Here is a 57671-nt window from a genome sequence, read left to right as displayed (position 1 = left end):
ACAGGTGCGCAGGAAGACAGAGCTAAAATGAACGGGCAGTCGCGCATGAAAATAGATGATTCCCTTTATATCGAAAATATTGAGGCGAAAGATAACAATGTTATTTATCACTATTCGCTGTCACCTGCATGGCTGAAAAAATCCGCATCCTCACAGAAAAAGGATCAGATAAATATGCAAAAAGATCTGATTTACCGGACATGTTCACTGAAAACAGTGCAGCTGGTTCAGGAAAAAGGGCTGGCTGAGATCCATCAGTATTATGATGACTATCCGCAGCATATTTTATTTACACTGCATGCAAACAAGGCACTGTGTAAAAAGAACGGATTTTGAAATAAAGAACGCCACATGCAGATGTGGCGTTCTTTATTTGTGGCTGCGGTCAGGTTTCGTTAAAACGAATACAGGGATGCCGCTGATTCTCCCAGTTTTTCAGCCAGTTCAGAGGCGGCATACCGGTCTGTTATGATTTCAATATAAGCGGCACGGTTACCGGACTCTGCTTCTTTAATCGCTTTATCCAGTTCAGTGCAGGTGGTGACGCGGCGGCAATACCAGTCATCACACCCCAGTGCTTCCGGCAATTGTGCATAACGCCATTGCGGTAAATCGTTATAAACAGCCTCCGGGTCTTTGCACAGCAGTCGTTCAATCAGATAACCATCATTATTCAGCACGAAAATGAGCGGTTTCAGTCCGGCGCGGTCAAACTGACTTATCTCTTGTGCGGTCAGCTGATGAGCGCCTTCCCCGGTTATCAGGATAATTCGTTTGTCCGGTGCGGCAACCGCAGCCCCGAATGCGGCCGGTGTTGCCCAGCCGATTGATCCCCATAACGTTTGGTTATGGAACTGTGCCCCTTCCGGCAGCAGAGTAAAGCCCAGCCCCATTGAAACTGTCCCGGTTTCAGCAATAATAATATCGTTTTCTCTGAACATTTGCTCAAAACGCGGATAAAGATATTGCGGTATTATTTCGCCTGTTGCGTCAGATTCCGGCAAACCAAGCCCGGTTGCCGGCGGAACAGGGCAATCAGTGTGGGGTAACGCGGCGATTAACGCCGGGAGAATATCCCGCATATACACATCATGGAAAACGGCTGCACCGACACTGACGTTATCCGCGAAAATGCTGATCAGTTTCTGTGGTGCAATCTCTGCGGTAAAACTGCCGGTATTGAAATCAGTCATAACGGCACCGACACTCAGGATACATTCACAATTTTCGACAAATTCCCTGACCTGCGGATTCATCAGTTTCCCGTCATACATGCCGGTGTAATGCGGATTGGATTCGCTGATAATTGCTTTATCCATAAACATGGTGGCGTATGGCAGACCTGTTTTACTGATGAGTGCGCGCACATCTTCAATTAACCCGGATCGGGCAGATAACATGCCGGGTAAAATACAGGTACTTTTGCCTGCCGCCAGCTTAGCGCTGATGGCGGCAACAGCTGCAGACAGGGAGTCGCTGTTACTGACCGGCAGCGCCTGCGGAGAGACATTTTCAGGTATCTTAACCGGTAATACGGCGTAATCAGACGGAAAGCCGATATAGACAGGGCGGCGCTCACGCAGGGCGCTGGTGATCAGCCGTTCTGTTTCCTGTACACAATTGTCCGGTGTCATTATCGTGTGGGCGCAGGACAGTCGCTGCCCCAGTTCATAAAACAGGCTGAAATTCCCGTCACCTAATGTATGGTGAACCAGGCGCCCGCTTTTTTGCACACCACTTGCCGGCATACCAACCAGATGAAAAACCGGCAGGTTTTCGGCATAAGCGCCGGCAATACCGTTTATGGCGCTTAATTCCCCGACGCCGAAGGTGGTTGAAAGCGCCGCCATTCCGTTGATGCGCGCATAGCCATCGGCGGCGTAGGCGGCGTTGAGTTCATTACAATTTCCTATCCATTTCATGGTATTGCTTTCGCAAACGGCATCTTCAACCGGGAATGCATAGTCACCGGCGACACCAAATACATGGTGGATACCGAGATCTTGCAAACGCCCCAGCACATGCTCAATCACTGTTTTTATCATTTTCTTCTCCGGTAAATAGGGTGCTGATTTATCAGCGTCAAATCATTAACAGTATGAATGATTTTTAGCGATTATTCGGAATGATTGGAAATGGTTTATACTCATTGCGGTTATAACCAAATGTAATAGGGGTGAAGGATGGATATCCGGGCACTGCGGTATTTTGCCGAGGTTGTACAACTCAATGGTTTCAGCCGGGCTGCACAGTCATTATGTGTGACGCAACCTGCTATCAGCCGCAGTATTCTGAAGCTGGAAGATGAACTCGGTTTTACACTGCTGACCCGTGAAACGGATGGTGTAAAACTGACAGATGAAGGGGCGATTTTATTTGATCACGCTACCAAAATTCTGGCGCAGTTTCATTGTATGAACAAAGCATTACAGGATAAATCAGGTCCGCTGACCGGGACATTAAATGTCGGATTACCACCGGTTATCGCATCAACCTATTTCGCCGATATTATTATGGCATTCAGTTCCCGGCATCCGCAGGTTGAGCTGAAAATCTTTGAACTGGGCACCAAACAGATGCTGGATGCGATGACGGAAGGCAGTGTTGAAACTGCCGCTGTAATGTTACCGTTTGATAATAATCTGTTTGATTTACAGCGGTTTACCACTAATCAGCTGATGTTGCTGGTCAATGAGCAGCATCCGCTGGCGACAAAAGAGCGGGTTCTGTTTACGGAATTACTGGATCAGAAATTTGTTTTTTTCTCGGAAGATTTCCGGATTAACGATCTTATCCGCAGCGCCTGCGGAATTTATCACAGCAAACCAATAGTGGCTGGCCGGAGTAATCACCTGGATTTGATTATTGCGATGGTGCGTGCGGGGGTGGGAATTACATTACTGCCTGACAGCATGTGGCACGACAGGCGGGTTGACGGACTGGCGATTATCCCGGTGACCTCTCCGGTGCTCTCTTATGATTTGGCGCTCGCTAATGTGAAAGGGTATCAGAGCCGCAGTTGCCGTGCCTGGAATGCGCTGGCAAGAGAAAAACTGGGAATAGAACAGGGGAATAATGCGGAACTTACGGAAGACGTTACTGAATAGTTTACTGAAGATAGACGATATAAATAACAAAAAAAATCATTACTGCCGCGATTAATAACAGCGGAATATTACGCATTGCCAGCACATTTTTTACTTTGCTGATGATGAGTTGGCGCACATTACTTTCTGATGGTGTTTTGTCCCGGCTGAAATGAGGGAACTCCGGTGGGATCGGCGGCTGTTGCGGTAATGTCTGCTGCGGTAATATTTGCGGCTCAGTCCTTACCGGCTCCGGTTGGTTTTCCCGCTCCAGCGGTGTTTGTTGTTGCTGTTTTTTTATCGCCTGTCTTTTTTCCAGTTCGCGGAGCGCCTGTTGTTCCCGCTGTCGTTGCAGTTCCCGTTGTCTTTGCTGTGCAACCAGCGCCTGTAATTCTCTGAGCCGCTGCTCTTCCTGCTGTTTCTGCCGCCCCATTTCCCGGTGGCGCCCTTCTGCGGTCATGGGCTTAGAGGGGGGTTTTACCGGTGATTTTTCAGGTGGCACGGATGGAGAAAGTGCTGATTCAGCGGCATAAATATCGGATAAAGAGAGACTATGCTTTTTCATAAACAGCCGTGCTTTCGCAAAGGCATTTGCTGCCTCATTCTCATTACCAGCGTTTTCCGCAAGAGACATTAATTTCTGTACTTTTGCGATTGCTTTATCCCGATCAGTCATCATGTTATAAAATGTGATGTTGTTCTTATGTTATTTAAGTAATTACATAATACTGTGAATTTACGCTATGTGAAGTTATCGGAGGGGGGACAGGTGTATTCAGTGGTTAATGTTTACAGTCAAACACCGGTTTTTTTATCTGTTCAGAAAATAGCATAAACAGTGACCCCGGCAGAGTTATCCGCCATAGGAAATATGTGATAAAGAATAAGAAAACCGCCATTTTCACAGGAAAACAGCGGTTTGTTCAGAAAAAGAGGTGTAATCCGTTTACTTACGGGCATCCAGTAACTGTTTTGCGTTCTCTGTCGTTACTTCTGTCCACGGAATAGCATAGTGGTTATCTTTACCATCATTCCATTGCAGTTTGTCCGCGTATTGTGCCCAGATTTTGGACTGCGGCTGATAGCTGTCACCTTTGACGGCTTTCATTGCAAGGTCGATAGAGCCCTGCATCTGTGCGTTTGCATCCTGAAGGATGGAAACCATTTCGCCTTCCTGCACGGAACGGATAGCATCAGACACGCCGTCCACACCTGCGATAGAGAAATCACTGACATTCAGACCGGCAGATTTGATAGCTTCAATAGCACCTAATGCCATTTCGTCATTCTGCGCGATAACACCACCGATTTTACCACGGTGCTTCTGTAACCAGTTTTCCATCAGCGGCATGGCTTCAGCGCGTGACCAGTTAGCCGTTTTACGCTCTAACACTTTCACTTTGCCCGGACCACATTCTGCAATGGCTTTGTCATTACCTTCGCCGCGCTGAATTTCACCGCTGCCGCCTTTCGGCCCTTCGATAATAACCACATTACCTTCACAATTCATTTTTGCCAGAACCGCTTTGGCTTCCATGTAACCGCCGAGGACGTCATCAGAAACCACTTCAGCCGTCATTTTGTCTGTGTTCAGACGGGCGTTGGTGACGATAACAGGGATTTTTGCCTCATTCGCCATAGTGACGACGTCGATGTTCGCTTCATAATCCATCGGGTTGATAATGATAGCGTCAGTTTTGGTCTGAATAGCGGTTTCAGCCTGGTTATTCTGTACCATCGGGTCGTAACGACCGTCATAAACAGTAATAACCGCATCACCACTTTTCACAGCCGGATGTTCTTTTGCGGCTTTTTCCATTAACTGGACAAACTCAGCTTTCATTCCATACATAAGTACCGAAATTTTTACCGGGTTATCCTGTGCAGCAAATGCCTGGCCGCCCATCAGCAAAGCAGAGGTCAGTGCTGCGATCTTGGTCAGTTTGTTCATGGTTGTTCCTTGTAGGGTAGCTGTTTTTATAGTCTTTATTTACGCTTCATCCTTCGCTCCGCAGGTGCGTTGGCTGCGTTCGTCCACCCCGGTCACATACTGATGTATGTGACCGGGGATGTCCTCACTTTGCCGCCTTCCTGCAAAACGAATGATTTTGCGTAAATCTGTTTTACAGGAAGCGCACCGACAGAATGTGGCAGGCTGAAAAAATCCGCGTGGGTACTGCTGTCAGTCACGACGTTGTTTGCGTGACGGATCTAAAAGCACGGCGATAACAATTAATGCGCCTTTGATAATCTGCTGGTAATAGGACTGAACACCGAGCAGGTCAAGGCCGTTATTCATTACGCCAATAATTAATACGCCGAACAGGGTGCCGACTAATGTCCCGACGCCGCCTGCCATACTGGTTCCGCCGATAACAACGGCGGCAATGGCATCCAGCTCGTAAGCACTCCCGGCGCTTGTCTGTGCTGAACCGGTGCGGGCTGTGAGGATAAGACCGGCGATACCGGCTAATGCACCGCACAGGGTATAAACCAGCACTTTGATTTTAATTACGCTGATACCTGAGGTTCTGGCACTCTTCGGATTTCCGCCGACGGCGTAAACATAACGCCCGAATGTGGTTTTATTCAGTAAAATCCAGGCAAGAATAAAAATAGCAGCCAGAATAACCACCGGCACCGGGATATCGAAAATATAGCCGTTTCCTAACCAGCGGAAATCACTGTTAAGCTGTGATACCGGGTTGCCGTCCGTTGTCAGCAGCGTCAGACCGCGCGCGGCAGATAACATCCCCATGGTGACGATAAACGGCTGGAGATTAAATTTCGCCAGAATGGTTCCGTTGAGAAGTCCACAGACAATCCCGATCCCCAGGGCGATAATCATCGGGATCATCACCGCATTGGCGGTATCACCGATAGCCAGTCCGGTATTGCTGGTGGCAAACCGCGCCGCCACAATGCCGCTCAGTGCCAGTACAGAGCCGACAGACAAATCGACACCGGCAGTGATAATAACGAAGGTCATACCGATGGCGAGAATGCCGTTAATCGAAATCTGGCGCAGGATAATCATCATATTATCCTGGCTCAGAAAGTAGTTATTGCTCCAGTCGCCGCGGGCGACCTGAATTTCACCCACAACGGCAACAATCAGGCACAGAACAAAGAACGCCAGAATGATGCCGTATTTGTGCATATTTTTCTTGTTACGGGCAATAAATGAGATCCCTGGTGAGGGCGCAGTATTTGTTGTATTCATGGTCACTTCTCTTTATTCATGCATACGATGGCGGGTGAACGGCTGTGCATCATCACACCGCAAGTTTCATTAAATCAGTCTGAGTGGCATTCGCTGCGGTCAGCTCTCCGGCGATCCGCCCGTCACGAAAGACAATAATGCGATCACTCATTCCGATAATTTCGGACAGCTCAGAAGAGACCATCACGATACCTTTGCCCTGTAATGCAAACTCGGACATAAAACGGTAAATTTCTTTTTTGGCGCCGACATCCACGCCGCGTGTCGGCTCATCGAGCAGCATCACTTCCGGCTCAATCAGCGCCCAGCGCCCGAGAACCACTTTTTGCTGGTTGCCGCCGCTGAGATTGCCGACTAATTGTCCGGCATCCGGCGTTTTCACATTGAACAGCTCAATCATGTCATTCGACCGCGCCTGTTCTTTCTTGTCATTGATAAAGCCGCCCTTGCTGATGGTCCGGAAGGATGCAATATTAATGTTTTCATTAATGGAGCGCCCGAGCATCAGCCCGGTTTCTTTGCGATCTTCTGTGACATAGGCGATACCGGCATTGATCGCATCTTTCGGGGAATGTTTATCCAGATGCCGCCCGTTAATATGAATGGTGCCTTTGTCAGCATGTTCGATCCCGAAAATCAGATCGAGAAACTCAGTGCGCCCGGATCCGACCAGACCATAAATCCCGAGGATTTCGCCTTTTTTCAGGTTCAGACTGATATCATGCACATGGTTATCACGGGAAAGCCCGGCGATATCCATAATGGTTTCATTTGTCGGTTCGTTGAATTTGGCAAATTCATCTTTGATTTCACGCCCGATAATCAGCTCGATCAGCTTCTCACGATTGATATCTGCCAGCGGTCCGTCAGTGATAAAGGTACCGTCACGAAAAATGGTGAAGGTATCAGCTATCTGAAAAATCTCGGACAGGCGGTGAGAGACATAAATAATGCCTTTACCTTTTTCCGTCAGGCGGGTTATGACATCAAAAATCTTCCGTGCATCTTCCTCGCCAATGGCGGAGGTCGGTTCATCCATAATGATGATGTCAGCATCAGCATGAGAGAGCGCTTTGGCGATTTCCACCAGTTGCTGCTCGGCAACACTCAGGTTGCGCATTTTCTCCGTCGGGGAGATATCAAAATGCAAATCAGCCAGTAATTCAGTGGTTTGCTGATTGAGCTTTTTGAAATCGACAAAACCAAAACGGCGCGGTTCGCGTCCCAGCCAGATATTTTCCGCGACCGTCAGGTCAGGAATTGAACTCAATTCCTGCTGAACGATAGCAATACCGGCGTGCAGCGCTTCAATCGGCTGATGAAATTCGCAGCGTTTGCCTTTAACATAAATCTCACCGGCATCCGGACGGATAAACCCCATCAGAATGCTGAGAAAGGTGGATTTCCCGGCACCGTTCCCGCCACACAGGGCGTGAACAGAGCCTTTTTTCAGCGAAAACTGCGCATTTTTCAGTGCCACAACCTGACCAAAGGCCTTGCGCACACCCTCAACCCGCAGTAACTCGTCATTGTTTGCCACAGATGCCGTCATAATGAGACCTCCGGGTATTCTGATGTCAGTAAAGTGAGGTAATTCTGATACAGAGACTCATACACAGGCACATTTGCCGGGTTCGGCTGCGTGCGGGTGTTTTCATCCAGTTGAACAAAGCGCTCACATAACGCGGCTAACTGTATTTCCGGTGTTGTCTCTGTAGTCAGGGTATCGCTCCAGATGGCCTGAACAGCGGCACCCAATGCGGCGGCTTCCTGGTTGGTCACACAGACCACAGGCGTTGCCATTATATCCGCGACAATCTGACGCCATTTTGCACTGCGCGCACCGCCGCCGGTCAGGCGGATTTCGCGGGTGGTTACGCCTTGCTGACGGAACAGGTCAATACCAAAACGCAGCCCGTATGTGGCACTTTCAACCACAGCCAGGCTCAGGTTTTGCGGTGTCAGGTTGCTACCGTCCATGTTATGCAGGCTGGCGCGGGCATCGGGTAACTGAGGTACGCGTTCGCCATTAAAGAACGGCAGCATGATAAGACCATCCGCGCCGGGTTTACTGCTGTTCAATGCATCATTAAAGGACTGAATATCCAGTCCTAATAATGACTGAATAGTGCTGGTGGCGGATGTGACATTCATCGTACAGATGAGTGGCATCCAGCCATTGCTGGAGGAGCAGAAGCCCGCGATCATAGCGGAATCAGCCACAACCGGTTTCTCAGCAAAGGTAAACAGGGTGCCGGATGTCCCGAGGCTCATGGTGGTGATCCCCGGTTTGATATTACCGGTGCCGATTGCCGCCATCATATTATCGCCACCACCGGATGCCACACGAGTTTGCGGCGAAATCCCCAGTTTTTCAGCGATTTCAGGGCGAACAGTGCCGATCATCTGTTCAGCGCGGACTAACGGCGGCAGCGCCTGCCATAAAATCCCTTCCGGATCGATAAGATCGGCAGCTTCTTTGTCCCATTCACGGGTACGGATATTCAGCAGCCCGGTGCCGGACGCATCGCCGAATTCTGCACAGGCATTGCCGGTGAGCCAGAAGTTCAGATAATCGTGCGGTAACAACATATGGCGCAGTTGCTGCCAGAGTTGCGGATGCTGCTGTTTAAACCAGATGATTTTTGAAACGGTATAACCGGTCTGCGGCAGCAACCCGAGGCGATCAATTGCTGCTTTTTCACCGCCCAGCGCATCGATAAACCACTGGTTTTCCGCATTTGTAGAGGTATCACACCATAACTTAGCCGGGGCAAGCACGTCACCATTTTGACTGACCGGTACAAAACCGTGCTGCTGACCGGAAACAGACAGGGCGCGGATCTCACGCCCGTCAATACCGGCACTACGGATTGCCTGTGCAAAAGCCGTTTCCAGTGCATCAGTCCACCAGCAGGCTTCCTGTTCACGGAGTCCGCCTGACTCACTGATAATCAGGTGAGGCGCACTGCCCTCACCTAAAATACGTGCGGTCTGGCTGTCGACAATAATGACTTTGGTACTTTGTGTTCCGCAGTCGATACCGGCATAGAGCGTCATGTGTTACTCCATTTCCAGCACGATTTTCACGTCGGTCGCGCGGCCTTCGGCAGCACGCTCATACGCTTCAATACTGTCTTTGAATTTATAGGTTGCTGACAGCAGCGGGGCGACATCCAGTTTGCCGGAACTGAGCAGACGAATGGTGCGCGGGTACATGTTGGCGTAACGGAAAATAGTTTTGAAGGTGATTTCTTTTGCCTGTGCTGCCACGATATCCAGCGGAGCCGGATCGATTGGCATCCCTACGAGGACAGCGGTACCGCCCGGGGCAATATGATCAGAGATTGAGGCGATAACCGGTTTTGCACCGCTGCACTCAAACAGCACGTTCACACCTTCGCCACCGGTCAGTTTGTTGACAATATCAGTCAGTGCCTGCTGATCTTTGCTGTTTATGGCATGTAAGCCCTGATATTTTTCAGCAATTTTCAGTTTCTCATCAAACACATCGCAGATGATCACATCAGAACAACCGCCCGCCAGTGCGCACAGCGCAGTAATAATACCGATAGTCCCGGCACCAATTACCAGACCGATATCACCCGGTTTGATCCCGGCTTTGGTAGCAGACTGCATACCAATCGCCAGCGGCTCAACCATTGCGCCTTCGGCAAAGGTGACGTTATCCGGCAGTTTAAAGGTAAATGCAGCAGGGTGGATCACGCTTTCACGCAGACAGCCGTCGATTGGCGGGGTTGCCCAGAAGCGGACAGCCGGATCCAGATTGTAAATACCAGCACGCGACTGCGGAGACTGTAAATCAGGCACACCCGGCTCCATACACACGCGGTCACCGACTTTCAGATGTTTTACATTTTTACCGGCTGCCGTAACCACGCCGGATGCTTCATGGCCCAGCACCATCGGCGCTTCAACCACAAACGGTCCGATACGACCATGCTGGTAATAGTGGACATCACTGCCGCAGATACCGACGGTGTGAATTTTTATCTCAACGTCATTGTCGCTCAGGACTTCATTGCTCTGCCAATCCTGAATCGCGATCTTCCCTGCTTTCTCTAACACTAATGCCTTCATGATCACTTCCTTTCATTAAAATGATATCGATATCATTACTATGATTCGGATAGTAGACCAATCTTTATTATAATTATGTGATGTTGGTTAAATTTTTATTAAAAAAAGACGTTTTTGCTTATAACAGGTTCGACGAATGGTCTTATCGATCACGTTTTTGTGCTTCACGGTAAGGGTATAATGATACCGATATCATTTCGCGGAGGTGCAGAGATGCAGATGAATAAACAACGCTATATCGCTGAATCATTGGCAATACTGGAGAAAGGACACATTGTCCTGACAGAAGCTGAAAAGCATAACATCGAAATTGCTCATTTTAATCTGCCTGATTATCCCCGTTCAGGCCTGCAACTGCTGACGTACTACAACAGCCCGCATTACTGTGCGAAAGAGCTGGTACTGTTTGCAGACCAGACCTGCCCCGAACACCGCCATCCGCCTTATAAAACGCGCCCGGGCAAACAGGAAACCTTCCGCTGCCGCTGGGGGGAAGTGTATTTATTTGTTGACTCCCCGTCACTGACACTCAATCAGGATGCACAGGGAAATCCGGTTTGCAGCCCGCCGGAAGGTGATGAACAGTGGTATACCTGTGACCGCTTTATTTTACTGCGCCCGGGTGAGCAGTACACCATTGCACCAAATACCCGCCACTGGTTTAAAGCCGGCCCGCAGGGGACGGTTGTTTCCGAGTTCTCGACTGAGAACACAGATGAATACGATATATTTACTGACCCACGGATAAAACGGCTGGAATGTTAAAATAGCTGACACGGTTTTTCTCAGCAAAAAGACACCTTTTCGCGTGACTGAATCGATTTAGATGATAATATAATGGTACAAAATGATGCTTTGGCGCTAAGGAGATAAAATTGGCGGAACCCCGGACACAAAAGGTCACACTTGAAAATGTCGCCGCAATTGCAAATGTCAGTAAAATTACGGCATCACGCGCATTTTCGCAACCTGATAAGGTTCACCCGGAAACGCTGAGGCGCATTCTTGATGCGGCAGATAAAATTGGTTATGTCGTCAACGCAGCGGCACGCAATCTGCGGGCAAAATCCTCCCGTACTATCGGGATTGTCAGCCCGGATATGAGCAACCCGTTTTTCGGCGGGCTGGCAAAACGCATTACCCAGGAAGCATACAAAGCCGGCTATGACACCCTGATGTTTGATTCATACGAATCACGCGAAAATGAAGCGCGTATCATTGATAAACTGATTGGTTATAACGTCGATGCCATCATTTTATCGGTTGTTTCCGCTGAACGGGTATATCGCCCGGACTATGTTAAACAACTGGCACTGCTCAATATTCCGGTCATTCTGGTCGACCGGGAACTGGATGCAAAAGGGTGCAGCGGCGTATATATCGATAACCTTGACTGCGGGTTACAGGCGGGGCGCTATCTGTTATCTCAGAAAGTGAATAATGTTGTCATTATTTCAGGTCCTGAAGATTCTAATGTTGCCCAGGACAGAGTTACCGGTATGGTGGCAGGATTACACGGACAGGTCAGCAGTGTGAATGTACTTCATGCTGATTTTCTGATGGATGAAGCCTTTAAAGTGACAGATCATTATCTGAAATACCATGCGGCACCGGACTATTTTGTCGGCTGCAACAACCAGATTTCACTGGGGATTATCAAAGCCTGCATCAGACATAATCTTATTCCGCAAAAAGATGTTTCACTGTTCAGTATTGATGAAGTTTCTCATGCTGATATTTATGGGTTTGATTTTCCGTGTATTTCTCATGATTTACAGGAAATAGCCTGGCAGGCGATTAATATGGCAGTCCGGCGGGCGACTGACAGCAGCGCCCCGGCGAGCAAGGTGATTGTCCGCGGCGTCCTCCAATCCTGATCCGCGTCATCCTCCGGTCTGTGGCTGTGTTGGCTGCGCTCAGAATTCTGGGTCACATACTGATGTATGCTCCCCGGAATTCTTCACTTGCCGCCTTGCCACAAACCGGATGATTTAGCGGATCGCTGAGCTTTAAAATAATTATTTCTCTGCATTGTCAAAAATTCAGAAGGGCTAACCGGCAAAAAAAGGAAAGCGTATAGCGCCATGGATGGCGCGATCCGAGCGAACAGGGATGTGTTTACAGCGACTTTCCGCTTTGCTGGTTATCCCGACGCCCGAATATAAAAGAAGAGGGTTTTATCTTTTATCTTTTATTTTTTGGTGTTTTCCGCAATCTGCTGGTGCAGGGCAATAATCTCTGTACCCAGCTCTGTCAGCAGAACAGCGTTCATCAGGTGATCCTGAGCGTGTACCAGCGCCAGGGTAACAGGGATTTTTCCTTCTCCCTCATCCAGGCTGATAAGCTGAGTCTGAATCCAGTGAGCACCGGAAAGCATTTCTTTTGCTTGTTGCATCAGTGTTTCTGCCTGCGGAAAATTCCGGTTTTCACGGGCTTCACGAATGGCCTGAAATACCAGACTGCGGGCGCTTCCCGCACAGGTGATAAGTGTAATGATATCGGTTTCAGTTGTTTGTTGTGTCACTGATTAATCCAGTAATTCCAGAGCCTGATTTAATACCGCACCACTGTCAAGATTCCAAAAGGGATCCATCTCAATGCAGGCGACCGTTTTTTTTGCGGCGGTAGCGCTCTGCTGACATTCACGCAGGCGGTGACGGATTTGCGGGGCGAGCAGGGCGAGATCATACTCTCCGGCACATTCACGGTAGTCATGAACCGAGCGGCTGGTAATCTCAATATCAATACCCCTGGTTTGTGCTTCATCCTGCATTTTACTGACCAGCATCCGTGCAGAAATACCAGTGTCACACATCAGCACCACCTTCTTCATATCCTTATCTCCAAACTGTCCGTAACAAACAAAATTTATACTGAATGTATACCCAACGTCATTCAGGATGCAGGCAGGCGGCAAGCTCTGATTGCCGGGGAGCATAGTAAACTATGTGACCCGGCTGGCTGAGTGCGGCCAACGAACCTGCAGTTTGAATGAATAAGGGTATATAACAAAGCGCTGTGTAAACAGGATGGTTACACAGCGCGGGGTTAATTGTGAATCTCCGCAATGATAATATGGCCGGTATCATTGAGGTAGCGGATGAGTCCGGGTTACGCCATCGCACTGATCGTCTTGCGAAAACGCAGCAGCGCCGCGCAGAAGAAAGCCGCACCAATAACGATCAGATAAATAAATTGCGGCCAGATTATCAGGAAATCCGCGCCACGATAGAGAATTGCCTGTGCCAGGCTGACAAAGTGCGTCGTCGGCATTGTCTGCATCACATCCTGCACAAACTGCGGCATACTCTCCCGCGAGGTCATCCCGCCGGACAGCATATTCAGCGGCAGCAGCACCATTATCATCAGCAACCCGAACTGCGGCATAGAGCGCGCAATCGTCCCCATAAAAATCCCGATTGATGTCGTGGCAAACAGACTGAGTGCCACGCCGCACATAAACAGGGTAATCGATCCTTCTATCGGTACCTGCAGCAGAAACCGGACAACCAGCAGCAGTGAGCCGAGAGAGGCCAGTAAAACCACTAATCCCATTGACCAGATTTTTGACATCATTATCTCAAAAGGGGTTACCGGCATCACCAGAAGATGCTCAATAGTCCCGTGCTCGCGTTCACGGATAAGCGCCGCCCCGGTCAGAATAATCGAGAGCATCGTAATATTATTGATAATCGCCATGACAGAGCCGAACCACATCTGATCCAGGTTCGGGTTAAACCGGGCGCGGATATCCAAACCCACCGGCAGCACACTGTTTTCACGATTTTTAGCCAGAAAAGTATTCACCTCGCCGGTGACAATGTTCTGAATATAACTATTGCCGAGAAACGCCTGGCTCATGCGGGTGGCATCGACATTTAACTGGACTGCCGGATGGCGTCCTGCCAGGACATCGCGCTGAAAATTGGGCGGAATATCCAGGGTGAAAGTATAAGCACCGGTATCCATCAGCCCGTCCATCTGGTTTATCTCAATATCAACAGGGGGTAGAAAATAAGGCTCATAAAAGCTGTTAATGATGCGCTGGCTGAGCTGCGAGCGATCCTGATCTGCGATCGCAATGGGTGCCAGATGCAGTGAGTCTGATTTTACCGTAGCCGAGGAATAGATTGATACGGTGAATGCAAACACAATCAGTGCCAGCATGGCTTTATCCCGCATCAGGCTGCGCAGCTCTTTCATGCCGAGATAAATAATATTCTTCAGTGTCCGCATTATCCCTCCTGCTTTTTCAGGAAAAAGATGCTGCATCCGAGCACCAACGGGATGGTGATAAGCAGCGGAATAAAGGACTGATACAAATCAATCAGTCCCAGCCCTTTGGAAAACGTACCACGGGTGATGGTCAGGAAATGCGTGGTCGGGTAAATATGCCCTATCCAGTAGCCCATACCTTCAAGTGATGATACCGGGTCAAGCATTCCGGAAAACTGTGTTGCCGGGATAAGGGTAATAATCGCCGTCCCGAAAATGGCGGCAATCTGGCTTTTCATAAAGCAGGAGATAAGCAATCCCATGCTGGTGGCAATCGTAATATAGCAAAGTGCCGCCAGCGTCACTGTCAGGAGGCTGCCTTTGAGCGGCACGCCAAATACATAAACGGAGAGTATGCAGAGCAGGAAAAAGTTAAACATTCCCAGCAGGATATACGGCAGTTGCTTACCGATAAGAAACTCCGCTTTGGTAATTGGCGTAACATACAGATTAATAATGGATCCTAGTTCTTTTTCCCGCACCACACTCAGGGCGCTGAGCATTGCCGGGATCATCATCAGCAGCAGCGGAATAACCGCAGGTACTATGGCGGGCAAACTTTTTACATCCGGATTATAGCGGTAGCGGGTTTCAATATTGACCGCTGATTGGGTTGGTGTTGATACCGGCTGGCGTGATGCCATGCGGGTCAGCCAGTTCAGGTGCATTGCCTGCACATAGCCGCGTATGGTTTCTGCGCGGCTCGGCATTGCGCCATCCACCCAGACACCCAGGGTCACATTGTGGCCTTTGGCGATATCCCGGGCAAAATTCGGCGGAATCTCGACCGCGACAGCAATTTCCCCGCCACGCAGACGCCGTTCCATATCATCATAATCGCGCAACGGAGGTTGTTCGATAAAATAGCGCGAGCCGGAGAGATCCTGTACATAGCTCTGGCTGGTGGTGGTCTGGTCGCGATCCAGTACTGCAAAACGCAGATTTTCCACATCCATACTGATGCCGTAACCCATGATAAACATCAGAATAACCGTGCCGAGAAGCGCCAGTGTCAGGCGGACCGGGTCACGGCGCAACTCCAGTCCTTCACGCAGACTGTAACTGAACAGACGGCGCAGACTGAAACGGCGTTTCAGCGCGGTGGCTGCGGTTTCTCCTGAGTTGGCAGGCAGCTCAGGCGCGGCGGCAGGCGGGGCGTCATCCTCAATACCGGAGGCTTTTTTCAGATAATCGATAAATACCGCTTCCAGGGTATCAAACTCACTGTTTCTGACCAGACTATCCGGGGTGTCTGTCACCAGCACTTTCCCAGCGTGCATCAGAGACATCCGGTCACAGCGCGCCGCCTCATTCATAAAGTGAGTGGAGATAAAAATAGTCACACCGTCATCGCGTGAAAGGCCCACCATCAGATTCCAGAACATATCACGGGCAATCGGGTCAACACCGGAGGTTGGTTCATCAAGGATCAGCATTTCGGGGCGATGGATAACGGCAACAGCAAGTGAGAGCCGCTGGCGGATCCCGAGCGGCAGACCTTCCGGCATCGCGTCTGCAACATCGGTCAGCTTAAAGCGTGCCATCATTTCAGTGACGCGTGCGTCAATTTCGTGCTCCGGCACATGAAACAGTTTGGCGTGCAGCACCAGATTTTGCAGCACCGTCAGCTCACTGTAGAGTGAAAACGCCTGCGACATATAGCCCACGCGCATCCGGGTATTCAAATCTTTCGGGTCAACTTCCTGACCAAACAGCCATGCTTTGCCTTCACTGGCTGGTAACAGTCCGGTGAGCATTTTCATGGTGGTGGATTTGCCGCAACCGTTGGAGCCGAGAAAGCCGAATATTTCTCCTTTCGGAATGCGGAAATTGACGTGATCGACGGCGGTAAATGAGCCGAAACGCATAGTGAGATCTTGTGCTTCAATTGCCACAGTCTCATTATCCTGAACGTTGCGCGGCGGGATCACCACGGATTCATGATCTTTGCGTTTCTCTTCCGGCAGCAGGGCGATAAACGCCTCTTCCAGTTCGGTGGTGTGTGTTTGTGCTTTCAGTTCGCGGGCGTGCCCGGTCGCCAGAACCTTGCCGTCATCCATCGCAACGAGATAATCAAAACGCTCTGCTTCTTCCATATAGGCGGTGGCAACCAGCACACTCATGTTTTGCTGGCGCTCACGGATGCGATCAATCAGATCCCAGAACTGGGCGCGGGAGAGCGGGTCAACACCGGTGGTTGGCTCATCGAGGATCAGCAGTTCCGGGTCATGAATAAGGGCGCAGCAAAGCCCGAGCTTCTGTTTCATGCCACCGGATAATTTTCCTGCCGGGCGGTCGCGGAAGGGCGCAAGCCCGGTACTGGTCAGTAAATCATCAATGCGCAGATGCCGCTCGGCTTCTGACTGACCAAACAGCCGCCCGAAGAAATCGACATTCTCAAAAACCGACAGGGTGTGATAGAGGTTTTTCCCCAGCCCCTGCGGCATATACGCGATACGCGGGCACACAGCGCGGCGGTGAGTTTCATCACGGATATCACCGTCCAGCACAATCACATTCCCCTGCTGCACTTTGCGGGCGCCGGCAATCAGGGAAATCAGCGTCGATTTCCCGACACCGTCCGGGCCTATCAGCCCCACCATCTGACGGGCGGGGATATGCAGACTGATATCATCAAGGGCGCACACATCACCGTAATGATGCGTAACCTGTTCAAGTGTGACGATCGCGGTGGCGGAAAGCTTCTGTGATGATGTCATTGAGGTAATTTCACCTCCAGTTCAGCAGGCCATTCCTGCCTGGGATCCAAACGAATGTATGCACGTCCCGGCAGACCTGTTTTCACGTATTCCAGGTTTTTTTCCAGTAATTCAGGGGCTATCCGCGCACGGACACGAAACATCAGTTTCTGCCGCTCGTTATCTGTTTCCACTGTTTTCGGAGTAAATTGCGCAACACTGGCAACATACGAGGTTTTCGCCGGTATCACCAGATTTGGTGCGGCATCAAGGATAATATGAACTTCGCTGCCGATAGCTGCTTGTCCCGCCTGTTCAGTCGGCAGGAAAAAGGTCATATACACATCACTGAGATCAACCATATTCACGACACGGCCACCGGCACCCAGCACTTCGCCCGGCTCGGCAACGCGGTATTGCACACGACCGTTACGCGGGGCTTTCAGCTGACTGTCATCGAGATCGGCCTCAATGCGCTGTTGCGTGGCGAGTGCTGCATCAACCCGGGTCTGCGCCTGAATAATACCGGACTGCGCGGCATCAATTGCTGCAGAGGCCGCTGCAACCTGGGCTTTGGCAGCCTCGACAGCTGCATGGGCGCCCTGAACCACCGCAAGGTCATCATCAAGCTGCTGAACGGAGATGGCATTGGTTTTTACCAGTGCCTGAGAGCGGGCGAGACGTTTTTGTGCCGCATTCAGTTCAGACTGGCGCTGGCGTACCATGGCTTCTGCGGCTGTTTTTTCACTTTTCCGCTGGGCGAGCGCCGAACGGGAGGAAACCACATTGCTGGTCGCCTGACGGTATTGTGCCTGTGCTTCGCTTAATTGTGCTTCAAGTGTCCGGGTATCCATCTGTGCCAGAACATCACCGGCACGGACAAAATCCCCCTCCCGGACATTGATGGTACTGATACGTCCGGCAATTTTAGTTGAAATATCAATTTCGGTTGCTTCTATCCGGCCATTACTTTGTGCAAATCCGGCGGGCAGCCCGGAGGGACTCATCAGCCGGTACAGATAGCCTCCGGCAATGAGGGCGATAACCAGCAGGAGATAAAGGATCCACGTTTTACGTTTTGATTTTTGCATAGACACCGTGATTACTCTTCTTGTTAATAATAATGAGATAAACACAACGGCAGCATTTCAATACATAAGTGATGAATAATATCACTGTGTATTTATATAATGTTGAAATTAAATGCTGACAAATAAAGCATAGCCGGATCAGAGGAATAATGCTGCTGCATGTATCACATTCATCATAAAGGAAATATATTTTACTCAGGTTTATACCGGTTGGTTTTTAGCTTAAGAGGTTTCGGGGGCAGGACTGGCAGACGAAAAAAAGGATGCAGCAAAATAAGCCGCCGCATCCCGTTTTTGAGTAAATAAGGAAATGAATGAATAAGGGTATATCAGCGTTTAAACCAGCGGGATATAAACGTAAAGGAAACTCTGCCCCGGCGCACCTGGTCTAAAAATACCGCTAAAATAATCACAACGCCGATAATCAGCCTTTGTGAATAAGATGCCACATTGAGAAGTGTTAAACCGTTTTGTAATACGCCCATAATCAGAGCGCCGATAGCCGTGCCGATAACAGAGCCGATACCGCCGGCTAAGCTTGTACCGCCAATAACCGTTGCAGCAATGGCATCAAGTTCATAACCTTCCCCGGCAATAGGTTGTGCTGCATTTAAACGTCCGACTAAAATAACTGCCCCTAAAGCAGCGAGTCCGCCGTTAATAACATAGGCGCGGATCTCCAGCCAGGATACATTGATACCGGATAACCGGACTGCTTCGCGGTTGCCGCCCAGTGCATAGGTTTGCCGTCCGAATTGTGTCTGTGTTAATGCGTAATAACTCATCATCACCACGAAAAAGGCAATAATAACGGGAACCGGCAGATTAAAACTCTCTGTCACGGCTATTTTCCCGTTACCGAGATAACGTAATGACGGCGGAAAGCTGTACAGTGTTTTCCCGCCGGCAATTGTCAGTGCTAATCCCCGCGCAATTCCCATCATGCCTAATGTGGCAATAAAAGGCGGTACTTTCATGCAAACAATAACAAACCCGTTCACCAACCCGCAAAGTGTGCCGACCAGAATGGCCCCGGCAATGGATAACATAACGACGGTGAGTTCCATCATGAATGAGGGCTCCGGCCCAATCCATTCCATACCGGCATGAATAAATGTTCCCAGGCTGACGGCACTCAGCGCCACGATTGACCCGACTGACAAATCAATCCCGCCGGTCAGAATGACGTAAGTCATACCTGTTGCGATAATGGAGATAGTCGCCACTTGCAGCAATATATTGACGATATTATTCGTTTTGAGAAAAACAGGTGAGGCAAAGCTCATTCCGACAATAAGTGCGGCAAGAACCAACCCGATGCCCAGACTGGATATAAGGGATAATACGGATGATTTAGTGATACGTTGCATAATTATGTCACCAACTGTTGGTCAATTCTGTGGTTGTTCCGGGCTTATATACCCACCATTAAATGCATTAATTTTTCTTCTGAGGCATCTTTGCGTAAAATTTCGCCCACCATTGATCCCTGGCGCATAACAATAATGCGGTTTGACAGCAACAACAGCTCGGGTAAATCGGAAGAAACCATCACGACGGTGCCGCCGTCTTTTGTAAATACCCGCATCAAATCATAAATTTCAGCTTTTGCACCGACATCAATACCGCGTGTCGGCTCATCAAAAAATAAGATTTTGACATTACTTTCCATCCACCGCGCTAATACGACTTTTTGCTGATTACCACCGGATAATGTATTTGCTGTCTGCTCCTGGCTGCTGGCAACAATGCGCAACTTTTTCATATTCTTTTGTACGCATATTTTTTCTTTTGACTGGTTAATAAATAAACCATTCCATAACCGGTGTAAGATGGGTAATGTCACATTTTTCCGGATACTGGCACCTAAAACCAAACCCTGTCCTTTGCGGTCTTCCGTTAAAAAACCGATACCGGCTTTTACCGCATCTTTAGGCGAGCGGATTTTTTGCTTAATATCATCAATATAAATATCGCCGGTACTTTCGTCAGCACCAAATATGGCGCGCAGAATTTCAGTTCTTCCGGCACCGACTAATCCTGCAAACCCCAGAATCTCGCCCTGATGCACATTGAACGATATTTTTTTAACATGTGCATTTTGAAGGTCACAGATTTTTAATTTAATATGACTGAAATTGGTATGATCCACTTCATCAGATGCTTTAATATCCCGCCCGACCATTAAGCGGATTATTTCATTATTATCAGTATCTTTATACAGCATGGTGCCGGTCCGCACTCCATCTCTTAAAACTGTGATGCGATCCGCAATATGATTAAATTCTTCTAAGCGATGGGAAATATAAACCATTCCGACACCCTTTTCTTTCAACTGATGGATGATCCGGAATAGTGTTTCTGTATTTTTACGGGAGATAGATGCAGTAGGCTCGTCGAAGATGATTATTTTATAATTATGGATTATTGCTTTAGCTATTTCTACCATTTGCTGCTGAGCCAGAGATAAAGAACTTATTTTTGCATCCGGGGATATATCAAGCTCAAGTTCGTCAATGACTTTTTTGGCAAGGTCGTACATTTCCCGCCATTTCATTTGTCCGAATATATTATGCTTTTCACTGCCTAAGAATATATTTTCTAATACAGTTAATTCAGAAACCAGCAATAACTCCTGATGAATAAAGCCGATTCCTTTCAGCTGTGCCTCTTTTACATTCAGCGGGTTATAGGGCTGTTCAAATAACGTCATACTGCCGCCGTTTGCGGGGTATATTCCGGCTATTATTTTACAAAGCGTTGATTTTCCTGCGCCATTTTCCCCGACCAGGCAATGAACCTCTCCGGCATACAGTGTAAAATCAACACCTTTCAGAACCTCTACCTGATTAAAGGATTTAATAATGTGATGCATGTCAAAAACAATCTTTTTATTAATCTCAGTCATATTATTATAATTCCAGATTTGATTGCTTATTATCTTTACTATAATGTTATTTTTGTTATGTTGTGCCTTCTGTATCCTACATCAATCAATTAGAGGTGTACATCGGTATGAAACGTCTATTCCAATCACTATTAGCCGCAATCGTATTAGTAGGATTCACTGCTGTTGCCCAGGCAGAAAAACCTAAAGTCGCCCTTATTATGAAAACATTAAGTAATGAATATTTCATTGCAATGAAAGAAGGCGCAGACAAAGCGGCAAAAGAGCAAAACATTGATTTAATTGTTCAGGTTGCTGAAAAAGAAAACTCGACAGAAGAATTAGTCTCATTAGTCGAAAATATGATTGCTTCTAAAATAGATGCGATTGTAGTAACACCGAATGACTCACATGCCTTTGTTTCTGTATTTAAAGATGCAGAAAAAGCGGGTATTCCTATTATTGACTTAGATGTGGAACTGGATAAAGCGGCCGCGCAATCTGCGGGACTGACTTACTATTATGTTGGTGTGAATAACTTTGAAGGTGGTTATAAATCAGCAAAACGCCTGGTGGATGAGTTAGGTGGTAAAGGTAAAGTCGTTATTTTAGAAGGTATTCCGGGTGTCGATAATGGCGAGCAACGTAAAGCCGGGGCAATGAAAGCCTTTTCTGAAGCGCCGGGTATTGAAGTTGTAGCCTCACAAACAGCCAACTGGGAAACCGAACAGGCCTTAAACGTAATGACCAATATTTTAACCGCAAACCCGGATATCAACGGTGTATTCGCAGCCAATGATAATATGGCAATCGGCGCGATTACCGCGATTGAAAATGCCGGTTTTGAAGGTAAAATATTAGTATCCGGTTATGACGCACTGCCGCTGGCACTTCAGTATATTAAAGAAGGAAAAATGCTCAATACTATTGACCAGGGTCCCGGAGCTCAGGCAGCAAAAGGTCTGGAATTTGCCGTTAAACGCATTAATAAAGAAAAAGTACCTGAGCGTTTCTATCAGGATCTTATCGTGATAGATAAAAGTAATGTGAAATAATAGTGACTTCACTATAAAAATACCTGTGAATACAATCAAATCCTGATAACAGGTGTTTTAGCTGAGATGCATGGATAAGACCTCCGGTTCTGATACTCAGTCAGAACCGGTTTTTTTTACTGAGAAAGCTGGCTGTCAGGTTAATTTGTTTGCTAAAATCCACCTTTCCTTCCCGATAATGACTAATATCTGCCGGATTTTGCAGTAACTTACTGTGTATCCTGCCTTTTTGAGTAAATGAGCTTATGTCGCAAAATACCAACACCGTGCCGAAAGTCGGTTTCGTCTCTTTAGGCTGCCCGAAAAACTTAGTGGACTCCGAACGTATCCTGACTGAACTGCGTACTGATGGTTATCAGGTCGTGCCAAGTTATGACGATGCCGATGTGGTGATCGTCAATACCTGTGGCTTTATCGACAGCGCCGTGCAGGAGTCGCTGGAAGCTATCGGCGAGGCGCTGGCAGAAAACGGTAAAGTTATTGTTACCGGGTGTCTGGGCGCGAAAGAAGATCAAATCCGTCAGGTGCATCCGAATGTACTGGAGATAACCGGTCCGCACAGCTATGAACAGGTACTGGCAAGTGTCCGTAAATATGTGCCGAAACCGGCGCATGATCCGTTCACCAGCCTGGTGCCGGCGCAGGGCGTGAAATTGACCCCGCGCCATTACGCGTATCTGAAAATTTCAGAGGGCTGTAATCACCGCTGCACATTCTGCATTATTCCGTCCATGCGCGGCGATCTCGACAGCCGTCCGGTAGGCGAAGTGCTGGGTGAAGCGCAGCGCCTGGTTGAGTCCGGCGTAAAAGAGTTGCTGGTGATTTCGCAGGATACATCTGCCTATGGCGCGGATATCAAACACCGCACCGGGTTCCGTGATGGTCTGCCGGTGAAAACCAGTATGATCGGTCTGTGTGAACAGTTGTCACAACTGGGTGTCTGGATACGCCTGCACTATGTGTATCCGTATCCGCATGTGGATGATGTGATCCCGCTGATGGCAGAAGGTAAAGTGCTGCCGTATCTGGATATTCCGTTGCAGCACGCGAGTCCGCGTATTCTTAAACTGATGAAACGCCCCGGCGCGGTAGAGCGCACACTTGAGCGCATCAAACGCTGGCGGGAAATTTGTCCGGAGCTGACTCTGCGCTCTACCTTTATTGTTGGCTTCCCGGGTGAAACAGAAGAAGATTTTCAGATGCTGCTGGATTTCCTGACCGAAGCGCGTCTGGATCGCGTTGGCTGCTTTAAATACAGCCCGGTGGAAGGTGCAAAGGCAAACGAATTGCCGGACCCTGTACCGGAAGAAATACAAGAAGAGCGTTATCATCGCTTTATGCAGTTACAGCAGAAAATTTCCACCGAACGTCTGGCTGAAAAAATCGGCCGTATTCTGCCGGTTATTATTGATGAAGTGGATGAAGATGAAGGCGCTGTCGGGCGCAGCATGGCGGATGCACCGGAAATTGACGGTATGGTCTATCTGAACGGTGAGTTTGATGTGCAGCCCGGTGATATTGTGATGGTTAAGATTGAACACTCGGATGAGTACGATCTCTGGGGCAGTGTGGTGCGCGAAGCATGACAACCGGTGACAACCGTGTGTTTAACCGGCTGATGTTTGGTAACGATCCCGTTTTGCAGGCGGCGTGGCTCTATTATCAGTCCGGTCTGAGCCAGACTGACGTCGCTGATGCGATGGGCGTTTCCCGTGTGACGGTGGTGAAATATCTGCAGATTGCACGGGAAAGCGGCGTGGTTAATATCAGCCTTGATATGTCGCGCTACAGCCGGATTGACATGGCGTTGTCACTGAAAAAACAGTTCAGTCTGACCAGTGTGCTGGTGGTGGCGGATAACCCGGCACCGGATGCCGCCGCAGATTCCGCCCGCCGTCGTGAAAATATGGCGCAGGCGGCAGCGGTTTATCTCAGTCAGGTGATTGAGGACGGCGATGTGCTCGGCGTTGCATGGGGGCGGACTATTCACCATCTGGCAAAGTGTCTGATGCCGAAAACCGTACGTAACGTGACGGTATTGCAGATGCTCGGCTCTGTGCCGTCTCAGCCGGATTTTACGACAGTGGAGTCATCTTCACTGATTGCCGGTAAATTCGGCGGTGAATGTGCTTACCTGCATGTGCCGGCGATTGTCAGTTCGGCAGAACTGGCGGATACACTGCGCCGTGAGCCGATTATCCGCGCTAATTTTGCCCAGCTTGACCGCTGTACCAAATCATTATTTGTGGCGGGCAATGTCACCGAAGAAAACCCGCTTACCCGTGCCGGTGTGATTACGGCGGAAGAAATGGCGGATTTTCGCCGCAAGGGCGCGGTCGGGGTTATCTGCGGACGTTTTTATGATAAAGACGGCAAGTCGCTGGATACGCATACGGATGCCCGCATTCTGGGAATACGTCTGCCGCAGTTGCAGCAGATTGCACGGCGGATTTTTATCGCCACCGGTGAACAGAATATCGCGGCCACGCGCGGTGCATTGCTCGGCGGATATGTGTCAGATTTGATTGTAGATCCGGTGATAGCGGCGGGTTTATTGTCAGGACAATAGTCATAATACGCCGCCGTAAGGCGGCTTATCAGGGTTATGACGTGCTTACTATTTTGCCGGATTTATTTTTTCGGCTTCAGTGCGGGTATCGCCTTTACCGTCATTCAGTAATTGTATTGCACAATCCATATACTGATTGGTGCCTGCCTCAATCACATCCCGGTTAAATACGACACTGGGCGCACTGTTCTGTAGTGCGGTAACATTGATATTGCCGTTAAATTTCTTATTTAAGTCAACTTCACCTTCAATGATGACGTGATAAGCAATGCCGTCAGGCAGGTATTTTGCACAATCTTCAATGCTTTTCTCTTTAAATTCAGTCTCTTTAAATTCAGTCTCTTTAAATTCAGTCTCTTTTTTTATGGTTGAGCATCCGGGTAAGATCATCAGAATGACGGCTGTCAGGGCTGAATAACAAATCACTTTTTTCATAAAAACCTTAAATCATAAATATATTAAAGTCTTATTATATTGAAAATGATTATCATTTAAAGAGGTTAATTGCCTGGCGTTATTTATCAGAATAACTAATGAACAATGTGCTGAGTTATATACCCTTATTCATTCAAACTGCAGGTTCGTTGGCTGCACTCAAATAGCCGGGTCACATAGTTTATCTATGCTCCCCGTCTATTTTCCCTTGCCGCCTTCCTGCAACTTGAATGACGTTGGGTATACAGCAATAAGAACGGCGCGTTGCGCCGTTCTTGCTTTCCGTTACTCAGTTTTCAGTCCGTAGGTTTTAAATTTCCTCAGCACCCGCTGCATCTCTTCGGCACTCAGTACCGGAACATCCGGGGTGATCGCGCGGATTTTCAGGTATAACGCGGACAGTACTTCAGTCTCATGCGCCAGCCACAAGGCTTTTTCCAGGTTAACTTCCATCGTCAGCATACCGTGATGCTGCATAATCAGCGCCTTACTGGTTTTGATGCCCGCCGCCACAATATCAGCCAGTTCATGTGTGCCGAAAGTTGCGTAAGGCACACAGGGAATATGATCAGTACCGGAGACGGCAATCATATAGTGAATGGCCGGAATGGATTCATTGAGAATAGAAACGGCGGCGGTATTCAGCGCATGATTATGAACAACCGCGTTCAGCTCCGGACGTGCCTGATAACAGCTCAGGTGAAAGTGCCATTCGCTGGACGGAATTTTATCCGCTTCAGTCTGCCCGGAATTGTCCATATACACAATACTGTCAGGTGTCAGTTTTTCATACGGCACACCACTCGGGGTGATAAGCATACCGTCCTGCCAGCGGGCGCTGACATTGCCGGATGTTCCCTGGTTCAGCCCGCTTGCATTCATTTTCAGGCAGGTATCGATAATCTGTTGTGCCAGCTCTGTGCGGGTCATGGTTATACCTCATACTCTGACGGCCAGATCTCCGGGAACATGGCTTTAAGCCCTGCCGGTGTAGCATCACAAATACCGCGCTCGGTAATCAGCCCGGTGACATATTCCGCCGGTGTGACATCAAACGCATAGTTGCCGCAGGTTGTTCCTTGTGGTGCAGTATTTACCCAACTGCGCGTGCCTTCGGGCGTGATACCAAATACATGGGATTGCTCTTCGCCGGAACGTTGTTCAATCGGGATCTCTTTTACGCCATCCCACACCGTGAAATCGAGAGTCGGTGAGGGCAGTGCCACATAAAACGGGATATTATTTGCTTTGGCTGCCAGTGCTTTCAGGTAGGTGCCGATTTTATTACAGACATCCCCGCGTGCCGTGGTACGGTCAGTTCCGACAATACACATGTCCACTTCGCCGTGCTGCATCAGATGCCCCCCGGCATTATCAGCGATCAGGGTATGCGGCACGCCGTGTGAACCCAGCTCAAAAGCGGTCAGTCCGCCCTGGTTGCGCGGACGGGTTTCATCCACCCAGACGTGAATATTAATCCCTTCATTATATGCCTGATAAATGGGTGACAGCGCCGTGCCCCAGTCCACTGTTGCCAGCCAGCCTGCATTACAGTGAGTCAGAATATTGACCGGTTCTCCCGGTTTTTTACGGGCGGCAATATCACGGATAATTGTCAGTCCGTGCTCACCAATACGGTGGCAGATCTCAGCATCTTCATCTGCAATTTCACCGGCAATGCGGTAAGCGGCTTCACAACGGGCATTTGGCGTCAGCGGTGTGAGTGCGGTGCAGATCCTGTCCAGCGCCCATTTGAGGTTGATTGCGGTCGGGCGGGTGATAACAAGGGTATCGTAAGCGGTTTTCAGTGCGCTATCACTGCTGTCACGATGCATTGCCAGCGCCACGCCATAAGCGGCAACCGCACCAATCAGCGGCGCACCGCGCACCCACATATCTTTAATGGAGGTTGCCGCTTCTTCCGGTGTGGTTAACTGAAGTATACTAATTTCAAACGGCAGTTTTGTCTGATCAAAAATACAAACATTAACGCCGTTTTCAGCTAACCAGACGGAGCGGTAGTGTTTTCCCTGAATTTTCATTATGACCTCATAAGCAGGTGGCGATTAACAATAAGAAAGAAATGGTGTGATATCGTCAAAACTGCTGTAATGACGGGCGTTGACAATCAGTTCACGTGCGAGTTTCAGTGTTTTGCGTTCAAGCGTTGCGCGCAGGTCGGCATCTTTAATGGATTTAAAATCTGCCACCCCGGCGAACCCGAGCAGGCGGCGGTTAATTTCCAGACCGGCGTTAACCAGCGTGTCCTGAAACAGTTCGGCAAAAAAATTGTTCTGCGCGGTTCTGAGAAATTTATCGTCAAATAATCCCTCCTGATAGAGTACGCGCGGCCAGGCATCACCCTGCTGTTTTTCTGTCCACAGACGGCGGAATTCTGTCTCAAAGACAGACCAGGTCTGACTTATCTGTGACAGCAGCCATTGCTGATATTGCGCGGTTTCATTCTCATTTTTCCGGTGCGCCGGCTGAGAAAACCATGCCATATATAAGTTGCCGATATAATTACCGGTATCAAATGCCATAGGTCCCATAAAGCTGAATTCAGGATCAATCACCTGTACGGAGTTTTCACCCGTCATGATGGAGCCGGAATGCAAATCACCATGCAGCAGCGCCTGGGTCTGTGTCATAAATTTATATTTATAACGCATGGCAACCTGCACCATTTCGCGGTCAAGCATGACGGCGTTTGCATCTTTATCCAACTGCGGGGAGGTGTGCTGATTGCGTGGTGCAGGATAATAAGGCTCGGTGAAAATCAGGTCTTCGGTGATTTTACACAGTTCATGGTTTGCAGAAAATTGTGCGGTAAGGGCTTTTTTATCCTGTGCATTCATACCGAGATCAGATGTGTGAAACAGCGTCTGCGCCATAAATAAACCGGTTTTCTCTGCAAGCTCAGGAACAAATTTACCGGCAATCAGTGCCTTACGCAGAATGATATGGTCATCGAGATATTCCATGACAAACAACGCCATTGTTTCATCATAGAAATACACATCAGGCACATAATCAGGTGCAAAACGTTTTTCCTGTGACAGAGCATGGTATTCAAAATAATTGCGTTGCAAAGAGAGCTGCCAGGACTCGCCTGCGGCACGGACGTATGGCAGGGATTGTTTTACCACTAATGTATTTTCACTTCCCCGGACGATAAAAACCAGATTGAGATTACCGTCCCCCACTTCCTCTACCCGCCAGTCGTCGGGCGAGCCGTCTAATTGCAGATCAGGAGGGAGATGCGCGGCAAGATAAGCGGGAAGCGTTTTACTGGTTTGCGGGGCATATCCGGCGGGCGTTACTCGTGTCATAAGATAACCTCAGAAACAAAAAGGAGTAATTTACAAATGTAAATTATAACTATACATTTGTATTGCATCTGTGATGAGAATAACATATCTTCTGATGATTGCATCAGATATAAAAACCGATAAAAATCAAAAAAAGGTAATAAATTCTTAAGTATATATTTTCCGTTCTATATGGAAAATATAATTAATTATTATTGTTTTTTGCAATGACCAGGTATATATACCTGATCATGAAATGTGATAAATCTTATTTTTTCTGATTTAAGAGGTTAAGTGTGATTAGGTAGGTAATATTACAGGAAATAGGAATATTGATATTGATTTCAATGAACCGATAAGGTTAAATTCTATTTGCTGATTCAGAGAATGCTTGGTTTTTATAATGGGAAGTTGATATATTTTTATTTTATTTCAATATGTTGGCTTTTTTTTGCCGTGGATTTCGGTATTACAGGCATGGCCTTAAAAATGGATTTTTTTGTTATCACATTGTCAATATAAGCGAATGGAGTATCTTATGGAGACCGAATATATTTATTCTTGTGTCGGAAGCCGGATTAAAGAAAAGAGAAAATACTTAGGATTAAGTGTTGTCCGGTTAGCTGAAGATATGGGGATAACCCAGCAGCAATTTAACCGCTACGAACGTGGAACAAGCCGCATTAGTATTCATTATCTAATCTATTTGGCTGAATTATTTCATGTTCCGGTGGAATACTTTTTCAATAAAGAATAGTTCCCCGGTAGTTAAGTCGTGACATGGTACTAACCGTATGTGAAAATAGCCGGCAGTTAACATCGCACTGGTTGTTAATAGCCGGCCAGTCAAATGTGGTAAAGGGCTACAGGTATTATGTCACGCGAATTCTTCCGTAAAGTTGCTGATAAACAGCATATTAAGTTGTCTTATGTTACTCACTTCTATTGTAATCAGCAGGATATTTCTGAAGTAATCAATCTGTTGCGCGGGTATGAAAAAATGCCGGCGGCCGTTCTCGATCACGTTCAGTTTGTGATTGTTGATGATTGCTCTCCGGTTGAGTATGAGATCCCCGAATTTGATTTAAATCTGACCTGGTTACGGATCACGACTGATATCCCGTGGAACCAGGGCGGCTCCCGTAATCTGGGAGTGACTTATGCCAAATCAGATAAAATTCTGATGACCGATCTGGATCATGTCCTGCCGGTATCTACGTTTACTTATCTTATCAATGCGGGCAATCCGGGACGGACGTTTTATAAACTGTATCGTCAGGATGAAAACGGCAAAACGTATAAAGGACACTCAAATCTGTTTTTTATGTCCCGTGCGCGTTTTTTCCGTTTTTATGGTTATGATGAAGAGTTTTGTGGTCACTATGGCGCAGAAGATTACCGCTTCGTTAAGTTACAGAAATATAACGGTTCCCGTCAGCGCTACTTACCTAAATCGGTGTATGCACAAGAGCGGATTGTTGACCGTGAAAAATCCTATCACACCCTGGAGCGTGATCTGAGTTACAACACCCCGGTCGATAAGCGCAAGCATGATGAAATTTGCACTTATGGTGCAGAAGCAGGGCACTCTAGGTTATTCCTTGATTTTGAATGGAAAATACTAAAATCAGTTTCCCGTCCGCAACCGACGGAACGGAAAAAAACACCCGGCTGGAAAACCCGTTGGTGGCTGCGTTGGTTGTTTGCATCGCTGGCAAAATAAGACAGACATAAAAAAAGCGCCCTGAAGGCGCTTTTTTTATGTCTGTTGCTCAGAATGTTTTGCTGTATTTAGCAATGATAGCAGCAGCACGGGTCAGATAAGAAATGAATGTTCTGATGTTTTTCATAATCAACTCCTGCATTTGAATTAGAGGTTAAAGCGTCTTTCGCTTCGATGGGGGTACTATAGCAATTTTGTGACAAAGGTCAAATTTTTTATAAAATAAACTTAATTTAATTAAAATTATTTTTAGTTTTTATTGTGGACAGATGACAAATCACAGGCAATAAAAAAGCGCCCTGAAGGCGCTTTTTTTAATCTGTCTGATAATCAGAATGCTTTGCTGTATTTAGCAATGATAGCAGCAGCATGGGTCAGATGAGAAAAGAAAACTTTGATGCTTTTCATAATGAACTCCTGCGTTTGAATTAAGGGTTAAAGCGTCTTTCGCTTCGATGGAGGTATCATACCATTTATGTGACCGATGTCAAATTTTTAATAAACTATATTTTAAAATATTAAACTATTTTTTATTTAAAACCGTCGGAGAGGGAGCTTTCTGCGAACAATAAGTTATATACCCTGCGAAATGATTCTTATCTGATGCCGTTATATCAGACTTGTCTGCTGTTAAAATGGCAAATAAACTAAAAAACATAATTAAATGAGTATGTTAGTGACTTAATTTGACTGACTTATGCAAGATATTTGTCCGATATTTATTCTGAAATCACGTAAAGTAGCAGGCTGTTACCGGGTTGTTACTGATATGGGTTATTAAAGGGTATTTATCAATGCAATGGAAAAATAGTGCTGAGCGATACGGACACCTCTCCGTTTTGCTTCACTGGGGTGTGGCACTAACTGTTTACGGGATGTTTGCCCTGGGTCTGTGGATGGTATCGCTGGGATATTATGATATCTGGTATCACAGTGCGCCGGAGATCCACAAAAGTATCGGCATTCTGTTGTTTATTGTTTTGGTTATCCGGATGGTCTGGCGCTGGATTTCCCCGCCGCCGCCCGCGTTAACCACCTATACCCGGCTTACCCGGATCAGTGCAACACTGGCGCACTGGCTGCTGTACGGTATTTTATTTGCCATCCTGATAACCGGATATTTTATTTCAACGGCAAATGGTCAGGCCATTTCTGTTTTCGGATGGTTTGAGATACCAGCCTCACTGGCTGACGGTGCATCACAGGCGGACAGCGCAGGAACTATTCATCTGTATCTTGCCTGGTCTGTTGTTGTGCTATCCGCGCTGCACGCACTGGCCGCATTCAAACATCATCTCTTTGATAAAGACGCCACATTAAAACGTATGCTGGGCATGAAACCCTGAATGCAGGGAAGCCCGTAATTTTATTATGACGGAGAAGTAATAATGCTGAAGAAAGCACTGGTTGGTTTAAGCGCAGGCATGATGCTGCTGGGTTCAGGTGCGGCACTGGCTGATACCTATAAGATTGATAAAGAAGGACAGCACGCGTTTGTTCAGTTCCGCATTCAGCATCTGGGTTACAGCTGGCTTTACGGGACATTTAAGGATTTTGACGGCACATTTACATTTGATAAAGCAGATCCTTCAAAAGACAACGTCGATGTGACGATTAAAACCGGCAGCCTGGACACCAACCACGCCGAGCGTGATAAACACCTGCGTGGCCCTCAGTTCCTGAATACGGACAAAAATCCGCAAGCTAAATTTGTATCGTCCAAAGTGGAAAAGAAAGGGGATGACTATATCATCACCGGCAATCTGACCCTCAATGGTGTGACACAACCGGTAACGCTGGATGCAAAACTGACGGGTGAAGGTAAAGATCCATGGGGCGGCTATCGCGCAGGTTTTGAAGCCACAGGAAAAGTGTCCCTGAAAAGCTTTAATATCAATGCCGATTTAGGCCCGAAATCACAGGATGCTGAGTTAATTATTTCTGTTGAAGGCGTGAAAATCTGACATTTTCCGTTATCTGACTGATTTTTATACCCAACGAACCTGCAATTTGTAATAGTATGTAAGACCCGCTATGGCGACCGCTATAGCGGGTTTTCTTTATTTTTGTCAGTATCTTTTTGTACCCTTATTCATTCAAACTGCAGGTTCGTTGGCTGTACTCAGCCCGCTGCCTGCCTGCATCTTGAATAACGGAGGGTATATATGTTGACGGTAAGAGCAGAGGAAAGTATGGGGAAATTAATAAAGCTGGTGTTGATGCTGATTGTCGCTGCTGCATTTACAGGTGCCGGCTATTATATGGGAACGTCGGAAACGAAGCCGCCTGTTCTACGGGAGGCTTTCAGCAGCAGCGCGGAGAAAACACCTGTTACTGTTGAAAAAAAAATGATGGCGGAATCATTTCTGTTTCTTGAGTCACTGCGTAAAATCTCACCTGAAAAATATAAAGAAATAAAACGTGAGATGGGTGATTATGATTCAATGACCTATGAGCAAAAACTGGCATGGGTGAATAAAATCACCGGGCTGACGGCGGTATTATTAATCGATCGTGTTCCTTATGCTTCTGACGAGGCGTTAAACGCCTTTGCTGTAGCGGTTAAAGAGCAGGCCGACGGATATCTGATAAAAGACCCGTCCGGGCAACTGTGTTTTAATAATTTTTTTCCGGGACTGAATAAATTTCCGCAGGATAAATTGGCTGTTTCTTATAATGAAGCTGACATCCGGATGTTGAAAACGGTTAATCTGATCCTGACGTCATCTCTGGAAAACAGAAATAGTCATTCAGTGTCTGAGCACGATGCTTATCGCGTATTAGGCGCTGTTTCACAGAAACTGAGTGAGAAATACGGTGATCAGGTTAATTTGTTATCAAACCCTGAAGAGGGTGCAAAAGACCCGGTAATGACCTGTCGTATTGTCGGTGATTTTTATGAATTATTTACTCAGGAGCCGGATAAATCCGCCACCGCAGAGGCATTGCGACAGATTTTATCTGATTAATTTTCCGGTGGTCACAGTAAATCAACCGCCGGTATTTAGTTTATCCGGTGTGACCCATGTGCAAATTGTGCTGTTTTTCTGAAACATAACAAAATAATCTTATTTCAGTAAAAAACGATACTTTGTCTGAGAACAGGAATACCTGAAAATAAAATACGTTTGTACCCGAAAATGAACCTGCTAATCGAATAATCAGGATGTTTTTTTTCAGAATATCATTCTGAGGGTTATTTTTTCTGTGAAGCGCCGGCACAGAAAAATATCAAAGTGTGAAGCGTATATTACTTTCATTACCGGATATTTCTTTATATTGCATCGCATAGCATCATAAACTGACAAATAAATCACATAATTCATTGTGTCAGACGGATATTTTATTTCTGTTTATTTCATTTTCATCCGTTCACCCTATTATTTCACTTATCGTTACTTTTGCCGTTATTCAGGCTATTCTATGCGGAATATTGTATTGAATTAATTTTAATGACCGGGGTATTTTGATGGACAACACGTCAACGCAGTCTTCTGCCGCCCAACCTTCCGATAAACACACATCTTCGACTCATCCTGCAAAACGAAAAGCCTGGCTTCTCGGTACAACTCTGCTGTTTATTATATTGCTGGCGGGGTATCTGATTTATTGGTTTATGGTTCTGCGCTATCAGGAATATACCGATGATGCTTATGTGGTCGGGCTTCAGGTACCGGTTGTGGCGCAAACTACCGGTAATGTGACGCAGGTAAATTTTGAGAATACCGATCTGGTGCGCGCCGGGGATGTACTGGTAGTGCTGGATAAAACCAATGCTGAACTGGCTTATGCACAGGCGCGCCATGATCTTGCGGCAATAGTGCGCCAGACACAGGAGCTTTATTATAATCGTGACCAGCTCAGTGCGGTGATTGCACAGAAAAACGTGCTGCTTAATCAGGCAAAAAGTGATTATGCGCGCAGAAGTGTGCTGGGGCAGCGGGGGACTATTTCCAAAGAGGATTTGCAGCACTCACGCGAAGCCGTGGAAGAAGCACAGGCTTCCCTGAATGCATCAGTTCAGCAATTTAATGCGACGAAAGCCTTGCTGAAAACAACCGCATTGGCGGATCAACCCGCAGTATTACAGGCGGCAGATAAAGTCCGCGATGCCTGGATAACCCTTCAGCGTACACAAATCCGCAGTCCGTTTACCGGATATGTTTCACGGCGCAATGTCCAGGTCGGCGCGCAGGTTAGTCCGAATGCGTCACTGATGGCGATTGTTCCGGCTGAGCCGGTGTGGATTGATGCTAACTTTAAAGAAACGCAGCTCAGTGATGTGCGGATCGGGCAACCGGTTACGATCACCAGTGATTTTTATGGCAGTAAAGTGATATTTAACGGCACGGTCGCCGGGCTGGATATGGGCACCGGCAGCGCATTTTCACTGCTTCCGGCCCAAAACGCGACCGGTAACTGGATTAAAGTGGTGCAGCGGCTGCCGGTCAGGGTGGAATTAGATCCTCAGCAGATTGCAAAATATCCGCTGCGTATCGGGTTGTCCATGAATGTCACTATTGAAACAAAAAATACCGGCGGTCAGGTTCTGGCTAATGTGCAGCGTGATACCCCGGCGTTTAAAAGCGATGTACTTATTCCGGATCTTGCGCCGGTGAATGTTGTGATTGCACAAATCATTACAGACAATGCCAGTTAAGTTGTACGGGGGTTTATTGTGGATAATCAACCGTTAACAGGAAAAAGACTGGTCTGGGCGACCATCGCACTGGCTATGGCGACCTTTATGCAGGTGCTGGATTCCACTATTGCCAATGTGGCTATTCCGACTATCTCGGGCAATCTCGGGGCGTCTGTTTCGCAGGGAACCTGGGTTATTACCTCGTTCGGGGTATCGAATGCCATTTCTATTGCGATCACCGGGTTTCTGGCTAAACGTTTCGGTGAAGTCCGCGTGTTTATCTGGTCTGTCGCGCTGTTTACCCTGGCATCTTTGTTGTGCGGGTTATCTGATAGTCTCGGGATGCTGATTTTTTTCCGCGTATTACAAGGCGGTGTTGCAGGACCGATTATTCCGCTGTCACAAAGCCTGTTGCTGAAAAGCTATCCTCCCGCGAAACGCAATACCGCGCTGGCGCTGTGGTCGATGACCATCATTCTGGCGCCTGTGTGCGGGCCGATTATGGGCGGTTATATCAGTGATAATTTTCACTGGGGATGGATTTTCTTTATCAACATCCCTATCGGGATATCCGTGGTGATTGTCAGTCTGATGCTGCTGCGCGGCATGGAGTCGAAAACCACGAAAGTACCGCTCAATGTGATTGGATTATCCCTGCTGATAGTCGGTATCGGTTGTCTGCAAATCCTGCTGGATAAAGGAAAAGATCTCGGCTGGCTGGAATCCGATGAAATTGTTGCACTGGCGGTTATTGCTGCGGTTGCGCTTGTGTTCCTGGTTATCTGGGAGCTGACAGATAAAAACCCGATTGTAGAATTGTCCCTGTTTAAGTCGCGAAATTTTACGGTCGGGACACTTTCTGTCAGTCTGGCATATATGGTCTATTTCGGCGCAATTGTTCTGTTACCACAGTTGTTGCAGGAGGTATACGGCTATACGGCGGAGTGGGCGGGGCTGGCACTGGCGCCTATCGGGCTGGTGCCTATATTGATCTCGGCGTTTGTCGGCAAAATATCTAATGTGGTGGACCTGCGCTGGATTGTAACCTTTAGTTTCGTGATATATGCCATCTGTTTCTACTGGCGGGCATACACATTTGAGCCTCAGATGGATTTTTATGCGTCTGTCTGGCCGCAACTGGTGCAGGGATTTGCGGTCGCCTGTTTCTTCATGCCACTGACAACCATCACTCTTTCGGGATTGCCGCCGGAAAGGCTGGCATCGGCATCTGCACTGGCAAACTTTTTCCGGACACTGGCAGGCTCGATAGGGACCTCGATCACCACAACATTGTGGAGCCGACGCGAATCGTTACATCATTCTCAGTTAACTGAGTCGATCACAGAGTATAATCCTGAATCGGTACAGATGTATCAGGAAATGGCGCAGCACGGTATGTCGCAGATACAGACATCGGCGTACCTCGCAAAAGAGATAACTGCGCAGGGATTAATTATCAGTGCGAATGAAATTTTCTGGCTTTCAGGCGGGGTGTTTATCGGTCTGATTGTGCTGGTCTGGTTTGCTAAACCACCCTTTACCGCTAAGTCCTGATAACCGTTACAGTAACAAGGATGCGTAACCGGTAATGTACCGGTTGCCGGACGCAATGAAGAGGATTTTTCCATGAAATTTAAACAATTTATGCTTGCCGGTGCGATTGCGTCGGCTACATTGCTGGCAGCACAGATAGCCTCGGCCTGCACACGCCTGGTGTATCTCGGGGATGATTCGCAGGTGATCACGGCACGGTCGATGGACTGGAAAAGCGATGTCGGCACTAATTTATGGATTTTCCCGCGGGGCATGGCGCGTGATGGTGCCGCCGGACCAAACTCAGTTAAGTGGGTGTCTAAATACGGCAGTGTGACTGCATCCGGATATGATGTTGCCACCACTGACGGGATTAACGAAAAAGGGTTAGTCGCAAACCTGCTCTGGCTGGTGGAATCCGTGTATCCGACGCCGGAAAATGATAAACCGACTCTGAGTATTTCTGCATGGGCGCAGTATGTGCTGGATAATTACGCGACAGTGGAAGAGGCTGTTGCGGCATTGGAAAAAGAGCCGTTCTCTGTGATTACGGACAAAGTGCCGGGCGAAGAGCGTCTGGCGACGCTGCATTTGTCACTGTCTGATGCATCCGGTGACAGCGCTATCATTGAATACATTGATGGTAAGCAGGTCATTCATCACAACAAAAAATATCAGGTGATGACCAATTCTCCGGTATTCAGTGAGCAACTGGCGCTGGACAGTTACTGGCAGCAGATTAACGGCACGGTTATGTTGCCGGGTACTAACCGTTCTGCCGACCGCTTTGCGCGCGGATCTTTTTATATCAACGCTATTCCGAAATTAACCACACCGAATAAAGCGGTTGCATCCGTCTTTAGTGTAATCCGCAATGTTTCTGTGCCGTTCGGGCTGAATACGGAAGAAGAACCGAATATCTCGTCTACCCGCTGGCGCACAGTGGTGGATCACAAACGCCAGATTTATTTCTTTGAATCTGCACTGACGCCCAATATTTTCTGGGTTGACCTGAAAAAAGTGGATTTCAGCAAAGAAAATGGCAAAGTGAAGAAACTGGATTTAGGGCCTGAGCAACAAAACATTTACTCCGGTGATGTGGCAAATGACTTTATTGAGACTAAACCTTTTATTTTTCAGGGTATTAATCAAGTGATCGCTAAGCAAAAGTAAAAGTCATTTACGCCTCACCGGAAAGTGTATAAGATGTATTTAAAATGCATCTTTATGGTGAGGCGTAAAATGGAAAATCTGGTCTGTTATAAAACTCTGCCGGTCTGGCAAAAAACCACTATCCCGATGGCATTTATGGATCGCCACAATACGGCGGAAGGCACTTGGGCACAATTATCTGTGCTGGCCGGAGAGATGGATTTTGTCGTTTTCGGCGAAAACGGTGAAGAGACCCGCTACCACTTTGATACTGAACATCAGCCGCCACGCCTTGATCCGCAGGTGTGGCATAAAATTGAGTCTGTCAGTGATGATATTTCCTGTCAGCTCGCCTTTCACTGTAAACCGGAAGATGAATTTTATAAAATTCATGGTTTGACCCGTCCGCACTCCGAAGTCCGCGAACTGGTGACAATGACCAAACCCGGAAAAACCCTGGATTTAGGCTCCGGCCGCGGGCGCAACAGCTTTTTCCTGGCACAGCTCGGCTATGATGTGACTGCCACGGATATTAATCCGCAGCATATTCAGGCGATTGAAGATGTAAAAACCGCCAGCGGGATAAGCAATATCCGCACTGCTGTGTATGATATCAATCAGCATACCTTGCAGGATAATTACGACATCATTATCTCCACAGTGGTGCTGATGTTCCTGAAAAGAGAAAATATTGCTGCGATTATCGCCGATATGCAGGCACATACCCGTCCCGGTGGTTATAACCTGATTGTTTGTCCGGTAGAGACAGATAATATGCCGTACGATGAACTGCCGTTTGACTGTTTCCTGAAGCCGGGTGAGCTTTCCGCGGCTTACGCAGACTGGGAAATCCTGAAATACAATGAAAATCCGGGTCATCTGCACCGCACTGATGCTGCAGGTAACCGGATCCGCCTGAATTTTGCCACTCTGATTGCCCGTAAAAAAGCCTGATAACCCGTAAATAGTCAGATCTTCTCGCTGTGTTGCCGGCTATCCGGCAGCATGGCGTTTTTTCACTTCTCCGCGCAGTAAAATACCCCATATAAGTTTGATTTATCCATCCCTGAAAAAATAACGCACTATTTTAGTTCTTATCGGGACGAGTGACTCCTCTCACACTATCAAACATCCGACATGGTTTTGGCTGTTTTCTGCTCGCAGTTTACGAATTTTTCGGCTTTATTAGTAAATGATAAATAAATGTTACCCATTTGTGATGCGTAAAATAAAAAAGTAACAGAGCCGGTCAGGAGGAATGAATGGACTTAATTACAGAGTGGCTGGGGACGTTAAACGGCATTGTATGGGGCGTACCAATGCTGGTGGGGATACTGGGCGTAGGGCTGTTTATGCAGGTACGACTCAGTTTTTTGCCGATCCGTAAACTGGGTACCGGGTTTAAATTACTGTTTCAGCGTAATGAATCGCGCGGGGAAGGGCAGATCTCGCCGTTCAATGCGCTGATGACCGCGCTGTCCGCAACTATCGGAACCGGTAATATTGCGGGTGTGGCAACGGCGGTCGTGATGGGCGGGCCGGGCGCACTGTTCTGGATGTGGATGACGGCACTGGTCGGCATGGCAACAAAATATTCAGAAGCGGTACTGGCAGTCCGCTTTCGTGAAGTGGATAAATACGGGCAATACGTTGGCGGCCCGATGTATTACATCAAAAATGGTTTAGGTCCGAAATGGATTTGGCTGGGTACACTGTTTGCTTTCTTTGGTGCCTGCGCGAGTTTTGGTATCGGAAATACGGTTCAGGCAAACTCAGTGGCGGATGTGCTGGAAAGTAACTTCGGTGTAGATAAATGGGTAACCAGTGCTGTGCTGGTGGTGCTGGTTGGCGCAGTATTGATTGGCGGGATCCGCCGTATCTCTGATGTTGCGGGTAAACTTGTGCCCTTTATGACAGTCGGCTATTTCGGCGCGGGTTTAGTGGTACTGGCGCTGAATGTCAGTGAAATTCCGGCGGCATTCTCACTGATTGTTACCTCTGCATTTACCCCGGTGGCAGCACAGGGCGGTTTTGCCGGTGCCGCAGTCTGGGCAGCTATCCGTTTTGGTGTGGCGCGCGGTGTGTTTTCCAATGAGGCGGGTCTTGGTAGTGCGCCGATTGCCCATGCTGCGGCAAAAACACAAAACCCTATCCGTCAGGGACTGATCGCCATGCTCGGCACCTTTATTGATACTATTATTGTTTGTTCCGTCACCGGACTGACGATTGTGATTATGGGCGGTTGGTTAACCAGCGAAACCGGTGCAACAATGACCGCATCATCCTTTAAAGCCGCAATTCCGGGCGGTAATTATATTGTGGCGGTTGCGCTAACCATTTTTGCATTCACCACTATCCTCGGCTGGAGTTTTTATGGTGAGAAATGTGTTCAGTATCTTTTTGGTCTGAAAGCGATCAAAGTATTCCGCGTGTTATGGATTATTGCTTTACCGATTGGTGCCACGCAGTCTCTCGATTTTGTCTGGCTGCTGGCGGACACGCTGAATGCGATGATGGCTATTCCGAACCTGATTGCACTGATGTTACTCAGTCCTGTGGTGTACCGCCTGACGCGGGATCATATCCGTGATATTAATGCAGACAGTATTACGGACAGTGCTGCGGACAGTAAGGATATAACAAATCAGTTATACGACAAAAAATAGTCAGTCGGTGGGTCGGATCATCAGCAAGTGCAGCCGCGGCTGCACTTGCTGATGTAATTGAACTATTAATTTGTCTCAGGAGTGAGCCAGAACAATCCGCTGCCATCCAGTGCCGTAAAGGTTTTATGCAACATCAGGCTGTCTGCCTGTGGATCTAAATCCCGGAAAGTTTCCGGATGCAGAAATGTTGCTATCGCCTCAACGGCAATAATATTGAACGGAGTATCATAGTATTGCTGATACAGCGCCAATACGCGTTTTTCCTGATAAGCACTCAGGTGTTGCAGTTTCGGACGCGCCATCAGGTTTGACAGAGCCGGAACCGCCCTGGCGACAGAGCCTGTATAACCGAGCGGGACTGAGGCGCTGCCTTTGCGGGTACTTTCCCAGTCTGCTACCGTCATCAGATAAAATTGCGGATCAGCGGCAATGATCTGCTCTTCGCTGACTTCACCGCCCATTGTGTTTTTAAACCAGTCCGCACCCAGGTTATGACCGCCTGCGGCAGTAACAAACTCCCCGAAATTGCCGTTGCCGAATGTTTTGCAGCAACTGTTTTCCCCGGCAAGACCGGCTGCCCGTTCAATAAAGACGGTTGGTTGTTTATCTGCGGGGATTTGTGCGACGCGTGAGCGGATAAGGGTCAGGCGCTGGTTGTAAAAATCATTAAAGGCTTCAGCTTGTTTCTCCTGCCCGAATACCTGTCCCAGCAGTGTCATGCCCGGTGGTGTATTTTTCAGCGGGGATTGACGAAAATCGACAAATATGACCGGAATACCACTTTTTTCCAGTAGATCCAATGTGCCGCTTTCGGTCACTTTACTGTGTAATCCGGTATCAAAAATAACAAGATCCGGCTGATATGTCAGTGCATTCTCGACACTGAAATCTGTCGTGTACGGGTTTGGAAATACAGGAATATCGGCCAGTTGCGGAAACGCTTTCTCATAGGCGATGCGTAGATCAGGCGCTTTTTTAGTCAGCGCATCATCCCATGCAACAATGCCTTTGAGTGGTTCCGCCGGGTGCAGAATATTCAGAGCAACCAGTACCCGGCTGTCAGCCAGCATAATGCGGGAGACAGGCGCATTAACAGTAACGGTACGCCCGGCGATATCGGTGACGGTTACCGGTTTTGCAGTCGCATTGAATGACAGCAGTATCAGCAGCATTGTTATACAGGTATTCAGAAAACGAGCCGGAAAATGTCCGGCAGCGTGAGTATGTTGATTCATCATATTAAACGCTTATCTGTTAAAAGGTGACGGATGCCTGAGCAAAGAAGGTGCGTGGTTGTCCGGCATAAATACCGTAATTATTATCTGTGGATCGGGTAAAATTGGCCTGATCAAACAGATTTTTTACCCCGGCGGACAGTGTCAGATCTGACCATTGCGGACCGAAATGATACTCTCCGCGCGCATCCCACATCATATACCCGGGGATTATGCCGTAACGCCCGTCAGCACTGCCTTCGGTGATATAGTCTTTCCCGGTTCCCGGTGATTGCTGCTTTGATTGTGCGTAAGTATTGAGATTCCAGACCCAGTTGCCGGTTTCATAACGGGTTCCGGCGGTAAAGACCTGGCGGGAATAGAATGGCAGGTCTTTGTCAGCAAAATTACCGCGTTTACTGACGGCTTTGGTGTAGGTGTAAGTGCTGTAAATACTGGTGCCGTCGAGCACCGGGGCAATCTCACTCAAATCATAATTTACCGCCAGCTCAATACCCTGATGTGTTGTGGCGCCGAGGTTTGTCCAGCCGGTGGAGTTTTCGATATATTGCAGCTGATCATTAAAATCGATATAGAAAACTGTTGCTTCAGCAGAAAGCAATCCGTTATCAAACCGGGTGCCGACTTCATAGTTATGCGCTTTTTCCGCACTCAGTCCGTTTGCCGGATCATTACCTGCACCACCGGTATTGAGCTGGAAGTATTGCAGACTACCGAAAGAGCTTCCGGTATTTGCAAAAATTTTCCATTGGTCATCAATATGATAGATAACGGACAGTGCCGGCAGAGGCTCACTGTAGCTTTTGCTGCGATACTGATTACGGAAACCATCATCCAGATGAATATTAATGTTTTCATAACGCAGCCCCGGGATAATCGTCCAGTTGCCTGCATTGATCGTATCATCAATATAGATAGCATGGGCTTCGGTACCGCCGGATGTGTGCTGATAATAATCACCGGTATCCGGGCGTGAACTCTGTGACCCTGTCTGATACCAGCCGGAGCGATAGGCTTTTTCATCAGCGGTTTCATTCAGATAGCGATAGCCTAAGGTGATCTCATGAGACTGATTATCAAAGCGGAACAGTTGCGAATAGCTCGGTTCGATGGCATACGCGGTGTAATGACGCGGATAAGATATCAGGCGGCTGTTACCGGCATTTTTATCTTTTCCTTCACTCTCAATATAGCTGCCGCGATAGCTTTTGCTGAACCAGGTCAGTAATTCAAATTGCTTATCATCTTCCTGATGACGGTATTTGAATGACATATCCTGCCGGTTACCCTCAAAGCGGTCAAATGAGCGGACAGACTGATAGGGATCTGCTTTATATTGTGCATCGGTCAGCCCGCCCGGCATCCCGGACTGAGCATGGTAATAGTGAAAATTAGCCAGTAATTCATCCGTCTCGCTCAGGGCATAGCGGGTTTTAAGAATAATATCGTCGATATCGGTATTATCATTATTTTTGCGGTATCCCTGACCGTGCAGGCCGGAGTAGAGCAACAGTGCACCTGCCGAGCCATCTTCTTTTGAGCCACCCACAGAGGCATCTGTCAGTGTTTTCAGCCCGCCGGTGCGGGCACCCTGTGTTTTAACCGATGCGGAGCCGCCAAAGGTTGCCGGAATTGGTTTGGTGACAAAATTAATCACACCGCCCACATTTTGTGGCCCGTAGCGGACAGAAGTCGCGCCGCGCATAACGTCTATACTGTTTATTGACCCTAAAGAGAGCGGGGACATTGATAGCTGAGGCTGACCATAGGGAGCGGCTGCCAGCGGAATACCATCGAGAAGAATGGTGGAGCGCGGGGAAAGCCGTGCGGGAAGCCCGCGGATCCCGACATTCAATGAAACATCACTGCCACCGGTGCCGTTACTGTCACGCACCTGAACCCCCGGAATACCACGCAGTGCATCTGCAACAGTTTGTGCACCGGACTCATCAATCTGTTTTTTATTTCTGATGGTCCTGGCACCGCCGTGATTCAGCAATATGTCACTGTTGTCAGCGTTATCCAGCCAGTTGCCGACAACAACAATCGGCTCTTCTTTGTTTTCTGCTCCGGCAGATCCTGCAAAGCAGACAGAGGAAAGGGAAAAAGCCAGCAGAGTAAGTCGGTGGTGTGTGTGACGGGCTGTCATAATTGCTTAGTATTCCGTAAGAAAATAAGAAGCGCAATGATAATAATAACCATTACTATAACGCAATGTTTTTTTAACAAAAGGTTACACAAATGCTGATTTTACGCAGTTGTATCACGTCGGGAAATATTGAGAATGTTAATCATTCGTTTTTTTAAATGTGTTGCGATGTTTAATATTTGCTTTAGATCAAGCAAAGTTGTGATTGCCGGTAAAACGTCTTTTATCCGGTCTGAATTGGCGTATCCTTATGTTGCATATGAAATACAACTTATAAGGAAGCAAGAGCATGTACTGTGTGCAATGTGAACAAACGATGCGTACGCCGGTGGGTAATGGCTGTGCTTATTCCCAGGGCATGTGTGGTAAAACATCAGAAACATCAGACTTACAGGATCTGCTGGTCGCGGTGCTGGAAAGTCTTTCTGCGTGGGCAGTTGCTGCACGTGAATCGGGTATCATCGATCACGACACAGACAGCTTTGCGCCGCGTGCTTTTTTCTCAACATTAACCAACGTCAATTTTGATTCAGAGCGCATTATCGGTTATGCACAGGAAGCGGTTTACCTGCGCGACAGACTGATGAAACTCTGCATGGAAAAAAATCCGGCAATGGTTCTGGATCACCCGTTAGCAAACCTGCAACTGAAGGGCACGGATATTGCGACACTGGTGAAACAGTCTGAAGAATTTGCACTGAATAAAGATAAACAGACAGTCGGTGATGATATTCACGGTCTGCGTATGCTTTGCCTGTACGGACTGAAAGGTGCGGCAGCGTATATGGAACACGCCCATGTGCTGGGCAAATACAGCAATGATATCTACAGCCAGTACCATAAACTGATGGCATGGCTGGGTACAACGCCATCAGATATGAATGAATTATTAAATAATTCAATGGCAATTGGTCAGATGAACTTTGCTGTGATGGAAATTCTGGATGCAGGTGAAACCGCGTTATACGGTAACCCGTCACCAACCACAGTGAATGTGCGCCCGGTTGCGGGTAAAGCAATTTTAATTTCAGGTCATGACCTGAAAGACCTGCATATGCTGTTACAGCAGACCGAAGGCAAAGGGATCAACGTTTACACCCATGGTGAAATGTTACCTGCTCACGGTTATCCTGAACTGAATAAATACAAGCATTTAGTCGGAAACTACGGCAGCGGCTGGCAGAATCAGCAAACTGAGTTTGCTAAATTCCCGGGCCCGGTTGTGATGACATCCAACTGTATTATCGACCCGAATGTCGGTAATTATACCAACCGTATCTGGACCCGCAGTATTGTCGGCTGGCCGGGTGCGAAGCATCTTGTTGGTGATGATTTCAGCGATATTATCGAACAGGCACAGGGCATGGACGGTTTCCCGTACAGCGAAATCGAACACCTGATCACTGTCGGCTTTGGTCGTGAAACATTGCTGAGTGCAACTGATGCGGTTATCGACCTTGTTGCAACGAAAAAACTGCGTCATGTTTTCCTGATCGGCGGTTGTGACGGCAGCCTGGGTGAGCGTAGCTATTACACTGATTTAGCGCGTGAAGTTCCGCAGGATTGCGTAATTTTAACTCTTGGTTGTGGTAAATACCGTTTCAATAAACTGGATTTCGGCACTCTGGAAGGCGGATTACCACGTCTGCTTGATGTCGGTCAGTGTAACGATGCGTACTCTGCGATTATGCTGGCAGTGAAACTGGCAGAAAAATTAGGTTGCGGTGTTAACGACTTACCATTAAGTCTGGTGTTATCCTGGTTTGAGCAGAAAGCGATTGTTATCCTCCTGACCCTGTTGTCATTAGGCGTGCAAAATATCTTTACCGGCCCGACCGCACCTGCATTCCTGACCGAAAATCTGCTGAATGTACTGAATGAAAAATTCGGTATGCGCCCGATTACCACTGTTGAAAACGACTTACACGCTATTTTAGGCGAGTAATCGCTGTAACTGTTATAACCGGAGAGTGCCCGCGCGGCGTTCTCCGGACGGAGTCAGGAGAGCCCGATGACAATGCCGACGTCTTTATGTCCGAACCGCATGCAGGTCCATTCTGTTAAGCAGGAAACCCCGGATGTGTGGACTATCAATCTGATCAATAACGATTTCTATCAGTACAATCCCGGACAGTATACGCTGGTCAGCATCCGTAACAGCGGCGAAACGCTGCGTGCTTATACCTTATCTTCCACACCTGAACTCAGTCCGTTTCTGAGCCTGACGGTCCGCCGTCTGGATGACGGACAGGGTTCCGGCTGGCTGACACATGATGTGAAGCCGGGTGATTTTCTGTGGCTGTCTGATGCGCAGGGTGAATTTACCTGTGCATCCCGTCCGGCAGACCGTTATCTGATGCTGGCGGCGGGCTGTGGCGTGACACCGGTGATGTCGATGACCCGCTGGATACTGAATCGTCAGCCGGAAAGTCAGGTCACTGTGATTTTTAATGTGCGTGATAAGCAGCAGGTGATTTTTGCACAGGAATGGCAGCATTTGCTGAGCGTGTTTCCTGAGCGTATGCGTCTGATCCTGATGGTGGAAAACAGTGATGAAGCAGATGATTTACTGGCGGGTCGTTTGTCAGAGGAAAAATTGCGCTCATTGATCCCGGATATTGCACAACATACTGTTATGACCTGCGGCCCCGCGCCGTATATGAAAAATGTGCAGGCATTTTGTCAGTCACTGAATGTGGCACCGGGCTGTTTCTTTATGGAACGTTTCGGACCGGAACCGGAAGCTGAAACCGGTGAAAAAACGATCACAATGACTATTCAGTCTCCGTTGCGTCAGGTGACTGTACCGGTGGGAATGACATTGCTGGCGGCAATGGAAGCCAACAGTGTACCGGTAATGGCGGCATGTCGTGCCGGTGTTTGCGGCAGTTGTAAAACCCGGATCCGCAGTGGCGAATACACCACAACCAGCACCATGACACTGACGCCGGCAGAAATTGAACAGGGTTATGTATTGGCATGCAGTTGCCAGTTACAGGGTAATGTTGAATTAGCCTGATCCCGACCCGTATATACCTTTATTCATTCAAACTGCAGGTTCGTTGGCGGCGTGAAGCCAGCCGGGTCACATACTGATGTATGCTCCCCGTCTATCTTCCCTTGCCGCCTGCCTGCATCTCGGATGACGTTGGGTACAACACCATTGTAGTGATAAAAAAGTGCCGTCTGACGGCACTTTTTTCATTTCAGGCAGCAATAAATCCGTTTTGTCGCTATGCTATACTGTTGATAACAAAAAAAGGATTTTGGATAATGAACAATGCAGAATTTGTCACCCGCGCACTGACTGATGTTCTCGGTAAACATATCGGGGATGAAGCATTAGTCGATACCTATTTCTCCCGTCATTATGTTCAGGTGGTGAATGGTCAGACAATTCAGTTTCCTGAATTTCTTGCCCATCTTAATGCGCTTAAAATGGCCACCCGGTCTATTGTTATCGAGATAAAATCTATCGCACAGGGCGAACAGTGCGTGCATACACAGCATATTGCAAAAGCGGAAAAAATTACCGGTGAGTTTGTCATCTTTGAGGTTTTTGCCTGTTTTCATCTGGCCGACGGTAAAATTATCCGTTGTGAAGAAGTGACCCGGCAGCTTTCCGGCGATGAGGCTGACAGTGATTTGGGCTCCCGCATCTGAAATACTATACCCTTATTCATTCAAACTGCAGGTTCGTTGGCCGCACTCCGCCAGCCGGGTCACATACTGATGTATGCTCCCCGGCAATCGGAGCTTGCCGCCTTCCTGCATCTTGAATGACGTTGGGTATATTTAATAAATGCTTTTTAGTTAAATGCTTTCTAAACGAAAACGGTTTAATCCTCGCCATATAATTTACGGGAGTTATAATTCGCACCGCATTTAAGGTGCAGTATCTCGTTAGGCGAGGCTCCTATACAAACAGAGGTTGCTGATCTGACGACGTCGCGAGACGCCCAAGATTAGGACAGGTTATATCGAATGAAGGTATAACCCGAAGTAACTTCCTGCTTATTTTTGCAGGATACGTTGTATAGTGCTAAAACCGAGACGTGAGATAGCCTACGCATTCTCTCATCTGGTTTCGCCCCTATTGGAGTGCTGTTTGAAGTTCATAACAGACATTAGGGTCACACATCATGAAATTAACTCACTACGAAAAAGCGGATACGCTGGTCATGACCACGCCATCCGTCAATCCGCCACATCAAACCGAACGCCAGACGCATACCGATGAAGACGCCGTCAGTGCTTACATGAGCCAGGCTTACATCCGCGTGGCAGTATCTGACACCATCGCACAGGTAAAACACGTTCTGCGTGAAGAGCTTGAAGGCGAGCAAATTCCCACCTATTTATATGTACTGGATGAGGATAATTACCTGAATGGTATTCTGCCGGTGAAAGCATTGCTGACATCCGGGGAAGAGCTGTTTGTTGCGGAGGTGATGCGTCAGAATTACTTCTTCGTTTCACCGGAACAGACACGCCATGACGTGTATGAGCTGATTAACAACAGCGGGATTGATACTGTACCGGTGGTACAGTTCGGTAAATTGACCGGTATTCTGCGCCCGCAGGATATCGCGGAACTGATTGAGGATGAGAATACGCAGGATGCGGCATTGCAGGGGGGGTCACAGCCGCTGGATGAGCCGTATCTGAGTACCAGCCCGGTCACACTGTGGCGCAAGCGTGCAGTCTGGCTGCTGATGCTGTTTGTGGCAGAAGCGTACACCGGAACGGTTCTCAAGGCATTTGAGGATCAGCTGGAAGCGGCTATTTCACTGGCATTCTTTATTCCGTTGCTGATAGGCACCGGTGGTAACAGTGGTACACAGATAACCTCGACACTGGTGCGTGCAATGGCGCTCGGGGAAGTGGGGCTGCGAAATATCGGTGCGGTACTGCGCAAAGAGCTGACCACCTCACTGATGGTGGCATTCACCATGGGCTGTGCCGGGATGATCCGTGCCTGGTTCCTTGGCGTTGGTCCGGAAATAATGATTGTGGTCAGTCTGACACTGGTCTGTATTACTGTCTGGAGTGCGGTTGTTTCATCCATCATTCCGATGGTGCTTCAGCGACTGAAAGTTGACCCTGCGGTTGTTTCCGCGCCGTTTATTGCCACTTTGATTGACGGCACCGGGCTGATTATCTATTTCGAAATCGCCAGACACGTTATGACGGATCTGGTGTAACACAGACAGTATCGGCAACAAGAACACTTTTACAATGACGGCACAGGTATTGGCTCTCCCCGCGTAACACTTTATTGTGACGGCGGACAGTCAGTTCATGTGCCGTTTTGCATTGGCAGCGGTAAGTAAATGTCCGGCTGCGTACAGATGTCACATCAAACTGATGTGTTCTTGCCGCGGGCATGCCCAGCACGGAACTCATCATCCATTGCCACGCCTTCCCGTGAGGTGCGACCCGCCCGAAACGACGGTAAACCAGCAGGTGCGCCAGCTCGTGCGGGATAACATCCTGAATAAACTGTTCACCATTTTCAGTCAGCAGAACCGGGTTCAGCCGGATCTCCCATTTTTGCAGACAAGCACTGCCCGCAGTGGTGCCGCGCTGGCGGTAATTCAGTTCAGGTTCGGGAAATGTTTCATTAAGCGCAAGATTTGCGCGGGCTAAATAGTCGCGCAGCGTTTGCATACACGCCTGTTGTAATGCAGTGGGGACACGGATTGGTTTCATGAAAGCAGCTTAACGACACCCGGAAAAAGCTGCAACCGTTATCAGGGCATTGAATATATCTAAAAACAATATAATATAATTATATATAATGTAATAAGGAACAATTAGGATGATATCCACACAGCTTGCCGATATGCAGGAAGCCGCCGCCGGTGTCGCGGCATTACTGAAAACTCTGGGAAATCCTGACCGTTTACTGCTGTTATGCCAGTTGAGTCAGGGTGAGTGCAATGTCAGTGAACTGGAAGCACGCTCAGGCATCAGTCAGCCGACACTTTCACAGCAACTGACTGTATTGCGCAATGAGGGACTGGTCAGCACCCGTCGCGAAGGAAAACGCATTTATTATTCTGTGGCAGATGAAAAAGTGCTGGCGCTGCTGAATACCTTATATCAGCTCTATTGCCCGAAAAGAGAGGATAAACCGGATGACTATTGATATGGCGGCATTTACGCCGGGAAGTGCTGCACTCGGGGGGGTGATTATCGGCCTTGCTGTCTCAGCACTGCTCCTGCTGAACGGGCGGATTGCCGGGATCAGCGGTATTCTCGCCAATGCATTTTCACCGCACAGCGGCTGGCGGATAGCCTTTGTTGGCGGGCTGATTATTTCCCCGTGGATTTATTTTTTGATTCAGGGGCAGCCTGATGTGGTGATAGCCGCGGACTATCCGCTGCTGATTGTTGCCGGTTTGCTGGTCGGGTTTGGTACGCGCCTGGGCAGTGGTTGCACCAGCGGACATGGCATTTGCGGCATGGCAAGACTGTCGAAGCGCTCTTTTGCAGCGGTTGCGGTATTTATGGTCAGTGCATTTCTGACCGTATGGTTAATGAAGTAAGGAGGCATTTGTGCAGGTTATTTTTGCATTAGTCAGCGGTGTATTATTCGGGCTGGGATTATTGGTTGCCGGAATGGGTAATCCGCAAAAAATACATTCTTTTCTGGATATCACCGGAAATTGGGATCCCTCTTTATTTGTGACGATGACTGTCGCAATGAGTATCAGTATGGTGGCTTTTGTTATTGCAAAACGCCGTAAAACGTCGTTCTGTGGTGAGCAGGTACAATTACCGTCCAATACACGAATCGATAAACCTCTGCTGACCGGCGCATTATTGTTCGGGATTGGCTGGGGGCTCGCAGGTATTTGTCCGGGACCCGGTATATTATTGTCGGGTATGGGAAATATAAAAGGTATCGTTTTTACTTTTTCGATGATGACAGGAATGTATATATTTCATATAAATTCCCGCAACAAAAATCAGAATTAAAGGTATTTTAAACAAAACAAGTTTGGATTAAAAATAATACCGAAATGTAATTAATGGTATGCCGGACCTGAATGAATACCTGATAAAAAAACCGGCACGGAGGCCGGTTTTTGTCTTTCAGCATTCAGGTGCGTGTGGTGCGGGTCTTATTTCAGACCTGCCGCATCACGCAACTGTTCTGCTCTGTCTGTTTTTTCCCACGGGAACTGAGGGCGGCCGAAGTGACCGTATGCAGCTGTTTCCTGATACATCGGATGCAGCAGATCAAGCATCTGGATCAGACCATACGGACGCAGGTCAAAGAATTCACGCACCAGCAGCGTCAGTTGTTCATTGCTGATTTTTCCTGTGCCGAATGTTTCCACCATGATTGAGGTTGGCTCAGCCACACCAATCGCATAAGAAACCTGGATTTCACAACGATCAGCAAGACCGGCTGCGACAATATTTTTTGCCACATAACGTGCAGCGTAAGCCGCTGAGCGGTCAACTTTAGACGGATCTTTACCTGAGAATGCACCGCCGCCGTGACGAGCCATGCCGCCGTAAGTATCGACGATAATTTTACGTCCGGTCAGACCACAGTCACCCATTGGTCCGCCAATCACAAAGCGACCGGTCGGGTTAATGAAGTATTTGGTCGTCGGGTTCAGCCACTCAACCGGCAGAACCGGTTTGATTATCTCTTCCATTACCGCTTCATGCAGGTCTTTCTGAGTAACGTCTTCAGAGTGCTGCGTTGACAGAACAACCGCATCGATACCGACAATGTTGTTGTTATCATACCGGAATGTAATCTGGCTTTTTGCATCCGGGCGCAGCCACGGAAGGATACCGCTTTTACGTACTTTAGCCTGACGCTCAACCAGACGGTGTGCGTAAGTGATTGGCGCGGGCATTAATACGTCGGTTTCGTTTGATGCATAACCGAACATTAAGCCCTGGTCGCCGGCACCCTGTGAGGCCGGATCTTCGCGGTCAACGCCCTGATTGATGTCAGCAGACTGTTTGCCGATGGCGCTGATTACGGCGCAGGAATCAGCATCAAAGCCCATTGATGAGCTGGTATAACCAATTTCGCGGACAGTGCGGCGTGTTATTTCTTCGATATCAACCCAGGCTTTGGTGGTGATTTCTCCGCCCACCATGACCATGCCGGTTTTGACATAGGTTTCACAGGCAACACGCGCTTTGGGATCTTGTTCTAAAATCGCATCAAGGACTGCATCCGAAATTTGGTCGGCAATTTTATCCGGGTGTCCTTCAGATACGGACTCAGAAGTGAAAAGATGTGTGCTCATTGTTTTTCTACCTTAAGTAAACTTCCGGTACATTGATGGATGTATTAACTTCTAGACGGCTATTCTAAGTTAAAATCGGCAGCGGTTCCAGAAATTTTATAGCGACGACAAATTTTTCACCTTTTTTTCTCTGTCCTCAGAATGTATTACCGGTATGTCTTATTTTTTTACACCTGTTTGTCATTTTGATTTTGCATTTTTGTGTCATTAACGGTATAAACTGCGCCCAATAGCTGTCAGTTTTCCTGCAGTTATAAATGGCAGAAACTCCGGTTTTCTGTGTGATTCTGGCGGGGGTTACAGCGAGTAACTCTGTGTGGGGGTAAATGGGTTGATAAACCATTATCTGCTGCTTGTTGACGTTCAACAGCCACGTGCGGTAATGCATGTGTCCGCGTCGTTTTCCACTTCTTCTTTTCCTGTACTGTCTTCCTCTCCGGCTGACGTGTTTTCTGCGCGATGTTATTCGTATCTGCTTCATTCGGGCAGACAGAACAACGCAAGCAGACGGAGCAGCCGGCTGAATCCGTAAAATCTGTGTCCGGTTTTGCCGGATGATGTAATCCATTTTGAATTTTTACTTGTCAACAGGACAGATTTATCCCACGGTGAAGGGGGATAGGCTTATGTCAGCCATACAGGTAAGTTTCACTCCAGAATCAGGAGATGACCAATGAATGATAATATCGCGCTGAAGATGCAGCAGACTTATAATATTGAGTACTGGGGCGGCAGCTATTATGGTGTTAATGACCTGGGTCATGTCACCGTCTGCCCTAATCCGGATATGCCACAGGCGAAAATCGACCTGGCAGAGCTGGTCAGTAAAGTACAGAAAGAACGTGAACACATCCGTTTACCGGCACTGTTCTGCTTTCCGCAGATTTTGCAACATCGTCTGCGTTCTATTAATGCTGCATTTAAACGCGCCCGTGAATCCTACGGTTACAAGGGTGATTATTTCCTGGTTTACCCGATTAAGGTAAATCAGCAGCGCCGCGTGATTGAAACCCTGGTAAATGCCGGGGAGCCGCTGGGGCTGGAAGCCGGTTCCAAAGCGGAACTGATGGCGGTACTGGCTCACGCCGGAATGACCCGCAGCGTGATTGTCTGTAACGGTTATAAAGACCGTGAATATATCCGCCTGGCACTGATGGGCGAGAAACTCGGTCATAAAATGTATCTCGTTATTGAAAAAATGTCTGAAATAGCGGTGGTGTTGCAGGAGGCGAAAAGCCTCGATGTTGTGCCGCGCTTAGGTGTGCGGGCGCGTCTGGCGTCTCAGGGCTCCGGTAAATGGCAGGCGAGTGGTGGTGAAAAATCCAAGTTCGGTCTGGCAGCGACTCAGGTGCTGCAACTGATCGAAATGCTCCGTCAGGCAGACAGCCTGGATAGCCTGCAATTGCTGCATTTCCACCTCGGTTCACAGATGGCGAATATCCGTGATATCGCGACAGGCGTGCGTGAATCCGCCCGTTTTTATGTGGAACTGCATAAATTAGGGGTCAATATTCAGTGCTTTGATGTCGGCGGCGGTCTGGGTGTGGATTATGAAGGCACCCGCTCGCAGTCTGACTGCTCAGTCAATTACGGGCTGAATGAATATGCCAATAATGTTATCTGGGCAATTGGTGATGCCTGCGAAGAGCACGGATTGCCGCATCCGACGGTGATTACCGAATCAGGGCGCGCCCTGACCGCGCATCATACTGTGTTGGTGTCAAATGTCATCGGTGTGGAGCGCAATGAGTTTCCGCTTGCGCCGCCACCGGCAGAGGATGCACCGCGTCCGGTCGCCAGCCTGTGGGAAACCTGGGAAGAGATGCAGACCAAAGGCAATGCCCGCTCACTGCGTGAGTGGCTGCATGACAGCCAGCTTGACCTGCATGATATTCACACGCAATACGCGCAGGGGATGCTTTCCCTGACAGAACGCGCCTGGGCGGAAGGGTTATACCTGAATATCTGTCGCCGCATCCAGCAGGATCTTGACCCGAGCAACCGTGCGCACCGTCCGATTATCGATGAACTGCAGGAGCGCATGGCAGATAAATTCTATGTGAATTTCTCGCTGTTTCAGTCGCTGCCGGATGCGTGGGGTATTGATCAATTATTCCCTGTGCTGCCGATTGAAGGGCTGGATAAGCCATTGGATCGCCGTGCGGTTCTGCTGGATATTACCTGTGATTCAGATGGTATTATTGATCATTATGTCGATGGTGACGGTGTCGCAACAACCATGCCGATGCCGTCTTATGACCCGGAAAATCCGCCGCTGCTGGGCTTTTTTATGATCGGCGCTTATCAGGAAATTCTCGGCAATATGCATAACTTGTTTGGTGATACTGCTGCGCTGGATGTGTATGTCGGTGAAAACGGGCAAATCCGCTATCTGGAAAGTGAAGCGGGTGATACGGTAGCCGACATGCTTCAGTATGTGAAACTGGATCCGAAAATTTTGCTGGAACGTTTCCGGGATCAGGTGAAAGTGTCTGATCTGGATGAAGCGGAACAGCAGGCCTTTACTGAAGAGTTCGAAAGTGGTCTTTACGGATATACGTATCTGGAAGATGAATAAATCTGTTTTTCGTTATTATATACCCAACATCATTCAGGCTGCAGTCAACGAACCTGCAGTTTGAATGAATCAGGGGTAAAACGTGAATAAGGAAGTATTATGCTCAACAGCACATTAGGTAATCAGACTGATAACTCATTAGTCTCTAATGCGTTTGGTTTTCTTCGTCTGCCACTGAATTTTCAGCCGTATACCAGTGATGCAGACTGGGTGATAACCGGGGTTCCGTTTGATATGGCAACCTCCGGACGTGCAGGTGCCCGCCAGGGACCTTCTGCTATCCGCCAGATCTCAACGAATCTGGCATGGGAAGGCAACCGCTGGCCGTGGACGTTTGACATGCGTGAACGTCTGAATGTGGTGGATTGCGGTGACCTGGTTTTTGCATTCGGTGATGCGCAGGACATGAGCGAAAAATTGCAGGCACATACTGAAAAAGTATTAGCATCCGGCAAAAAATGTCTCTCTTTCGGGGGTGATCATTTTGTGACGCTGCCACTGCTGCGTGCTCATGCAAAGCATTTCGGTAAAATGGCACTGGTGCATTTTGATGCACATACAGATACTTACGGTAACGGCAGCAAGTTTGACCACGGTACCATGTTTTATCATGCACCGAATGAAGGGCTGATTGACCCGGCGCATTCTGTGCAGATTGGTATCCGTACCGAACATGAAACAGATAACGGCTTTACGGTGATTGACGCCGCACAGGTTAATGACCGCACTGTGGATGATGTTATTGCCCAGGTGAAATCTATTGTCGGCGACCTGCCGGTGTACCTGACGTTTGATATAGACTGTCTGGATCCGGCCTTTGCGCCCGGCACCGGCACACCGGTTATCGGTGGACTGACCACGGATCGCGCCCTGAAACTGTTGCGCGGATTACAGCCGCTCAATATTGTCGGGATGGATTTGGTGGAAGTTGCTCCGGCGTATGACCAGTCAGATATTACCGCGCTGGCAGGTGCGACTATCGCGCTGGAAATGCTGTATTTACAGGCCGCCAAAAAAGGCTGAAGCCGGTAAATAAAACGGTAGATTAAATAGTAAATAAAAAAGACCTGCATGTTAATTGCGGGTCTTTTTGTTTATACCCAACATCATTCAAAATGCAGGAAGCCAACGAACCTGTGGTTTGAATGAATAAGGGTATATCTGCCGGATAAATTAACCGGCGACATAAAGACCTGCCCCTTCTCCGGCCGTTTTATACGAAATTTTATCATGTTCAAAAATATCTTTATCAGTCAGATTAAATGTTGCCTGTAATTTTTTAACCAGATAATTAATGGCTGTTTTTTGTTGTGGTGTTGCCGGGTCCCATATTTTTGTAGCGGTATTATATTTAGCAACAACTTCAATACCCAGGCTGTCGGTATTAAGTGGATAACGCGCAGGGTATTTTTTTACTTTTTCATTATTATGGATTTTAGTCGGCGCCCAGCCAAACCCTTTTATTTTTTTCGCTTCTTCTGCACTGCATGTTCCTTCTTCCATACAACGCGCACGAATTTTCCCGATATGGTAAGCGTATTTATTGGTATTCGCGGTCTGTCTTATTGTGCCGTCTTTATCAATAATAAAGTGGGTTCCGATACCGGATTGCCGGAATGAAGCAATAGCCGCAGACAGAGAATAACCATCGGTACGGTGGAGAATAATGGCGTGGATTACCGGCATATTACCTTTTTCAATATTAGTGATAATATCTTTTTTAATTATAATGTCAGCAGAGGATGAGGCAGGCGGTAATAAGTCAGCTTCCTTTTTATTACTTTCTGACGGGGATAATAAACGCATGTTTGTTTCTCCTTATCTATACCCTTATTCATTCAAACTGCAGGTTCGTTGGCTGCATCTTGAATGACGTTGGGCATATATTTATTCAAGTATAATTATTTTATTATTTAAATATGCATTATTAATTATGATGAATGTCATTTTTTTTTGATGATGAATTAAATACAGAATAAATAAATAACCTTAAGTGGAATTTCGAGGTTTTATTATGAGCCTTATGTGCTCCGACGCTTGCAACCTATAAAGAAGCGCGTATGGTTAATTGTTATTAATATCATAACGAAATACCTCACTCACATAGGAGCACACAATGTCACTAACGGGTAAAGTGGTTCTGGTCACCGGCGCTGCACAGGGAATTGGTCGTGGTATTGCATTACGGTTGGCAAAAGAGGGCGCAGATATTGCCCTGGTTGACCTGAAAGAAGAAAGTCTGGCAAAGGTTAAAAAAGAAGTGGAAGCGCTGGGACGTAAAGCCGTCACATTAGTCGCAGATATCAGTCAGCGTGATCAGGTTTTTGCGGTGGTGGATCAGGCTGAAAAAGCACTGGGCGGTTTTGATGTCATGGTAAATAACGCCGGTATCGCCCAGGTGAAAGCAATTGAAGATGTGCGGCCTGAAGATATGGACCGCATTTTCCGTATTAACGTTGACGGCACTATGTGGGGCATCCAGGCTGCAGCGGCAAAATTTAAAGCACGCGGACAGAAAGGGAAAATCATTAACGCTTCATCTATCGCAGGGCATGATGGTTTCGCTTTACTTGGTGTATATTCAGCCACAAAATTTGCCGTGCGTGCATTGACTCAGGCAGCCGCAAAAGAGTTTGCCAGCAGTGGTATTACTGTAAATGCGTATTGCCCGGGAATTGTCGGGACGGATATGTGGGTTGAAATTGATGAACGTTTCTCTGAGATTACCGGTGCGCCGAAAGGGGAAACCTACAAAAAATATGTCGATGGGATAGCACTTGGTCGTGCTCAAACCCCTGATGATGTCGCAGCGCTGGTATCGTTCCTGGCAAGCGATGATTCAGATTACATCACCGGCCAGGCTATCCTGACCGACGGTGGTATTGTTTACCGCTAGATCTCATTGTCACATCAGTCAGTTACACTGATAATCGGGTCCGCTCTATCATAAGATAGAGCGGATTTTTTTATATACCC

50 protein-coding genes and 1 riboswitch (1 of these 51 running past the window's edge) are annotated in these 57671 nt (G+C 47.9%); of the genes, 27 read left to right on the top strand and 23 right to left on the bottom strand.

All coding sequences use genetic code 11. The features are described from left to right. Positions 1 to 336, top strand: partial view of a hypothetical protein gene (locus ACMHKJ_RS14915; protein WP_413495090.1) — the 3' portion only. The gene continues 165 nt to the left of window position 1, outside the view; only the last 336 of its 501 coding nucleotides appear in the window; its start codon lies beyond the left edge, outside the window; the stop codon is at positions 334 to 336. Positions 337 to 395: 59 nt separating this feature from the next. Here the strand turns inward: ACMHKJ_RS14915 and ACMHKJ_RS14910 are convergent, their stop codons facing one another. Beyond that, a complete protein-coding gene (locus ACMHKJ_RS14910; protein WP_413495088.1) occupies positions 396 to 2045 on the bottom strand; it encodes an alpha-keto acid decarboxylase family protein in 1650 nt (549 codons plus the stop codon). Positions 2046 to 2183: 138 nt separating this feature from the next. On the opposite strand from ACMHKJ_RS14910, the gene ACMHKJ_RS14905 reads away from it, so the two are divergent. Next, complete coding sequence (locus ACMHKJ_RS14905) at positions 2184 to 3107, top strand: LysR family transcriptional regulator (protein ID WP_413495086.1); 924 nt, start codon at positions 2184 to 2186, stop codon at positions 3105 to 3107. Position 3108: 1 nt separating this feature from the next. On the opposite strand, the gene ACMHKJ_RS14900 is transcribed toward ACMHKJ_RS14905, so the two are convergent. The 6 genes from ACMHKJ_RS14900 to ACMHKJ_RS14875 form a co-directional block, all read right to left on the bottom strand. Next, entirely contained in the window at positions 3109 to 3765 is a 657-nt protein-coding gene (locus ACMHKJ_RS14900; protein ID WP_413495085.1) for a DUF2786 domain-containing protein, read from the bottom strand. 267 nt (positions 3766 to 4032) lie between these two features. Then, on the bottom strand, positions 4033 to 5037 hold the full coding sequence (locus ACMHKJ_RS14895; RefSeq protein WP_067365111.1) for a substrate-binding domain-containing protein: 1005 nt from the start codon (positions 5035 to 5037) through the stop codon (positions 4033 to 4035). A gap of 231 nt (positions 5038 to 5268) precedes the next feature. Continuing rightward, a complete protein-coding gene (locus tag ACMHKJ_RS14890; RefSeq protein WP_413495083.1) occupies positions 5269 to 6309 on the bottom strand; it encodes an ABC transporter permease in 1041 nt (346 codons plus the stop codon). Positions 6310 to 6361: 52 nt separating this feature from the next. Continuing rightward, positions 6362 to 7861: a sugar ABC transporter ATP-binding protein gene (locus ACMHKJ_RS14885; protein ID WP_413495081.1), complete on the bottom strand. Its 1500-nt coding sequence runs from the start codon at positions 7859 to 7861 to the stop codon at positions 6362 to 6364. After that, entirely contained in the window at positions 7858 to 9369 is a 1512-nt protein-coding gene (gene xylB, locus ACMHKJ_RS14880; protein WP_413495080.1) for a xylulokinase, read from the bottom strand. The genes ACMHKJ_RS14885 and xylB overlap by 4 nt, the downstream gene beginning before the upstream one ends. Positions 9370 to 9372: 3 nt before the next feature. Then, positions 9373 to 10410, bottom strand: a complete 1038-nt coding sequence (locus ACMHKJ_RS14875) for an NAD(P)-dependent alcohol dehydrogenase (protein ID WP_413495078.1) — start codon at positions 10408 to 10410, stop codon at positions 9373 to 9375. A gap of 219 nt (positions 10411 to 10629) precedes the next feature. Here ACMHKJ_RS14875 and ACMHKJ_RS14870 point away from each other — a divergent pair, with 219 nt between their 5' ends. Together ACMHKJ_RS14870 and ACMHKJ_RS14865 are read left to right on the top strand one after the other, a co-directional pair. After that, entirely contained in the window at positions 10630 to 11175 is a 546-nt protein-coding gene (locus ACMHKJ_RS14870) for a D-lyxose/D-mannose family sugar isomerase (RefSeq protein ID WP_413495197.1), read from the top strand. A 110-nt stretch (positions 11176 to 11285) separates the two neighbouring features. Then, positions 11286 to 12287 (top strand): LacI family DNA-binding transcriptional regulator, encoded by a 1002-nt coding sequence (locus tag ACMHKJ_RS14865; protein WP_413495076.1) that lies wholly within the window; start codon positions 11286 to 11288, stop codon positions 12285 to 12287. Between the two features lie 314 nt (positions 12288 to 12601). On the opposite strand, the gene ACMHKJ_RS14860 is transcribed toward ACMHKJ_RS14865, so the two are convergent. From ACMHKJ_RS14860 to ACMHKJ_RS14830, 7 genes are all read right to left on the bottom strand, one after another. After that, entirely contained in the window at positions 12602 to 12934 is a 333-nt protein-coding gene (locus tag ACMHKJ_RS14860; RefSeq protein ID WP_413495075.1) for a PTS lactose/cellobiose transporter subunit IIA, read from the bottom strand. A gap of 3 nt (positions 12935 to 12937) precedes the next feature. Beyond that, a complete protein-coding gene (locus tag ACMHKJ_RS14855; RefSeq protein WP_413495073.1) occupies positions 12938 to 13225 on the bottom strand; it encodes a PTS sugar transporter subunit IIB in 288 nt (95 codons plus the stop codon). A 296-nt stretch (positions 13226 to 13521) separates the two neighbouring features. Further along, complete coding sequence (locus tag ACMHKJ_RS14850) at positions 13522 to 14646, bottom strand: ABC transporter permease (RefSeq protein ID WP_413495071.1); 1125 nt, start codon at positions 14644 to 14646, stop codon at positions 13522 to 13524. Further along, complete coding sequence (gene rbbA, locus ACMHKJ_RS14845; RefSeq protein WP_413495069.1) at positions 14646 to 17405, bottom strand: ribosome-associated ATPase/putative transporter RbbA; 2760 nt, start codon at positions 17403 to 17405, stop codon at positions 14646 to 14648. Before rbbA ends, ACMHKJ_RS14850 begins: the two co-directional genes overlap by 1 nt. Continuing rightward, entirely contained in the window at positions 17402 to 18475 is a 1074-nt protein-coding gene (locus ACMHKJ_RS14840) for an HlyD family secretion protein (protein WP_413495067.1), read from the bottom strand. Before ACMHKJ_RS14840 ends, rbbA begins: the two co-directional genes overlap by 4 nt. Positions 18476 to 18804: 329 nt before the next feature. Beyond that, the gene (locus ACMHKJ_RS14835; RefSeq protein WP_413495066.1) at positions 18805 to 19845 is read right to left on the bottom strand and encodes an ABC transporter permease; all 1041 of its coding nucleotides are present in this window, start codon (positions 19843 to 19845) and stop codon (positions 18805 to 18807) included. Between the two features lie 44 nt (positions 19846 to 19889). Next, a complete protein-coding gene (locus ACMHKJ_RS14830) occupies positions 19890 to 21383 on the bottom strand; it encodes a sugar ABC transporter ATP-binding protein (RefSeq protein ID WP_413495064.1) in 1494 nt (497 codons plus the stop codon). Positions 21384 to 21490: 107 nt separating this feature from the next. Between ACMHKJ_RS14830 and ACMHKJ_RS14825 the strand changes: the two genes are divergently transcribed. From ACMHKJ_RS14825 to ACMHKJ_RS14815, 3 genes are all read left to right on the top strand, one after another. Further along, a complete protein-coding gene (locus ACMHKJ_RS14825; RefSeq protein ID WP_413495062.1) occupies positions 21491 to 22417 on the top strand; it encodes a substrate-binding domain-containing protein in 927 nt (308 codons plus the stop codon). A 245-nt stretch (positions 22418 to 22662) separates the two neighbouring features. Beyond that, the gene (gene rimO, locus ACMHKJ_RS14820; protein ID WP_413495061.1) at positions 22663 to 24003 is read left to right on the top strand and encodes a 30S ribosomal protein S12 methylthiotransferase RimO; all 1341 of its coding nucleotides are present in this window, start codon (positions 22663 to 22665) and stop codon (positions 24001 to 24003) included. Further along, positions 24000 to 24986: a sugar-binding transcriptional regulator gene (locus ACMHKJ_RS14815; RefSeq protein WP_413495059.1), complete on the top strand. Its 987-nt coding sequence runs from the start codon at positions 24000 to 24002 to the stop codon at positions 24984 to 24986. Before rimO ends, ACMHKJ_RS14815 begins: the two co-directional genes overlap by 4 nt. Positions 24987 to 25034: 48 nt before the next feature. Here ACMHKJ_RS14815 and ACMHKJ_RS14810 read toward each other — a convergent pair whose 3' ends face one another. The 4 genes from ACMHKJ_RS14810 to mtnK all read right to left on the bottom strand — a co-directional run bounded on the left by ACMHKJ_RS14810 (position 25035) and on the right by mtnK (position 28753). Next, complete coding sequence (locus ACMHKJ_RS14810) at positions 25035 to 25421, bottom strand: hypothetical protein (RefSeq protein WP_413495057.1); 387 nt, start codon at positions 25419 to 25421, stop codon at positions 25035 to 25037. 285 nt (positions 25422 to 25706) lie between these two features. Beyond that, entirely contained in the window at positions 25707 to 26351 is a 645-nt protein-coding gene (locus tag ACMHKJ_RS14805) for an L-fuculose-phosphate aldolase (protein WP_413495055.1), read from the bottom strand. Between the two features lie 2 nt (positions 26352 to 26353). Further along, complete coding sequence (gene mtnA / locus ACMHKJ_RS14800; protein ID WP_413495053.1) at positions 26354 to 27463, bottom strand: S-methyl-5-thioribose-1-phosphate isomerase; 1110 nt, start codon at positions 27461 to 27463, stop codon at positions 26354 to 26356. Between the two features lie 24 nt (positions 27464 to 27487). Further along, positions 27488 to 28753, bottom strand: coding sequence for an S-methyl-5-thioribose kinase (gene mtnK / locus ACMHKJ_RS14795; protein WP_413495051.1), 1266 nt, complete (start codon positions 28751 to 28753; stop codon positions 27488 to 27490). 517 nt (positions 28754 to 29270) lie between these two features. On the opposite strand from mtnK, the gene ACMHKJ_RS14790 reads away from it, so the two are divergent. From ACMHKJ_RS14790 to ACMHKJ_RS14745, 10 genes are all read left to right on the top strand, one after another. Continuing rightward, positions 29271 to 29489: a helix-turn-helix domain-containing protein gene (locus ACMHKJ_RS14790; protein ID WP_067365057.1), complete on the top strand. Its 219-nt coding sequence runs from the start codon at positions 29271 to 29273 to the stop codon at positions 29487 to 29489. A 117-nt stretch (positions 29490 to 29606) separates the two neighbouring features. After that, positions 29607 to 30455, top strand: a complete 849-nt coding sequence (locus ACMHKJ_RS14785) for a glycosyltransferase family A protein (protein ID WP_413495049.1) — start codon at positions 29607 to 29609, stop codon at positions 30453 to 30455. Positions 30456 to 31249: 794 nt separating this feature from the next. Continuing rightward, on the top strand, positions 31250 to 31801 hold the full coding sequence (locus tag ACMHKJ_RS14780) for a cytochrome b (RefSeq protein WP_413495047.1): 552 nt from the start codon (positions 31250 to 31252) through the stop codon (positions 31799 to 31801). A gap of 42 nt (positions 31802 to 31843) precedes the next feature. Beyond that, on the top strand, positions 31844 to 32419 hold the full coding sequence (locus ACMHKJ_RS14775; RefSeq protein ID WP_067365051.1) for a YceI family protein: 576 nt from the start codon (positions 31844 to 31846) through the stop codon (positions 32417 to 32419). Between the two features lie 201 nt (positions 32420 to 32620). Further along, complete coding sequence (locus ACMHKJ_RS14770; protein ID WP_413495046.1) at positions 32621 to 33424, top strand: hypothetical protein; 804 nt, start codon at positions 32621 to 32623, stop codon at positions 33422 to 33424. 500 nt (positions 33425 to 33924) lie between these two features. After that, entirely contained in the window at positions 33925 to 35115 is a 1191-nt protein-coding gene (locus tag ACMHKJ_RS14765) for an EmrA/EmrK family multidrug efflux transporter periplasmic adaptor subunit (RefSeq protein ID WP_413495044.1), read from the top strand. A gap of 15 nt (positions 35116 to 35130) precedes the next feature. Beyond that, positions 35131 to 36651 carry a DHA2 family efflux MFS transporter permease subunit gene (locus tag ACMHKJ_RS14760; RefSeq protein WP_413495195.1) on the top strand — a complete coding sequence of 507 codons (1521 nt, stop codon included), beginning with the start codon at positions 35131 to 35133 and terminating at the stop codon, positions 36649 to 36651. 72 nt (positions 36652 to 36723) lie between these two features. Next, a complete protein-coding gene (locus ACMHKJ_RS14755) occupies positions 36724 to 37803 on the top strand; it encodes a linear amide C-N hydrolase (RefSeq protein WP_413495042.1) in 1080 nt (359 codons plus the stop codon). Between the two features lie 69 nt (positions 37804 to 37872). Next, positions 37873 to 38736, top strand: coding sequence for an SAM-dependent methyltransferase TehB (gene tehB, locus ACMHKJ_RS14750; RefSeq protein ID WP_413495041.1), 864 nt, complete (start codon positions 37873 to 37875; stop codon positions 38734 to 38736). Positions 38737 to 39044: 308 nt separating this feature from the next. Further along, positions 39045 to 40448 (top strand): alanine/glycine:cation symporter family protein, encoded by a 1404-nt coding sequence (locus ACMHKJ_RS14745; protein WP_413495039.1) that lies wholly within the window; start codon positions 39045 to 39047, stop codon positions 40446 to 40448. 65 nt (positions 40449 to 40513) lie between these two features. Here the strand turns inward: ACMHKJ_RS14745 and ACMHKJ_RS14740 are convergent, their stop codons facing one another. Further along, the gene (locus tag ACMHKJ_RS14740) at positions 40514 to 41683 is read right to left on the bottom strand and encodes an ABC transporter substrate-binding protein (protein ID WP_413495193.1); all 1170 of its coding nucleotides are present in this window, start codon (positions 41681 to 41683) and stop codon (positions 40514 to 40516) included. Between the two features lie 19 nt (positions 41684 to 41702). Continuing rightward, a complete protein-coding gene (locus tag ACMHKJ_RS14735; protein WP_413495037.1) occupies positions 41703 to 43832 on the bottom strand; it encodes a TonB-dependent receptor family protein in 2130 nt (709 codons plus the stop codon). Positions 43833 to 44121: 289 nt separating this feature from the next. On the opposite strand from ACMHKJ_RS14735, the gene hcp reads away from it, so the two are divergent. The 4 genes from hcp (at position 44122) to ACMHKJ_RS14715 (ending at position 49036) form a co-directional block, all read left to right on the top strand. Next, positions 44122 to 45777: a hydroxylamine reductase gene (gene hcp, locus ACMHKJ_RS14730; RefSeq protein ID WP_413495035.1), complete on the top strand. Its 1656-nt coding sequence runs from the start codon at positions 44122 to 44124 to the stop codon at positions 45775 to 45777. A gap of 66 nt (positions 45778 to 45843) precedes the next feature. Further along, on the top strand, positions 45844 to 46851 hold the full coding sequence (gene hcr, locus ACMHKJ_RS14725) for an NADH oxidoreductase (protein ID WP_413495033.1): 1008 nt from the start codon (positions 45844 to 45846) through the stop codon (positions 46849 to 46851). A gap of 254 nt (positions 46852 to 47105) precedes the next feature. Beyond that, positions 47106 to 47495, top strand: coding sequence for a nuclear transport factor 2 family protein (locus ACMHKJ_RS14720; RefSeq protein ID WP_413495031.1), 390 nt, complete (start codon positions 47106 to 47108; stop codon positions 47493 to 47495). A gap of 229 nt (positions 47496 to 47724) precedes the next feature. Further along, a riboswitch (M-box (ykoK) riboswitch) is annotated at positions 47725 to 47899 on the top strand. A 114-nt stretch (positions 47900 to 48013) separates the two neighbouring features. Next, positions 48014 to 49036: a magnesium transporter gene (locus tag ACMHKJ_RS14715; RefSeq protein WP_223861204.1), complete on the top strand. Its 1023-nt coding sequence runs from the start codon at positions 48014 to 48016 to the stop codon at positions 49034 to 49036. Here ACMHKJ_RS14715 and ACMHKJ_RS14710 read toward each other — a convergent pair. Then, complete coding sequence (locus ACMHKJ_RS14710; RefSeq protein WP_413495029.1) at positions 49017 to 49544, bottom strand: SprT family zinc-dependent metalloprotease; 528 nt, start codon at positions 49542 to 49544, stop codon at positions 49017 to 49019. The two genes, ACMHKJ_RS14715 and ACMHKJ_RS14710, sit on opposite strands and share 20 nt — an antisense overlap. A 109-nt stretch (positions 49545 to 49653) precedes the next feature. Here ACMHKJ_RS14710 and ACMHKJ_RS14705 point away from each other — a divergent pair, with 109 nt between their 5' ends. From ACMHKJ_RS14705 to ACMHKJ_RS14695, 3 genes are read left to right on the top strand one after another with little or no spacing between them, the layout of a single operon-like run. Next, positions 49654 to 49983 carry an ArsR/SmtB family transcription factor gene (locus ACMHKJ_RS14705; protein WP_413495027.1) on the top strand — a complete coding sequence of 110 codons (330 nt, stop codon included), beginning with the start codon at positions 49654 to 49656 and terminating at the stop codon, positions 49981 to 49983. Further along, positions 49973 to 50383 carry a YeeE/YedE family protein gene (locus tag ACMHKJ_RS14700; RefSeq protein ID WP_413495025.1) on the top strand — a complete coding sequence of 137 codons (411 nt, stop codon included), beginning with the start codon at positions 49973 to 49975 and terminating at the stop codon, positions 50381 to 50383. The genes ACMHKJ_RS14705 and ACMHKJ_RS14700 overlap by 11 nt, the downstream gene beginning before the upstream one ends. A 10-nt stretch (positions 50384 to 50393) precedes the next feature. Next, positions 50394 to 50816 (top strand): DUF6691 family protein, encoded by a 423-nt coding sequence (locus ACMHKJ_RS14695; protein WP_413495024.1) that lies wholly within the window; start codon positions 50394 to 50396, stop codon positions 50814 to 50816. Between the two features lie 146 nt (positions 50817 to 50962). Here the strand turns inward: ACMHKJ_RS14695 and metK are convergent, their stop codons facing one another. Continuing rightward, positions 50963 to 52117, bottom strand: a complete 1155-nt coding sequence (metK, locus tag ACMHKJ_RS14690; RefSeq protein WP_413495022.1) for a methionine adenosyltransferase — start codon at positions 52115 to 52117, stop codon at positions 50963 to 50965. 673 nt (positions 52118 to 52790) lie between these two features. On the opposite strand from metK, the gene speA reads away from it, so the two are divergent. Continuing rightward, positions 52791 to 54695, top strand: a complete 1905-nt coding sequence (speA, locus tag ACMHKJ_RS14685) for a biosynthetic arginine decarboxylase (RefSeq protein WP_413495020.1) — start codon at positions 52791 to 52793, stop codon at positions 54693 to 54695. 99 nt (positions 54696 to 54794) lie between these two features. After that, positions 54795 to 55718, top strand: a complete 924-nt coding sequence (gene speB, locus ACMHKJ_RS14680) for an agmatinase (RefSeq protein ID WP_413495018.1) — start codon at positions 54795 to 54797, stop codon at positions 55716 to 55718. Positions 55719 to 55868: 150 nt separating this feature from the next. Here the strand turns inward: speB and ACMHKJ_RS14675 are convergent, their stop codons facing one another. Then, on the bottom strand, positions 55869 to 56501 hold the full coding sequence (locus ACMHKJ_RS14675; RefSeq protein ID WP_413495016.1) for an N-acetylmuramoyl-L-alanine amidase: 633 nt from the start codon (positions 56499 to 56501) through the stop codon (positions 55869 to 55871). A 310-nt stretch (positions 56502 to 56811) separates the two neighbouring features. Here ACMHKJ_RS14675 and ACMHKJ_RS14670 point away from each other — a divergent pair, with 310 nt between their 5' ends. Beyond that, positions 56812 to 57591 carry an acetoin reductase gene (locus ACMHKJ_RS14670; protein ID WP_413495014.1) on the top strand — a complete coding sequence of 260 codons (780 nt, stop codon included), beginning with the start codon at positions 56812 to 56814 and terminating at the stop codon, positions 57589 to 57591. The last annotated feature ends 80 nt before the right edge of the window (positions 57592 to 57671 follow it).

Source organism: Morganella psychrotolerans (assembly GCF_965118875.1).
Taxonomy (GTDB): Bacteria; Pseudomonadota; Gammaproteobacteria; order Enterobacterales; family Enterobacteriaceae; genus Morganella; species Morganella psychrotolerans_C.
The sequence above is the reverse complement of the archived record's forward strand: the minus strand, read 5'-3'. Positions and strand labels throughout refer to the sequence as shown.

What these genes read in the sequence shown, in the direction of transcription:
- mtnA (WP_413495053.1), bottom strand. Translation starts at nt 27,463, where the DNA reads ATGAAAATTCAGGGAAAACACTACCGCTCCGTCTGGTTAGCTGAAAAC.
- tehB (WP_413495041.1), top strand. Translation starts at nt 37,873, where the DNA reads ATGGAAAATCTGGTCTGTTATAAAACTCTGCCGGTCTGGCAAAAAACC.
- speA (WP_413495020.1), top strand. Translation starts at nt 52,791, where the DNA reads ATGAATGATAATATCGCGCTGAAGATGCAGCAGACTTATAATATTGAG.
- ACMHKJ_RS14805 (WP_413495055.1), bottom strand. Translation starts at nt 26,351, where the DNA reads ATGACCCGCACAGAGCTGGCACAACAGATTATCGATACCTGCCTGAAA.
- xylB (WP_413495080.1), bottom strand. Translation starts at nt 9,369, where the DNA reads ATGACGCTCTATGCCGGTATCGACTGCGGAACACAAAGTACCAAAGTC.
- hcr (WP_413495033.1), top strand. Translation starts at nt 45,844, where the DNA reads ATGACAATGCCGACGTCTTTATGTCCGAACCGCATGCAGGTCCATTCT.
- speB (WP_413495018.1), top strand. Translation starts at nt 54,795, where the DNA reads ATGCTCAACAGCACATTAGGTAATCAGACTGATAACTCATTAGTCTCT.
- ACMHKJ_RS14850 (WP_413495071.1), bottom strand. Translation starts at nt 14,646, where the DNA reads ATGCGGACACTGAAGAATATTATTTATCTCGGCATGAAAGAGCTGCGC.
- ACMHKJ_RS14815 (WP_413495059.1), top strand. Translation starts at nt 24,000, where the DNA reads ATGACAACCGGTGACAACCGTGTGTTTAACCGGCTGATGTTTGGTAAC.
- ACMHKJ_RS14745 (WP_413495039.1), top strand. Translation starts at nt 39,045, where the DNA reads ATGGACTTAATTACAGAGTGGCTGGGGACGTTAAACGGCATTGTATGG.
- ACMHKJ_RS14905 (WP_413495086.1), top strand. Translation starts at nt 2,184, where the DNA reads ATGGATATCCGGGCACTGCGGTATTTTGCCGAGGTTGTACAACTCAAT.
- hcp (WP_413495035.1), top strand. Translation starts at nt 44,122, where the DNA reads ATGTACTGTGTGCAATGTGAACAAACGATGCGTACGCCGGTGGGTAAT.
- ACMHKJ_RS14840 (WP_413495067.1), bottom strand. Translation starts at nt 18,475, where the DNA reads ATGCAAAAATCAAAACGTAAAACGTGGATCCTTTATCTCCTGCTGGTT.
- ACMHKJ_RS14780 (WP_413495047.1), top strand. Translation starts at nt 31,250, where the DNA reads ATGCAATGGAAAAATAGTGCTGAGCGATACGGACACCTCTCCGTTTTG.
- ACMHKJ_RS14825 (WP_413495062.1), top strand. Translation starts at nt 21,491, where the DNA reads ATGAAACGTCTATTCCAATCACTATTAGCCGCAATCGTATTAGTAGGA.
- ACMHKJ_RS14775 (WP_067365051.1), top strand. Translation starts at nt 31,844, where the DNA reads ATGCTGAAGAAAGCACTGGTTGGTTTAAGCGCAGGCATGATGCTGCTG.
- ACMHKJ_RS14675 (WP_413495016.1), bottom strand. Translation starts at nt 56,501, where the DNA reads ATGCGTTTATTATCCCCGTCAGAAAGTAATAAAAAGGAAGCTGACTTA.
- ACMHKJ_RS14705 (WP_413495027.1), top strand. Translation starts at nt 49,654, where the DNA reads ATGATATCCACACAGCTTGCCGATATGCAGGAAGCCGCCGCCGGTGTC.
- ACMHKJ_RS14855 (WP_413495073.1), bottom strand. Translation starts at nt 13,225, where the DNA reads ATGTGTGACACTGGTATTTCTGCACGGATGCTGGTCAGTAAAATGCAG.
- mtnK (WP_413495051.1), bottom strand. Translation starts at nt 28,753, where the DNA reads ATGACACGAGTAACGCCCGCCGGATATGCCCCGCAAACCAGTAAAACG.
- ACMHKJ_RS14810 (WP_413495057.1), bottom strand. Translation starts at nt 25,421, where the DNA reads ATGAAAAAAGTGATTTGTTATTCAGCCCTGACAGCCGTCATTCTGATG.
- ACMHKJ_RS14740 (WP_413495193.1), bottom strand. Translation starts at nt 41,683, where the DNA reads ATGAATCAACATACTCACGCTGCCGGACATTTTCCGGCTCGTTTTCTG.
- ACMHKJ_RS14700 (WP_413495025.1), top strand. Translation starts at nt 49,973, where the DNA reads ATGACTATTGATATGGCGGCATTTACGCCGGGAAGTGCTGCACTCGGG.
- ACMHKJ_RS14885 (WP_413495081.1), bottom strand. Translation starts at nt 7,861, where the DNA reads ATGACGGCATCTGTGGCAAACAATGACGAGTTACTGCGGGTTGAGGGT.
- ACMHKJ_RS14875 (WP_413495078.1), bottom strand. Translation starts at nt 10,410, where the DNA reads ATGAAGGCATTAGTGTTAGAGAAAGCAGGGAAGATCGCGATTCAGGAT.
- ACMHKJ_RS14785 (WP_413495049.1), top strand. Translation starts at nt 29,607, where the DNA reads ATGTCACGCGAATTCTTCCGTAAAGTTGCTGATAAACAGCATATTAAG.
- rimO (WP_413495061.1), top strand. Translation starts at nt 22,663, where the DNA reads ATGTCGCAAAATACCAACACCGTGCCGAAAGTCGGTTTCGTCTCTTTA.
- ACMHKJ_RS14835 (WP_413495066.1), bottom strand. Translation starts at nt 19,845, where the DNA reads ATGCAACGTATCACTAAATCATCCGTATTATCCCTTATATCCAGTCTG.
- ACMHKJ_RS14755 (WP_413495042.1), top strand. Translation starts at nt 36,724, where the DNA reads ATGAAATTTAAACAATTTATGCTTGCCGGTGCGATTGCGTCGGCTACA.
- metK (WP_413495022.1), bottom strand. Translation starts at nt 52,117, where the DNA reads ATGAGCACACATCTTTTCACTTCTGAGTCCGTATCTGAAGGACACCCG.
- ACMHKJ_RS14790 (WP_067365057.1), top strand. Translation starts at nt 29,271, where the DNA reads ATGGAGACCGAATATATTTATTCTTGTGTCGGAAGCCGGATTAAAGAA.
- ACMHKJ_RS14830 (WP_413495064.1), bottom strand. Translation starts at nt 21,383, where the DNA reads ATGACTGAGATTAATAAAAAGATTGTTTTTGACATGCATCACATTATT.
- ACMHKJ_RS14765 (WP_413495044.1), top strand. Translation starts at nt 33,925, where the DNA reads ATGGACAACACGTCAACGCAGTCTTCTGCCGCCCAACCTTCCGATAAA.
- rbbA (WP_413495069.1), bottom strand. Translation starts at nt 17,405, where the DNA reads ATGACATCATCACAGAAGCTTTCCGCCACCGCGATCGTCACACTTGAA.
- ACMHKJ_RS14895 (WP_067365111.1), bottom strand. Translation starts at nt 5,037, where the DNA reads ATGAACAAACTGACCAAGATCGCAGCACTGACCTCTGCTTTGCTGATG.
- ACMHKJ_RS14900 (WP_413495085.1), bottom strand. Translation starts at nt 3,765, where the DNA reads ATGATGACTGATCGGGATAAAGCAATCGCAAAAGTACAGAAATTAATG.
- ACMHKJ_RS14870 (WP_413495197.1), top strand. Translation starts at nt 10,630, where the DNA reads ATGAATAAACAACGCTATATCGCTGAATCATTGGCAATACTGGAGAAA.
- ACMHKJ_RS14770 (WP_413495046.1), top strand. Translation starts at nt 32,621, where the DNA reads ATGTTGACGGTAAGAGCAGAGGAAAGTATGGGGAAATTAATAAAGCTG.
- ACMHKJ_RS14735 (WP_413495037.1), bottom strand. Translation starts at nt 43,832, where the DNA reads ATGACAGCCCGTCACACACACCACCGACTTACTCTGCTGGCTTTTTCC.
- ACMHKJ_RS14890 (WP_413495083.1), bottom strand. Translation starts at nt 6,309, where the DNA reads ATGAATACAACAAATACTGCGCCCTCACCAGGGATCTCATTTATTGCC.
- ACMHKJ_RS14715 (WP_223861204.1), top strand. Translation starts at nt 48,014, where the DNA reads ATGACCACGCCATCCGTCAATCCGCCACATCAAACCGAACGCCAGACG.
- ACMHKJ_RS14710 (WP_413495029.1), bottom strand. Translation starts at nt 49,544, where the DNA reads ATGAAACCAATCCGTGTCCCCACTGCATTACAACAGGCGTGTATGCAA.
- ACMHKJ_RS14720 (WP_413495031.1), top strand. Translation starts at nt 47,106, where the DNA reads ATGAACAATGCAGAATTTGTCACCCGCGCACTGACTGATGTTCTCGGT.
- ACMHKJ_RS14910 (WP_413495088.1), bottom strand. Translation starts at nt 2,045, where the DNA reads ATGATAAAAACAGTGATTGAGCATGTGCTGGGGCGTTTGCAAGATCTC.
- ACMHKJ_RS14670 (WP_413495014.1), top strand. Translation starts at nt 56,812, where the DNA reads ATGTCACTAACGGGTAAAGTGGTTCTGGTCACCGGCGCTGCACAGGGA.